General features: G+C 75.2%; 59 protein-coding genes and 7 pseudogenes. 30 read left to right on the forward strand and 36 right to left on the reverse strand.

All coding sequences use genetic code 11. The features are described 5' to 3' along the window. Positions 1 to 11: 11 nt before the first annotated feature. From ACIRD3_RS10990 to ACIRD3_RS11000, 3 genes and pseudogenes are all read right to left on the reverse strand, one after another. The gene (locus ACIRD3_RS10990; protein ID WP_402214151.1) at positions 12 to 695 is read right to left on the reverse strand and encodes a DUF6875 domain-containing protein; all 684 of its coding nucleotides are present in this window, start codon (positions 693 to 695) and stop codon (positions 12 to 14) included. Next, positions 692 to 1,366 (reverse strand): hypothetical protein, encoded by a 675-nt coding sequence (locus ACIRD3_RS10995; RefSeq protein WP_402214152.1) that lies wholly within the window; start codon positions 1,364 to 1,366, stop codon positions 692 to 694. Before ACIRD3_RS10995 ends, ACIRD3_RS10990 begins: the two co-directional genes overlap by 4 nt. A gap of 335 nt (positions 1,367 to 1,701) precedes the next feature. Further along, a pseudogene (locus ACIRD3_RS11000) lies at positions 1,702 to 3,072 on the reverse strand (pyridoxal phosphate-dependent decarboxylase family protein); the annotation flags it as partial. Positions 3,073 to 3,402: 330 nt separating this feature from the next. Here ACIRD3_RS11000 and ACIRD3_RS11005 point away from each other — a divergent pair. Continuing rightward, complete coding sequence (locus tag ACIRD3_RS11005) at positions 3,403 to 4,929, forward strand: multicopper oxidase family protein (RefSeq protein WP_402214153.1); 1,527 nt, start codon at positions 3,403 to 3,405, stop codon at positions 4,927 to 4,929. Between the two features lie 158 nt (positions 4,930 to 5,087). Here ACIRD3_RS11005 and ACIRD3_RS11010 read toward each other — a convergent pair whose 3' ends face one another. Further along, a complete protein-coding gene (locus ACIRD3_RS11010) occupies positions 5,088 to 6,590 on the reverse strand; it encodes an FAD-binding protein (protein WP_402214155.1) in 1,503 nt (500 codons plus the stop codon). Positions 6,591 to 6,677: 87 nt separating this feature from the next. Beyond that, positions 6,678 to 7,034 carry a hypothetical protein gene (locus ACIRD3_RS11015; protein ID WP_402214156.1) on the reverse strand — a complete coding sequence of 119 codons (357 nt, stop codon included), beginning with the start codon at positions 7,032 to 7,034 and terminating at the stop codon, positions 6,678 to 6,680. A gap of 316 nt (positions 7,035 to 7,350) precedes the next feature. Between ACIRD3_RS11015 and ACIRD3_RS11020 the strand changes: the two genes are divergently transcribed. Continuing rightward, positions 7,351 to 7,650 carry a YciI family protein gene (locus ACIRD3_RS11020; RefSeq protein WP_402214158.1) on the forward strand — a complete coding sequence of 100 codons (300 nt, stop codon included), beginning with the start codon at positions 7,351 to 7,353 and terminating at the stop codon, positions 7,648 to 7,650. 141 nt (positions 7,651 to 7,791) lie between these two features. Next, positions 7,792 to 9,432 (forward strand): phosphoglucomutase (alpha-D-glucose-1,6-bisphosphate-dependent), encoded by a 1,641-nt coding sequence (gene pgm, locus ACIRD3_RS11025; protein ID WP_402214160.1) that lies wholly within the window; start codon positions 7,792 to 7,794, stop codon positions 9,430 to 9,432. Positions 9,433 to 9,520: 88 nt separating this feature from the next. Here the strand turns inward: pgm and ACIRD3_RS11030 are convergent, their stop codons facing one another. Continuing rightward, entirely contained in the window at positions 9,521 to 10,720 is a 1,200-nt protein-coding gene (locus ACIRD3_RS11030; protein WP_402214161.1) for an MFS transporter, read from the reverse strand. 125 nt (positions 10,721 to 10,845) lie between these two features. On the opposite strand from ACIRD3_RS11030, the gene ACIRD3_RS11035 reads away from it, so the two are divergent. Together ACIRD3_RS11035 and ACIRD3_RS11040 are read left to right on the forward strand one after the other, a co-directional pair. Beyond that, entirely contained in the window at positions 10,846 to 11,205 is a 360-nt protein-coding gene (locus tag ACIRD3_RS11035) for an ArsR/SmtB family transcription factor (RefSeq protein ID WP_402214163.1), read from the forward strand. 38 nt (positions 11,206 to 11,243) lie between these two features. Then, the gene (locus tag ACIRD3_RS11040) at positions 11,244 to 11,966 is read left to right on the forward strand and encodes an HAD family hydrolase (RefSeq protein WP_402214165.1); all 723 of its coding nucleotides are present in this window, start codon (positions 11,244 to 11,246) and stop codon (positions 11,964 to 11,966) included. Between the two features lie 12 nt (positions 11,967 to 11,978). On the opposite strand, the gene ACIRD3_RS11045 is transcribed toward ACIRD3_RS11040, so the two are convergent. After that, entirely contained in the window at positions 11,979 to 12,629 is a 651-nt protein-coding gene (locus ACIRD3_RS11045; RefSeq protein WP_402214166.1) for a GNAT family N-acetyltransferase, read from the reverse strand. A 229-nt stretch (positions 12,630 to 12,858) separates the two neighbouring features. Then, positions 12,859 to 13,662, reverse strand: coding sequence for an alpha/beta fold hydrolase (locus tag ACIRD3_RS11050; protein WP_402214168.1), 804 nt, complete (start codon positions 13,660 to 13,662; stop codon positions 12,859 to 12,861). A gap of 273 nt (positions 13,663 to 13,935) precedes the next feature. Between ACIRD3_RS11050 and ACIRD3_RS11055 the strand changes: the two are divergent. From ACIRD3_RS11055 to ACIRD3_RS11065, 3 pseudogenes are all read left to right on the forward strand, one after another. Then, positions 13,936 to 14,013: pseudogene (locus ACIRD3_RS11055) on the forward strand (MarR family transcriptional regulator); the annotation flags it as partial. Then, a pseudogene (locus ACIRD3_RS11060) lies at positions 14,014 to 14,145 on the forward strand (MarR family transcriptional regulator); the annotation flags it as partial. It abuts the pseudogene before it with no gap. A 159-nt stretch (positions 14,146 to 14,304) separates the two neighbouring features. Next, a pseudogene (locus ACIRD3_RS11065) lies at positions 14,305 to 14,703 on the forward strand (MarR family transcriptional regulator); the annotation flags it as partial. On the opposite strand, the gene ACIRD3_RS11070 reads toward ACIRD3_RS11065, so the two are convergent. Both ACIRD3_RS11070 and ACIRD3_RS11075 read right to left on the reverse strand, forming a co-directional pair. Beyond that, positions 14,700 to 15,206, reverse strand: coding sequence for a GNAT family N-acetyltransferase (locus tag ACIRD3_RS11070; protein WP_402214739.1), 507 nt, complete (start codon positions 15,204 to 15,206; stop codon positions 14,700 to 14,702). The pseudogene ACIRD3_RS11065 and the gene ACIRD3_RS11070 sit on opposite strands and share 4 nt — an antisense overlap. Positions 15,207 to 15,375: 169 nt before the next feature. Beyond that, positions 15,376 to 16,170 carry a hypothetical protein gene (locus tag ACIRD3_RS11075; RefSeq protein ID WP_402214170.1) on the reverse strand — a complete coding sequence of 265 codons (795 nt, stop codon included), beginning with the start codon at positions 16,168 to 16,170 and terminating at the stop codon, positions 15,376 to 15,378. 130 nt (positions 16,171 to 16,300) lie between these two features. Between ACIRD3_RS11075 and ACIRD3_RS11080 the strand changes: the two genes are divergently transcribed. Beyond that, a complete protein-coding gene (locus ACIRD3_RS11080; RefSeq protein WP_402214172.1) occupies positions 16,301 to 16,579 on the forward strand; it encodes a hypothetical protein in 279 nt (92 codons plus the stop codon). A gap of 49 nt (positions 16,580 to 16,628) precedes the next feature. On the opposite strand, the gene ACIRD3_RS11085 is transcribed toward ACIRD3_RS11080, so the two are convergent. Together ACIRD3_RS11085 and ACIRD3_RS11090 are read right to left on the reverse strand one after the other, a co-directional pair. Next, complete coding sequence (locus ACIRD3_RS11085; RefSeq protein WP_402214174.1) at positions 16,629 to 17,735, reverse strand: aminoglycoside phosphotransferase family protein; 1,107 nt, start codon at positions 17,733 to 17,735, stop codon at positions 16,629 to 16,631. 109 nt (positions 17,736 to 17,844) lie between these two features. Then, on the reverse strand, positions 17,845 to 18,198 hold the full coding sequence (locus ACIRD3_RS11090) for a VOC family protein (protein ID WP_402214176.1): 354 nt from the start codon (positions 18,196 to 18,198) through the stop codon (positions 17,845 to 17,847). A gap of 69 nt (positions 18,199 to 18,267) precedes the next feature. Between ACIRD3_RS11090 and ACIRD3_RS11095 the strand changes: the two genes are divergently transcribed. From ACIRD3_RS11095 to ACIRD3_RS11105, 3 genes are all read left to right on the forward strand, one after another. Beyond that, the gene (locus ACIRD3_RS11095) at positions 18,268 to 18,699 is read left to right on the forward strand and encodes a cysteine hydrolase family protein (RefSeq protein WP_402214177.1); all 432 of its coding nucleotides are present in this window, start codon (positions 18,268 to 18,270) and stop codon (positions 18,697 to 18,699) included. An 85-nt stretch (positions 18,700 to 18,784) separates the two neighbouring features. Then, positions 18,785 to 20,215 (forward strand): cellulase family glycosylhydrolase, encoded by a 1,431-nt coding sequence (locus ACIRD3_RS11100; RefSeq protein WP_402214179.1) that lies wholly within the window; start codon positions 18,785 to 18,787, stop codon positions 20,213 to 20,215. A 92-nt stretch (positions 20,216 to 20,307) separates the two neighbouring features. Further along, positions 20,308 to 20,742, forward strand: a complete 435-nt coding sequence (locus ACIRD3_RS11105; protein ID WP_402214181.1) for a VOC family protein — start codon at positions 20,308 to 20,310, stop codon at positions 20,740 to 20,742. A gap of 143 nt (positions 20,743 to 20,885) precedes the next feature. Here ACIRD3_RS11105 and ACIRD3_RS11110 read toward each other — a convergent pair whose 3' ends face one another. After that, entirely contained in the window at positions 20,886 to 21,668 is a 783-nt protein-coding gene (locus ACIRD3_RS11110; RefSeq protein ID WP_402214183.1) for an SDR family NAD(P)-dependent oxidoreductase, read from the reverse strand. Between the two features lie 53 nt (positions 21,669 to 21,721). Between ACIRD3_RS11110 and ACIRD3_RS11115 the strand changes: the two genes are divergently transcribed. After that, a complete protein-coding gene (locus ACIRD3_RS11115; RefSeq protein ID WP_402214184.1) occupies positions 21,722 to 22,156 on the forward strand; it encodes a MarR family winged helix-turn-helix transcriptional regulator in 435 nt (144 codons plus the stop codon). A 309-nt stretch (positions 22,157 to 22,465) separates the two neighbouring features. Here the strand turns inward: ACIRD3_RS11115 and ACIRD3_RS11120 are convergent, their stop codons facing one another. Beyond that, positions 22,466 to 22,909, reverse strand: a complete 444-nt coding sequence (locus ACIRD3_RS11120; protein WP_402214186.1) for a DUF3592 domain-containing protein — start codon at positions 22,907 to 22,909, stop codon at positions 22,466 to 22,468. Positions 22,910 to 23,024: 115 nt separating this feature from the next. Beyond that, entirely contained in the window at positions 23,025 to 24,239 is a 1,215-nt protein-coding gene (locus tag ACIRD3_RS11125) for an alpha/beta hydrolase (RefSeq protein ID WP_402214188.1), read from the reverse strand. Positions 24,240 to 24,539: 300 nt separating this feature from the next. Here ACIRD3_RS11125 and ACIRD3_RS11130 point away from each other — a divergent pair, with 300 nt between their 5' ends. Together ACIRD3_RS11130 and ACIRD3_RS11135 are read left to right on the forward strand one after the other, a co-directional pair. Further along, positions 24,540 to 25,763 (forward strand): sensor histidine kinase, encoded by a 1,224-nt coding sequence (locus ACIRD3_RS11130; protein ID WP_402214190.1) that lies wholly within the window; start codon positions 24,540 to 24,542, stop codon positions 25,761 to 25,763. Beyond that, positions 25,760 to 26,443, forward strand: coding sequence for a response regulator (locus tag ACIRD3_RS11135; RefSeq protein ID WP_402214192.1), 684 nt, complete (start codon positions 25,760 to 25,762; stop codon positions 26,441 to 26,443). Before ACIRD3_RS11130 ends, ACIRD3_RS11135 begins: the two co-directional genes overlap by 4 nt. A gap of 154 nt (positions 26,444 to 26,597) precedes the next feature. Here ACIRD3_RS11135 and ACIRD3_RS11140 read toward each other — a convergent pair whose 3' ends face one another. Beyond that, on the reverse strand, positions 26,598 to 26,897 hold the full coding sequence (locus tag ACIRD3_RS11140) for a DUF397 domain-containing protein (protein WP_402214740.1): 300 nt from the start codon (positions 26,895 to 26,897) through the stop codon (positions 26,598 to 26,600). A gap of 7 nt (positions 26,898 to 26,904) precedes the next feature. Then, positions 26,905 to 27,132, reverse strand: a pseudogene (locus tag ACIRD3_RS11145) (NUDIX hydrolase); the annotation flags it as partial. Between the two features lie 16 nt (positions 27,133 to 27,148). On the opposite strand from ACIRD3_RS11145, the gene ACIRD3_RS11150 reads away from it, so the two are divergent. Next, the gene (locus ACIRD3_RS11150; protein ID WP_402214194.1) at positions 27,149 to 27,289 is read left to right on the forward strand and encodes a hypothetical protein; all 141 of its coding nucleotides are present in this window, start codon (positions 27,149 to 27,151) and stop codon (positions 27,287 to 27,289) included. 3 nt (positions 27,290 to 27,292) lie between these two features. Here the strand turns inward: ACIRD3_RS11150 and ACIRD3_RS11155 are convergent, their stop codons facing one another. Beyond that, positions 27,293 to 27,625: a zinc-binding dehydrogenase gene (locus tag ACIRD3_RS11155; protein WP_402214196.1), complete on the reverse strand. Its 333-nt coding sequence runs from the start codon at positions 27,623 to 27,625 to the stop codon at positions 27,293 to 27,295. A 50-nt stretch (positions 27,626 to 27,675) separates the two neighbouring features. On the opposite strand from ACIRD3_RS11155, the pseudogene ACIRD3_RS11160 reads away from it, so the two are divergent. Both ACIRD3_RS11160 and ACIRD3_RS11165 read left to right on the forward strand, forming a co-directional pair. After that, a pseudogene (locus ACIRD3_RS11160) lies at positions 27,676 to 28,176 on the forward strand (RNA-guided endonuclease TnpB family protein); the annotation flags it as partial. A 263-nt stretch (positions 28,177 to 28,439) separates the two neighbouring features. Next, positions 28,440 to 28,829: a hypothetical protein gene (locus ACIRD3_RS11165; RefSeq protein ID WP_402214198.1), complete on the forward strand. Its 390-nt coding sequence runs from the start codon at positions 28,440 to 28,442 to the stop codon at positions 28,827 to 28,829. Between the two features lie 30 nt (positions 28,830 to 28,859). Here ACIRD3_RS11165 and ACIRD3_RS11170 read toward each other — a convergent pair whose 3' ends face one another. After that, a complete protein-coding gene (locus ACIRD3_RS11170) occupies positions 28,860 to 29,264 on the reverse strand; it encodes a cupin domain-containing protein (RefSeq protein WP_402214199.1) in 405 nt (134 codons plus the stop codon). Between the two features lie 52 nt (positions 29,265 to 29,316). Between ACIRD3_RS11170 and ACIRD3_RS11175 the strand changes: the two genes are divergently transcribed. Further along, the gene (locus ACIRD3_RS11175) at positions 29,317 to 30,363 is read left to right on the forward strand and encodes a GlxA family transcriptional regulator (RefSeq protein WP_402214201.1); all 1,047 of its coding nucleotides are present in this window, start codon (positions 29,317 to 29,319) and stop codon (positions 30,361 to 30,363) included. Between the two features lie 80 nt (positions 30,364 to 30,443). On the opposite strand, the gene ACIRD3_RS11180 is transcribed toward ACIRD3_RS11175, so the two are convergent. After that, positions 30,444 to 30,773 (reverse strand): hypothetical protein, encoded by a 330-nt coding sequence (locus ACIRD3_RS11180; protein WP_402214203.1) that lies wholly within the window; start codon positions 30,771 to 30,773, stop codon positions 30,444 to 30,446. 27 nt (positions 30,774 to 30,800) lie between these two features. Here ACIRD3_RS11180 and ACIRD3_RS11185 point away from each other — a divergent pair, with 27 nt between their 5' ends. Beyond that, positions 30,801 to 31,052, forward strand: a complete 252-nt coding sequence (locus tag ACIRD3_RS11185) for a hypothetical protein (RefSeq protein WP_402214204.1) — start codon at positions 30,801 to 30,803, stop codon at positions 31,050 to 31,052. A gap of 55 nt (positions 31,053 to 31,107) precedes the next feature. Here the strand turns inward: ACIRD3_RS11185 and ACIRD3_RS11190 are convergent, their stop codons facing one another. The 3 genes from ACIRD3_RS11190 to ACIRD3_RS11200 form a co-directional block, all read right to left on the reverse strand. Further along, entirely contained in the window at positions 31,108 to 31,635 is a 528-nt protein-coding gene (locus ACIRD3_RS11190; protein WP_402214205.1) for a DUF6328 family protein, read from the reverse strand. Between the two features lie 268 nt (positions 31,636 to 31,903). Further along, on the reverse strand, positions 31,904 to 32,749 hold the full coding sequence (locus tag ACIRD3_RS11195; protein WP_402214207.1) for a hypothetical protein: 846 nt from the start codon (positions 32,747 to 32,749) through the stop codon (positions 31,904 to 31,906). After that, on the reverse strand, positions 32,742 to 33,254 hold the full coding sequence (locus ACIRD3_RS11200) for a SigE family RNA polymerase sigma factor (RefSeq protein ID WP_402214209.1): 513 nt from the start codon (positions 33,252 to 33,254) through the stop codon (positions 32,742 to 32,744). The genes ACIRD3_RS11195 and ACIRD3_RS11200 overlap by 8 nt, the downstream gene beginning before the upstream one ends. 253 nt (positions 33,255 to 33,507) lie before the next feature. On the opposite strand from ACIRD3_RS11200, the gene ACIRD3_RS11205 reads away from it, so the two are divergent. From ACIRD3_RS11205 to fusA, 3 genes are all read left to right on the forward strand, one after another. Beyond that, the gene (locus ACIRD3_RS11205) at positions 33,508 to 34,287 is read left to right on the forward strand and encodes a hypothetical protein (protein ID WP_402214211.1); all 780 of its coding nucleotides are present in this window, start codon (positions 33,508 to 33,510) and stop codon (positions 34,285 to 34,287) included. 334 nt (positions 34,288 to 34,621) lie between these two features. Next, entirely contained in the window at positions 34,622 to 35,134 is a 513-nt protein-coding gene (locus ACIRD3_RS11210; RefSeq protein WP_402214213.1) for a hemerythrin domain-containing protein, read from the forward strand. Positions 35,135 to 35,542: 408 nt separating this feature from the next. After that, the gene (gene fusA / locus ACIRD3_RS11215; RefSeq protein ID WP_402214215.1) at positions 35,543 to 37,714 is read left to right on the forward strand and encodes an elongation factor G; all 2,172 of its coding nucleotides are present in this window, start codon (positions 35,543 to 35,545) and stop codon (positions 37,712 to 37,714) included. A 100-nt stretch (positions 37,715 to 37,814) separates the two neighbouring features. On the opposite strand, the gene ACIRD3_RS11220 is transcribed toward fusA, so the two are convergent. The 4 genes from ACIRD3_RS11220 to ACIRD3_RS11235 form a co-directional block, all read right to left on the reverse strand. Further along, positions 37,815 to 38,174, reverse strand: a complete 360-nt coding sequence (locus ACIRD3_RS11220) for an ArsR/SmtB family transcription factor (RefSeq protein WP_402214217.1) — start codon at positions 38,172 to 38,174, stop codon at positions 37,815 to 37,817. Then, positions 38,171 to 38,629, reverse strand: coding sequence for an SRPBCC domain-containing protein (locus tag ACIRD3_RS11225; RefSeq protein ID WP_402214218.1), 459 nt, complete (start codon positions 38,627 to 38,629; stop codon positions 38,171 to 38,173). The genes ACIRD3_RS11220 and ACIRD3_RS11225 overlap by 4 nt, the downstream gene beginning before the upstream one ends. Positions 38,630 to 38,728: 99 nt before the next feature. Continuing rightward, positions 38,729 to 39,058 (reverse strand): hypothetical protein, encoded by a 330-nt coding sequence (locus ACIRD3_RS11230; protein ID WP_402214220.1) that lies wholly within the window; start codon positions 39,056 to 39,058, stop codon positions 38,729 to 38,731. A 156-nt stretch (positions 39,059 to 39,214) separates the two neighbouring features. Continuing rightward, positions 39,215 to 39,727, reverse strand: a complete 513-nt coding sequence (locus ACIRD3_RS11235; protein ID WP_402214222.1) for a hypothetical protein — start codon at positions 39,725 to 39,727, stop codon at positions 39,215 to 39,217. 160 nt (positions 39,728 to 39,887) lie between these two features. Here ACIRD3_RS11235 and ACIRD3_RS11240 point away from each other — a divergent pair, with 160 nt between their 5' ends. After that, a complete protein-coding gene (locus tag ACIRD3_RS11240; RefSeq protein ID WP_402214224.1) occupies positions 39,888 to 40,790 on the forward strand; it encodes a neutral zinc metallopeptidase in 903 nt (300 codons plus the stop codon). A gap of 136 nt (positions 40,791 to 40,926) precedes the next feature. Here ACIRD3_RS11240 and ACIRD3_RS11245 read toward each other — a convergent pair whose 3' ends face one another. Continuing rightward, positions 40,927 to 41,760, reverse strand: coding sequence for a patatin-like phospholipase family protein (locus ACIRD3_RS11245; RefSeq protein ID WP_402214226.1), 834 nt, complete (start codon positions 41,758 to 41,760; stop codon positions 40,927 to 40,929). 113 nt (positions 41,761 to 41,873) lie between these two features. On the opposite strand from ACIRD3_RS11245, the gene ACIRD3_RS11250 reads away from it, so the two are divergent. Then, positions 41,874 to 42,434 carry a TetR/AcrR family transcriptional regulator gene (locus tag ACIRD3_RS11250; RefSeq protein WP_402214228.1) on the forward strand — a complete coding sequence of 187 codons (561 nt, stop codon included), beginning with the start codon at positions 41,874 to 41,876 and terminating at the stop codon, positions 42,432 to 42,434. Positions 42,435 to 42,533: 99 nt separating this feature from the next. Here ACIRD3_RS11250 and ACIRD3_RS11255 read toward each other — a convergent pair whose 3' ends face one another. Together ACIRD3_RS11255 and ACIRD3_RS11260 are read right to left on the reverse strand one after the other, a co-directional pair. Then, positions 42,534 to 42,899, reverse strand: a complete 366-nt coding sequence (locus ACIRD3_RS11255; protein ID WP_402214229.1) for a hypothetical protein — start codon at positions 42,897 to 42,899, stop codon at positions 42,534 to 42,536. A 145-nt stretch (positions 42,900 to 43,044) separates the two neighbouring features. After that, entirely contained in the window at positions 43,045 to 43,527 is a 483-nt protein-coding gene (locus ACIRD3_RS11260) for a MarR family winged helix-turn-helix transcriptional regulator (RefSeq protein WP_402214231.1), read from the reverse strand. Between the two features lie 54 nt (positions 43,528 to 43,581). On the opposite strand from ACIRD3_RS11260, the gene ACIRD3_RS11265 reads away from it, so the two are divergent. Beyond that, positions 43,582 to 44,148, forward strand: coding sequence for a MarR family winged helix-turn-helix transcriptional regulator (locus tag ACIRD3_RS11265; protein ID WP_402214233.1), 567 nt, complete (start codon positions 43,582 to 43,584; stop codon positions 44,146 to 44,148). A gap of 25 nt (positions 44,149 to 44,173) precedes the next feature. Here the strand turns inward: ACIRD3_RS11265 and ACIRD3_RS11270 are convergent. Further along, positions 44,174 to 44,424 (reverse strand): annotated as a pseudogene (locus ACIRD3_RS11270) (cytochrome P450); the annotation flags it as partial. Positions 44,425 to 44,611: 187 nt separating this feature from the next. Here ACIRD3_RS11270 and ACIRD3_RS11275 point away from each other — a divergent pair. Continuing rightward, entirely contained in the window at positions 44,612 to 45,112 is a 501-nt protein-coding gene (locus tag ACIRD3_RS11275; protein ID WP_402214235.1) for a hypothetical protein, read from the forward strand. Between the two features lie 6 nt (positions 45,113 to 45,118). Here ACIRD3_RS11275 and ACIRD3_RS11280 read toward each other — a convergent pair whose 3' ends face one another. From ACIRD3_RS11280 to ACIRD3_RS11290, 3 genes are all read right to left on the reverse strand, one after another. Next, positions 45,119 to 45,658 carry a YcxB family protein gene (locus tag ACIRD3_RS11280; protein ID WP_402214236.1) on the reverse strand — a complete coding sequence of 180 codons (540 nt, stop codon included), beginning with the start codon at positions 45,656 to 45,658 and terminating at the stop codon, positions 45,119 to 45,121. 99 nt (positions 45,659 to 45,757) lie between these two features. Next, on the reverse strand, positions 45,758 to 46,360 hold the full coding sequence (locus ACIRD3_RS11285; RefSeq protein WP_402214237.1) for a dihydrofolate reductase family protein: 603 nt from the start codon (positions 46,358 to 46,360) through the stop codon (positions 45,758 to 45,760). A 75-nt stretch (positions 46,361 to 46,435) separates the two neighbouring features. Further along, positions 46,436 to 46,930 carry a winged helix-turn-helix transcriptional regulator gene (locus tag ACIRD3_RS11290; RefSeq protein WP_402214238.1) on the reverse strand — a complete coding sequence of 165 codons (495 nt, stop codon included), beginning with the start codon at positions 46,928 to 46,930 and terminating at the stop codon, positions 46,436 to 46,438. A gap of 125 nt (positions 46,931 to 47,055) precedes the next feature. Here ACIRD3_RS11290 and ACIRD3_RS11295 point away from each other — a divergent pair, with 125 nt between their 5' ends. The 3 genes from ACIRD3_RS11295 to ACIRD3_RS11305 all read left to right on the forward strand — a co-directional run bounded on the left by ACIRD3_RS11295 (position 47,056) and on the right by ACIRD3_RS11305 (position 49,004). Continuing rightward, positions 47,056 to 47,553 (forward strand): hypothetical protein, encoded by a 498-nt coding sequence (locus tag ACIRD3_RS11295; protein ID WP_402214239.1) that lies wholly within the window; start codon positions 47,056 to 47,058, stop codon positions 47,551 to 47,553. A gap of 206 nt (positions 47,554 to 47,759) precedes the next feature. After that, complete coding sequence (locus ACIRD3_RS11300) at positions 47,760 to 48,302, forward strand: Imm63 family immunity protein (RefSeq protein ID WP_402214240.1); 543 nt, start codon at positions 47,760 to 47,762, stop codon at positions 48,300 to 48,302. 276 nt (positions 48,303 to 48,578) lie between these two features. Continuing rightward, positions 48,579 to 49,004 (forward strand): SMI1/KNR4 family protein, encoded by a 426-nt coding sequence (locus tag ACIRD3_RS11305; protein ID WP_402214241.1) that lies wholly within the window; start codon positions 48,579 to 48,581, stop codon positions 49,002 to 49,004. Between the two features lie 766 nt (positions 49,005 to 49,770). On the opposite strand, the gene ACIRD3_RS11310 is transcribed toward ACIRD3_RS11305, so the two are convergent. Both ACIRD3_RS11310 and ACIRD3_RS11315 read right to left on the reverse strand, forming a co-directional pair. Continuing rightward, positions 49,771 to 51,039 (reverse strand): ankyrin repeat domain-containing protein, encoded by a 1,269-nt coding sequence (locus ACIRD3_RS11310; RefSeq protein ID WP_402214242.1) that lies wholly within the window; start codon positions 51,037 to 51,039, stop codon positions 49,771 to 49,773. Positions 51,040 to 51,391: 352 nt separating this feature from the next. Beyond that, on the reverse strand, positions 51,392 to 51,979 hold the full coding sequence (locus ACIRD3_RS11315; protein WP_402214243.1) for an NADPH-dependent FMN reductase: 588 nt from the start codon (positions 51,977 to 51,979) through the stop codon (positions 51,392 to 51,394). Positions 51,980 to 51,997: the final 18 nt, after the last annotated feature.

The raw sequence follows: 51,997 nt of genomic DNA on the forward strand, positions 1-51,997 counted from the left end.
GGGGGAGGGGGTCAGGCGGCGGACCGCTGGTGCGCGCGCACGCTGGTGACCAGCTGGTCGCGGATGCGGGCCGGGACCTCGGGCGCGAAACGGGCCAGGTAGTGGTTCAGGTGGGTCTCGTCACCGGTGAGGAACGGCAGGTCGAACACCAGCAGCTTGCGCACCGCCAGCAGCGGCACCGGGGCGCGCAGCGGACGGAACGAGCGGTTCCACAGGCCCGGCTCCTCGCACACCGGGTGGAACTGGCCGATCATCAGGCCCTGTTCGACGAACTCGTCCTTGGCCTTGCGCTGCGCCTCGTCCAGGGCGGTGGAGTCGGCCGGGTCCAGGTCGGGCAGCACCAGCAGGACGGTGAGCAGCTCGCGGTCCGACTCCTCGGTCAGCTCGGCGAGCAGGGCGTCGTAGCGGGCGCGCAGTTCGACGACCAGGGCGGGCAGGTCGCCGCCGCCGTCGCCGTCGCCGGTGGCGACCGCGATGTGGAACAGGCCGCGGCGCAGCGAGGGCTGGGTGTAGGGGCAGACCGGGCCGCTGCGGCCGAGGTCGGGGTGGGCGGTGGTGAGGAAGCGGCGGGCCCAGGCGAGGATCTCCACGGCCTCGGGGTGGGCGGCGGCCTCACCGGCGTCGATGCGTTCGGCGCTGAACAGCCGCAGGGCGCCGGTGGCGGTGACGGGGGCGGGGGCGGTGGGGGCGGTCACCGGGGACCCCGCCACACCGGGGCCAGGCGGGGTCCGCCGCCGGGCAGCGCGATCGGGTCGCCGAAGCGGGTGAAGCCGTGGCCCGCGACGAGGCGGGCGCCGCCCGGGGAGCTGGTCTCGGCGTAGGCGGCCTGGCCGGCGGTGTCGACCTCGGCGAGGACGGCGCTGAACATGGCCTCGGCGACGCCGGCGGAGCGGGCGTCGGGGCGCACCCCGATGAACGCGAGGTAGAAGTGGGGGCGGTGGCGCGGGTGGCGGCGCTGCTGCAGGTGGGTGATGGCGGCCAGGCGGCGGGCGGACTCGCCGTGGCGCCCGGCGTCGATGGCCTCGGTCAGGGCGCGGGTGGCGGCGCCGTCGGCGTGGCCCGGGTCCTCCCACACGCCCGGCGGCAGGAACAGCATCGCGCCCAGCAGCCGCCCGTACGCGGTGTCCTCGTGGGCGACCATGACGCCCTGGTGGGCCAGGCACTGCTCCAGGTGGACGCGGAAGAAGGCGGGCAGCACCCGCGCGCGGTGGTCGGGGTCGGGGAAGGCCCACAGCATCAGCGCGTCGTCGGCGAAGGCGTCGGCGAGCAGCCGGGCCAGGGCCGGCGCCTCGTCGGGGCGGGCCCGGCGCACGGCGGTGCGCACGGCGCGGGGCGCGGCGGCTGGCAGGGCGGTGACGGTGGTCAACGGGCACTCTCCTCGGGCGAGGGGACGGACGAGGGGGCGGTTTCGGCGAACTGCGGTACGGGTGACAGCGGCGGTGCGGGCGGTGCGGTGAGCGAGGGTGCGGTGAGCGGTGCGGCCGGTGCGGGCGGCACGGTGAACGAAGGCGCGGTGAACGAAGGTGCGGTGAGCGGTGCGGGCGGCACGGTGAACGAAGGCGCGGTGGACGAAGGCGCGGTGAACGAAGGCGCGGTGGGCGAAAGCCCCGTGGACGAAGGCGCGGTGGACGAAGGCTCGGTGAACGGCACTGCCGCGAAAGCCGCTTCGGCCGCCGCCGCCGGCGGCGCGCTCGCCTCGGCCGCCAGCGCGGCGACGCGCGCGTGCAGACGCGGCAGCCACGCCTGCGCCTCCGGCTTGATCAGCACGCTGCGCAGCACCCGCGCCCCGTCGGCGTCCGCGGCCAGGTGCGGGTGGCGGCGGGTGAAGCCGGCGGCGTCCACCCGCAGCACGCTCAGGTACACCGGGTCCCGCTCGTCGGTCATGCCGCGGCGCAGCACGCGCTCGCTGGCGGCGTCGACGGCGGACAGCGTCCGCGCCCCGGCGCGCGGGGTCGGGAAGTAGGTGACGATGTCCAGCTGCGGGCGCTGGCTCAGCGTCAGTTCCTCGCTTTCGTCGATCATGTCGGCCCAGGCCAGGGCGGCGCGCCGGCTCGCGGCGAGACCCGCGCCCAGGCCCTCGGGGGTGAGCGGCAGCAGCTGCAGGGTCAGCCACAGGGCGGCGGCCGAGGCGCCGGCGCGCGAGCACTCCAGGCTGATCTCGCCCAGGTGCAGTTCGGCGTCGGTGAAGTAGGTGTACGGGGAGTCGTGGGCGAAGTGCCGGCCGATGTCGGGGTCGGCGAACAGCACCGCGCCGCAGCCGTAGGGCTGCAGGCCGTGCTTGTGCGGGTCGACGGTCACCGAGTCGCAGCCCGCCACCGCCCGCCACGGCCGTACGTCGATGCCCAGCTCGGCGGCCAGGGCGTCGTCGGCGGCCGGCAGCGCGAAGAACCCGCCGTAGGCGGCGTCCACGTGCACCCGCGCCCCGTAGCGGCGGGCCAGCGGCAGCACCTCGTGCACCGGGTCCACCGCGCCGGGCCCGGTGGTGCCGCAGGTGACGACGACGGTGCCGATGCGCCCGGTGCGCAGCAGCTCCTCCAGCGCCCCGCTGTCCATGCGGCCCTCGGCGTCGGCCGCCACCGCGTGGCCCTCGACGCCCAGCACGTGGCACATCCGGCTGTGGGTGTAGTGCGCCTGCGCGCTGTAGGCCACGCCCCGGCCCGGGTGGCTCTGGCGCGCCACGTACAGCGCCTCCAGGTTGGCGATGGTGCCGCTGCTGGTCAGGTGGCCCACGTGCGCGGGCAGGGCGAACATGGCGGCCAGCTGGGCCACGCACTCGCGTTCCATGTCGTTGGTGGCGGGCCCGCCCTCGTAGGCGTGGTTGTTGGGGTTGAACCGCATCGCCGTCAGGTACCCGACGATCGCCGCCGGGTGCGGGGGCTTGACCATCTGCCCGGCGTACCGCGGGTGGAAGAACGGGTAGTTGTGCTCCAGGCGCTTGGCGAAGCGCTCGAACGCGGCGGCGAAGTCCGCGTCGTCCACCAGGTGCGAGGGGTGCGCGGCGAAGGGCCCGAACCGCTCCCCCCACCGCTCGGCCACCTCGGCCGCCCTCGGCAGCCAGTACCCCAGGTCCACGCGCGGCCCTTCCCTTCGAGTCCTTCGAGTCCTCCGCGAGAGCGCCCCGTTCGGGGCTGCCTCGGGTCGTGAGCATCCTTCGAGTGCGTCCCGAGTCACCGTGAAGGCGCCGCGCAAGGCGTCCGCAACACCCGCAGCTCACGGCGCCCCGCGCCCGCACCGCCCCGGCACACCACCGCCCCCACCGCCCCGCGGACCCCCGCGCACCCCGCCGCCCGGCCCAAGCCGGACCCCAGCCGCGCCCAAGGCGGCGCTGCTGCAATCACCCCCGGAAACGGCCGCCCCGGCACCCGCTGGGCAGGCGGGAGAAGCATCCGGGAGGAACACGCGATGGTGACCAGACGCAGGATGATCGGCGCCGCCCTGGCGACCGGGGGAGGCGTCCTGCTCCTGCGCACCACGGTGCGCCCGGCCGCGTCCGCCGCCTCCGCCCAGGACACCGCCGACACCGCCGACGGCGCCGGCACCGGCGCCCGGCACACGCATCCGGCCGACACCCCCGACCCGGGCCCGGACGCCGGCCCCGGCCTGGTGGAGAAGTTCACCGCCACCCTGCCGGTGCCCCCGGTGCTCACCCCCACCTCCACCGAGGGCGGCGCCGACACCTACGCCGTCACCATGCTCCGCTCCTTCGCCCGGATCCTGCCCGGGCACCGCACCGAAGTCCTCACCTACAACGGCGCCTTCCCCGGCCCCGTCATCCGCGCCCGCTCCGGACGCCCGGTGATCGTGCGCCAGACCAACCTGCTGGAGGACGCCGTCTCCGTCCACCTGCACGGCTCCAGGGTCCCCGTCGCCAGCGACGGCGGCCCGATGAACCTGCTCAACCCCGGTGCCAGCCGCACCTACACCTACCCCAACGACCAGCCCCACGCGAGCCTGTGGTTCCACGACCACGCCCACCACATGGAATCCGAGCACGTCTACCGGGGCCTGGCCGGCACCTACCTGCTCACCGACGAGACCGAACGCGCCCTGCCCCTGCCCGCCGGCCGCTACGACCTGCCCATCGCCCTGCGCGACGCCCGCTTCGACGCCTCCGGCACCCTCGTCTACCGCATGGACGACCCGTTCAACCGCACCACCATCCTCGCCAACGGCCGCCCCTGGCCCAAGGTCGAGGTCGCCGCCCGCCGCTACCGGCTGCGCCTGCTCAACTCCTCCAACCTGCGCTTCTTCTCCCTGCGCCTGGCGGACGGCGGCCCGATCACCCAGATCGGCTCCGACGGCGGCCTGCTGGAACGCCCCCACACCACCGACAGCGTCGACCTGTCACCCGGCGAGCGCGCCGACGTCGTCATCGACTTCTCCCGCTACCCGGTCGGCTCCACCGTCGTCCTCACCAACGCCATGCCCCCCGGCCCCGCCGAACACGTCGGCCAGGTCCTGCGCTTCGACGTCGTCCGCTCCGCCGACGACCCCTCCAGCGTCCCCGACCGGCTGCGCACCCTGCCCGCGCTGCCCGCCCCGGTCCGCGAGCGCACCGTCGTGCTGAAGGTCGAGGAGGGCACCAACGGCGCCGCCCCGCGCGGCCTGATCGACGGCAAGGTGTACGACCCGGCGCGGGTGGACGCCGCCGTGGCCTTCGGCACCTCGGAGGTGTGGACGGTCGTCAACGCCAACACCGACGTCCCGCACAACTTCCACCTGCACCTGGTGCAGTTCCGCGTCCTTGAGCGCAACGGAAAGGCCCCCGGCCCCGAGGAGAGCGGCCTGAAGGACACCGTGCGCCTGCTGCCCGGCGAGAGCGTGCGCCTGCAGGCCGTATTCGACTCCTACCGCGGCCGCTACCCGTACCACTGCCACCTGCTGGACCACTCGGCGATGGGCATGATGGCGCAGATGGAGATCAGCTGACCCCGTCTGCCCGTCTGCCCGTCTGCCCGCCTGCCCGTCTGCCCTCTGGCCCTCCCGTCCGTCCTCGGGCCCGGCAGGCCGCCCGTGCGGGGCCGGCCGCGCCCCCGTGCGCGCGGCCGGCCCCGGGGAGGCCAGGACGCCTGGCCGGCCCCGGCGGGTCAGGACGCGTGGATGCCCTGCCCCGGGGTGAGGATCCCCGCCGGGTCGAAACGCCGCTTGGCCCGCACCGCCCGCTCCCACGCGTCCCCGTAGTGGCGCCGCCAGTCCGCGCCCGTCATCCCCGGCACCGCCCCGATCAGGTACCGCTTGCCGCCGAGCTCCACCGCCCGGTCGTACAGCCGCCGGTTGCGCGCCAGCATCGCCCCCGTGTCCGAGCCCGGCCCGGGGAACGCCAGCAGGTCGAAGTGCCAGCCCACCTCCTCGCCCGGCAGCACCGCCAGCGGCGCCCTCACCCGCGAGCGCAGGTACGGGTAGAACAGCAGCAGCCCCGCGCCCAGATCGGCCGGTGTCAGCACCTCGGCCGCCTCCGCCATGAACACCCGCGCCGTCGAGGCGGGCAGGAACACGCTCAGCCACGGCTTGGGCAGCCCCCACAGCCCCGCCGAGCGCAGGTAGCCCGCGAAGGCGTCCACCCGGAACGCGTACTGGCGCCAGCTCTGCTCCACCACCGACACCCCGTCCGCCGCCGGGCTCAGCCCCGCCAGCAGCCGCCCGCGGTCCACGCCCTGGCCGGCGTCCGCGAACGCCACCAGCTCCGCCCGGTAGCGCCACCGCGTCCCGTCCGCGCTGCGCTCCACGTCGCCGACCTGCAGGTCGAACCGGCCCTCGGCCATCACCTTCCGCTGGTCGGCGAGGTAGGCGTCCAGGTCGTCGTAGGACAGCGAGAACACGTGGGCGCGCTCGCGCACCGGCACCAGCGCCAGCGTCGCCCGCACGATGATCCCCGCCTGCCCGCCGCCGGCCAGCACCGCCTCGAACAGCTCCCGCTCGCGGGTGGGGGAGGCCGTCACCAGCTCCCCGGTGCCCGTCACCACCTGCAGCTCCAGCACCCGGTCCGCCTGCAGGCCGTGGCGCTGCACGGCGCCGCCGATCCCGCCGACGCTCAGCGTGCCGCCCACCGACAGGTGCAGGTAGTCCGTCAGGCACGGCGGCACCCAGCCCGCCGCCAGCCCCGCCTCCACCACCTGCGCCCAGGTCGCCCCCGCCTCCACCACCGCGCGCCCCGGCCGCACCGAGACCACCTTCGACAGGCCGCGCGCGTCGATCGCGATCCCGCCGCCCGCCCCGGCCTGCCCGTAGCTGGAGTGCGACTCCAGCCCCGCCGCGCCGACCTGTGCCGCGTCCCCGCTCTGCCCGTTGACCGCCACCGGGATGCGGTGGCGGGCGGCGAAGGCCACCACCCGCTGCACGTCGCGCACCGAGGCGGGCCGCAGCACCGCCCGCGGCCGCGCCGCCACCAGGTGCCCGAAATCGGAGGAGAACCGCTCCAGCTCAGGGCCCTGCAGCGTCACCGTCCCTTCCAGCAAGGGCAGTTGCGCCACCCGCGCGCCCGGCTCGGCGGCCCACGCCCGGGCGGAGGTGTCCCAGCCCACGACGACCGCCGCCCCGCCGGCCGCGGCGCCCGCCAACAGGGAGCGCCGCGACAGTTCCGACCTGCTCATATCCGCAATTTCTCCGATCAGCCGTCACAGAGGGACCGCCGTACCGTAACCGTCCCCCGGGTCGTCCCCCGACCACCCGGGATGCCCTTACCGATCCGTACGCCCCACCTGCTGCTCCGTCAGCCGAAGGTCCGTCACCGCGTACTCCCACATCTGCCGCTGGTAGGCCGGCGCGTGCGCCGGGATGTGCGCCGCCGCCGCCCTCGCCTCCGCCAGCAGCGCCTCCCGCACCGCGGGCAGCTGCACCGCCCGCGGGCCCTCGGCGGCCTCGCGCAGGACCAGCGCGAGCTTGTAGGCGTACACGTGCGGGGTGACGGCGAACAGCGTCCGGTACACCCACAGCCCCTCCTCGCCGTGCAGCACCCGATCGTTGTGGCTCAGCAGCCGAACCCGCGCCTTCAGCACCAGGTCCCCGTGCACGTTCGCCCCGCTCGTCCCGCTCATCTTCCGCGTCCCCCTTCGTCGTTGCCTCTCGCCTCCCCGCCCCCGGGCACGACGGCATCACGCGCCGGCCGCCCGCGACGCGGGAGCCGGCCCGTCAGGCCGTGGAAGGGGGAGGGGATGTCGCATGAGTCTGCGGGGCGCGACCACCGCGCGGCAAGCCGGAAGAAGGGTGTGCTGTGTCCTACCGAAACCTTGCCTGAGCTGGCAGGATGGGGGTCGACAACCTCCCGGCCCCCGGAAGACGGCTCCGGAAGCGGCCCCCGCAAACGGCCCACCGGCGCCAGGCCCCCGCGGCCGCACGGCTAGCCTGGGGCGCATGTTCGTACTGGAGTTGAGCTACACCGCCCCCCTGGAACGGATCGACGCCGCGCTGCCGCAGCACGTCGCGTGGCTGCAGGAGCACTACGCGGCGGGCACCTTCCTCGCCTCGGGGCGCAAGGTGCCGCGCGAGGGCGGGGTGATCATCGCGGCGGGGGAGGACCGGGCCGCGATCGAGGCGCTGGCGGCCACCGACCCGTTCGTGGTGGCCGGGCTGTGCGCGTACCGGGTCACCGAGTTCCTCGCCACCGTCACCGCGCCCGCCCTGGAGGGCTACCGCCAGCAGCCGCCCGGCTGAACCCCGGCCGCGGGAGTTGGTCCGCCGTGCCCCGAACCGCCCGCCGCGGTTCGGGGCACCGTCGCCTCCTGGCTACCATCAGTGAGCACGGGGCACATGGACGCGGAACACGAGTCAGTCGCAAGCGGCGGGAGAAGACGGATGGCACACGCACGGGCCGGGCAGCCGGCGCAGCCCGGTGACCTGGTGGACGTGGCGCGGCTGGTGACGGCGTACTACGCGCTGCACCCGGACCCGCAGGAGCCCGGACAGCGGGTGGCGTTCGGGACCTCGGGGCACCGGGGCTCGTCGCTGGACGCGGCGTTCAACGAGGACCACATCGCCGCGACCACGCAGGCGATCTGCGAGTACCGCGCCGGCCAGGGCGTGGCCGGGCCGCTGTTCCTGGGCGCCGACACCCACGCCCTGTCGGAGCCGGCCAAGGTGACGGCCCTGGAGGTGCTGGCCGCCAACGGCGTGCACGTGCTGATCGACGCCGCCGACGGCTACACCCCCACCCCGGCGGTCTCGCACGCCATCCTCGCCCACAACCGGCGCAGCCCCCGCGCGCTGGCCGACGGCATCGTCGTCACCCCCTCGCACAACCCGCCGCGCGACGGCGGCTTCAAGTACAACCCGCCCAGCGGCGGCCCGGCCGGCTCCGAGGCCACCGGCTGGATCCAGGACCGCGCCAACGAGCTGATCCGCGAGGGCCTGCGCGGGGTGAAGAAGGTCCCCTACGCCCGCGCCCTGACCGCGGCCACCACCGCCCGCCACGACTACCTCACCGCCTACGTCGAGGACCTGCCCTCCGTGCTGGACCTGGACGCGGTCCGCGCGGCGGGCCTGCGCATCGGCGCCGACCCCCTCGGCGGGGCGTCGGTGGACTACTGGGCGCGCATCGCCGACACCCACCGCCTGGACCTGACCGTCGTCAACCCGCTGACCGACCCGACCTGGCGGTTCATGACCCTGGACTGGGACGGCAAGATCCGCATGGACTGCTCCTCCCCGTCCGCGATGGCCTCCCTCATCACCCGCCGCGACGAGTACGCCATCGCCACCGGCAACGACGCCGACGCCGACCGGCACGGCATCGTCACCCCCGACGGCGGGCTGATGAACCCCAACCACTACCTGGCGGTGGCCGTCGACCACCTCTACCGCCACCGCGCCGAGTGGCCCGCCGACGCCGGCGTCGGCAAGACCCTGGTCTCCTCCTCGATGCTCGACCGCGTCGCCGCCGACCTCGGCCGGCGCCTGGTGGAAGTCCCCGTCGGCTTCAAGTGGTTCGTCGACGGCCTGCTGGAGGGCTCGATCGGCTTCGGCGGCGAGGAGAGCGCCGGCGCCTCCTTCCTACGCCGCGACGGCGGGGTGTGGACCACCGACAAGGACGGCATCCTGCTCGCCCTGCTCGCCTCCGAGATCACCGCCGTCACCGGCACCACCCCCAGCGCCCGCTACCGCGAACTGACCGCCCGCCACGGCGACCCCGCCTACGCCCGCGTCGACGCCCCCGCCGACCGCGAGCAGAAGGCCCGCCTGGCCCGCCTGGCCCCCGACCGCGTCCGCGCCGGCGAACTCGCCGGGGAGAAGATCACCGCCGTCCTCTCCCACGCCCCCGGCAACGGCGCCGCCATCGGCGGCATCAAGGTCTGCACCGACAACGCCTGGTTCGCCGCCCGCCCCTCCGGCACCGAGGACGTCTACAAGATCTACGCCGAGTCCTTCCACGGACCCGACCACCTCGCCCGCGTGCAGGACGAGGCCCGCGCCCTGGTCGGCGAGGTCCTCGGCGCCTGACCCCGCCACCCCGCCCCGGGCCTGACCCCGCCACCCCGCCCCGGGCCGGCCCGCCGCCGGCCCGGGACGGGCGTTCACGACCGTACGTTCAGGGCCGTACGGCGTGCGACCCCACGCCCGCCGGCGCGGGTGCGGGAGCGGCCGCCGGCGGCCGCTCCCCGCGCGTGGCCGCCGCCGCCACCGCGCCCGCCACCACCGCCAGCACCGCCGCCGCCAGCGGGAACCACCGCCCGCCCAGCACCCCGATCGCCGCCGACCCCGCCACACCCCCGGCCGCCGTCCCCAGGTACAGCGCACTGCTGTTCAGCGAGATCAGCAGCGGCGCGCTGCCCGGATCCAGCGACGCCAGCCGGTGCGGCAGCGCCACCGACACCGCCCACCCCGCCAGCGGCACCACCGCCGCGTACACCAGCGCCCCCGGCATGCTGCGCCCCAGCCACGGCAGCGCGGCGAAGGCGAGGGCGGCTGCGGCGGAGCCGGCCAGCAGCACCCGCCGCACCCCGGCCCGGTCCACCAGGCGCCCGCCCAGCCAGCTGCCGGCCACCGACATCACACCGGTCGTCAGCAGGACCAGGCTCAGCCGGGAGCCGTCGCCGCCGGTGGCCCCGCGCACGGCGGTGGCCAGGTAGATGTAGACGCTCTGGAAGGCGAGGAAGAACACCAGCGTGGTCGCGGCCGCGCCCAGCACCCGGGGCCGGCGCAGCGGCGCCAGGCGGGCCCGCAGGGTGGGGGCGGCGGCGGGGGCGGGCAGCTCGCGCAGCAGTGCGGCGAGGCCGGCGAGCGCGGCCAGGCCGAGCGCGGTCACCAGCCACATGGTCGCCCGCCAGTCGGCGCGCCCCACCCAGGTGCCCAGCGGCACCCCGAGGGCGGTGGCCACCGTCATCCCGCCGATCACCGTCGCCAGCGCCCGTCCGCGCCGCTCGGGGGCGACCAGGGTGGTGGCCACCGCGTTGGCGGTGGGCGTGTAGAGGGCGGCGCCGGCCGCGGCCAGGACGCGGGTGGCCAGCAGCAGGCCGTAGGTGGGGGCGAGGGCGCTGAGCGCGTTGGCGGCGCTGAACACCGCGAGCGCGGTCAGCAGCAGGCGCCGGCGCGGCCAGCGGGCGGTGAGGGCGGCCAGCACCGGGGCCAGCAGCGCGTAGCCGAGGGCGAAGACGGTGACCAGCTGGCCGGCGGCGGGCACCGACACCCCCAGGTCGGCGGAGACCGGGCCGAGGATGCCGGCGACGACCATCGCGTCGGTGCCCATGGCGAAGGTGCCGAGGGCGAGCAGGAGCAGACGTACGGGCACGGGCGGTCCCCCCGGGGACAGAGTTGTTTGATAGATGTGCAACAGTTTGAGGCTCGTCAAACACTCGGGGATGGGTGGATGATTGTCAAACCATTGCTTCCCAGCGGACCCGGAGACCGAGCGCGATGAGCGGCACCACCGGCACGAACACCGCCAGCCCGACCGGCGGCGGGGACGAACACCTGCCCCAGCCCGCCACCGCCGACATCGACCTCGTCACCGTCCTGCACGCCCTCGGCGACCCGGTACGCCTGACCCTGCTGCTCAGCTACGCCGACGACGCCGAACACTCCTGCGACCCCCGCGGCCTGGGCCTGGAGCACCTGCACAAGTCGACCGTCTCCCACCACATGCGGGTGCTGCGCGAAGCCGGCGTCACCACCACCCGCGTCGCCGGCCGCAACCGCTTCGTGCGCCTGCGCCGCGCCGACCTCGACGCCCGCTTCCCCGGCCTGCTCGACGCCCTCCTCGCCGCCGCCGGGTAGGGTCCGGACGGTCGGGTGAGGCGGGAAAGGGGCGGGACGTGCCGGTCAGGGGTGTGCTCTTCGACGTCGACGACACGCTGGTCGACTACACGGGGTCGGAGGAGGCGGGCATCCTCGCGTACCTGGGGGAGCTGGGTCTGCTGGGGCGCTTCGACGCGCCCGGCGCGGCGGTGGCGCTGTGGCGGGAGGTGATGGAGGAGAGCTACGCGCGCTTCCTCGCCGGGGAGTCGACCTTCGCCGGGCAGCGGTACGAGCGCGTGCGGCGGTTCCTGGGGACGCTGGGGGAGGACGGCGCCGGGCAGATGCCGGACGAGGAGGCGGGGCGGTGGTTCGCCGGGTACGGCGCGCACCGCGACCGGGCCCGGGCGGCGTTCGCGGACGCCGCGCCGGTGCTGGCCGCCCTCGCGCCCGCCCACCGGCTCGGGATCGTCTCCAACTCCTCGCTCGGCCACCAGCGCGCCAAGCTCGAAGCCGTCGGCCTGCTGGGGTACTTCGACGACACGGTGCTGGTCTGCTCCGACGAGCACGGCGAGGCCAAACCCGCCCCCGGCATCTTCCGGGCCGGCTGCGCGCGCCTGGGCCTGGCCCCGCACGAGGTCGCCTACGTCGGCGACAAGTACGACCTGGACGCGCTCGGCGCCCGCGACGCCGGCCTGCACGCCTTCTGGCTGGACCGCGCCGCCTCGCCCGCCCCGGCCGGGCACGGGGTGCGCGTCCTGCACACCCTGGCCGCCCTGCCCGCCGCGCTGGACGGGTGCTGAACACCCGTTTGCTCAGCCGGTGGCGCCGACCATCGCGCGGCAGGCGTCCGTCAGGCCGGTGACGTCCACCGGGACCCGCGCGTGCCGCGCCCAGTCCTCGCGCGACAGGCGCAGCCGCCGGGACTCCACCACCCGCCCGTCCAGCACGTCGCGCTCGATGCCGTCCTCGCGGTAGCCGAGCTTGCGGGAGACGGCGAGCGAGGCGTGGTTGTCGGTGAACGCCACCGAGGTCGCGAAGCGCGCGCCCAGGCCGTCGAAGAGCAGGTGGAGCACCGCGGCGCGCATCTCGGTGCCCAGGCCCCGGCCCTGGTGCTCCAGGCCGAGCCAGGAACCGGAGGAGAACTCGCGGCGGATCCCGAACTCCTCGGCCCGGACGACCTGGACGCCCACCGCACGCCCCTCGTGGAAGGCCGCCAGGCTCAGCGTCCAGTCCCGCGCCGTCCAGCGGCCCAGGCTCCGCCAGTGCATCTGCAGCACGTGCCGGGCGCGTTCGGCGGGCGGCAGTTCGCCCCAGGGGGTGAGGAAGGGCCGCTCCCGCGGCGGGTGGACGCCGCGCGCGGCGAGGCCGGCGACCTGGGCCAGTTCCCCCTCGGTGGGCAGCCGCAGTTCCAGGCGCGGCGAGGCCACGCGCAGCCCGGCCAGGGGCCAGTGGTCGATGAGCACCGGGTCAGTGTGCCGGGGCCGCACCCCGGCCCGCACCGGATTTCCCGCCGACGGGCAGGTCCCACGAGCAGACCGCGTTCACCGGCGGCCACGCCGAGTTCGCGCACCGCGTCCTCGTACGGGTCTCGGCGCAGCCGGCTGCACAGCGCACCCAGGCCGTAGCCGAGCACCCTCCCCGGGGGCGCGGGCCCGATCCGCCCACCGGACCGGCGTCGCCGCCGCCGGGCCGTCAGGGGGCGGTGGGCGCGGCCGGGGTGACCTCGCGGACGGCGGTGGCGACGGCGCGGAAGTCCTTGCGCAGGATCGCGCCGTGGTTGCTGGGGACCTTCGCGCTGATCACGACGTGCGGGTTGCGGGCGGTGACGCCGGTGAGGGCCGCGCGGATGCGCTCCTGCTCGTCGCCGCGGCTGCCGAGCGAGGTCCCGGAGGCGAGCACGTAGCGGGTGGGCACCGCCAGGGCGTCCAGGACGGGGGCCAGTTCGCGCTCCCGGCCGACCCTGCCGAGCTCGATGTTGCACGCGGCCAGCTCCTCGGCGTTCATCCGCGGGGTGATGCCGGTGGGGCGCAGCAGCGGCAGGAACCAGCTCCACTGGCGGAACTGCTTGCGGATGCGCTGCTCCATGGCCTCGTCCAGCCAGTCGTAGGGCATGGCGCCGTCGACCAGGACCGCGCCGAGGGCGCGCCCGGGGTTGCGGGAGGCCCAGTGCGCGGCGAGGTACGCGCCGTAGGACCAGCCGACGGCCAGGGCCCGCCGGACGCCCCGGGCGGCGAGGACGGCGTCGACGTCGCGCACACAGGCCTCGAAGGAGTAGTCGGCGGAGCGCCCGGACCTGCGGCCGCGGGCGCGTTCGTCGTAGGTGATGTGGCGGTAGCCGTCGCCGAGTTCGGCGATGACGCGCCGCCAGTAGCCCTGGGTGGCGAACTGGCCGTTGAGGTAGACCACGGGGATGCCGTCGCCGCCGGTGTCGGTGACGGCGAGGGCGGTGTCGTCGACGGGGAGCATGCCGGTCCAGGGGGCGGGTGCGGGGCTCATGGCGGGTGCCTTTCCGAGCGGGTGGAGGTGTCCGGTGCGGACTTTCTGACAACAGAAACGCTACGTTGCTTTCCTGAAACCGGCAACGCTTTCGTTGCGTCAGATATCCATCGCCGCAGGTGAAGTGCCGGAAAGTGTTGCAACGGCCCTGTCGGTAACGCAATGACATGAGACTCGTTCATTGCAATGGATGAGAGGTGAACGCTAGGGTGGGGATCACGGACCGCCGAGGACCACCACCCACCACCAGGCAGCAGCACCGAGGAGACCGCGATGCCGGGAGGCCGACTCACCCAGCAGGACCGCCAGCAGATCGCGCTGGGACTGGCCGACAGCCTCCCCTACGCCGAGATCGCCCGGCGCCTGGAGCGCCCGACCTCGACCGTCACCCGCGAGGTGATGCGCAACGGCGGCCCCACCGCCTACCGCGCCGACCTGGCCCACCGCGCCACCGAGCGCCGCGCCCACCGCCGCCCGCGCCCCGCCGCCCCCCGCGGCCCGCAGCCGGCCCCCCACGCGCACGGGCGCGACGACGCGGCCGTGGCCGACTACGAGGAGACGCTCACCACCGTGCTGATGGGCTCGGGCCTGTCCAGGATGACCGCCCGGGTGCTGACCTGCCTGTTCGTCACCGACGCGGGCAGCCTCACCGCCTCCGAACTCGCCCGGCGCCTGCAGGTCAGCCCGGCCTCCGTCTCCAAGGCGATCGCCTTCCTGGAGAGCCAGAGCCTGGTGCGCCGCGAACGCGACGAACGCCGCCGCGACCGCTACATCGTCGACGACGAGCTGTTCTACCAGGCCACCATCGCCAGCGCCCGCGCCAACGACCAGCTCGTCGCCACCGCCCGCCAGGGCGCCGCCGTCCTCGGCCCCGACACCCCCGCCGCCCACCGGCTGGAGAACGTCGCCCGCTTCCTCGACTTCATCAGCGAGAGCATCGTGCGCGCCGCCGAACAGGCCCGCGCAGTCCTGCACACCCGGCCCGCGACGGCGGTTGCCGGCACCGGAGCCGCCGACGCCCCCGGACCGGAGCGCGGCTAGCCTACGGCGGCGCCGCGGCGCAGGGTCAGCACGCGCGTGGTGCCGCCGTCGTCCTCGGTGAGGTCGCGCACGTGCGCGAAGCCGAGCCCGGCCAGCAGGGCCAGCGAGGCACCGTTGTCCGCGGCCACGGTGGCGTGCACCTCGGCCAGGCCGAGCGTCTCGAAGCCGTACGCCACCAGGGCCCGCGCCACCTCGGTGCCCAGGCCCGACCCCCACGCCGCCGGGGCCAGCGCGTAGACGATCTCGTGGCCCCGCACCGCGTCGGTCGGCTTGATCTCCGCGTGCCCGACCAGCCGGCCGTCCCGGCGCACCGCCCACACGTCGAACAGCCGCCCGGCGTAGACCTTCGTGAAGATCCGCCCGAACAGGGCCCGGTCCGACTCCTCGGACGCCGGGCCGTCCCCCATCCACCGGGACACCCGCACGTCCTGGAACAGCGCCACGAAGCCCTCCTCGTCCTCGGGGCGGTAGGCGTCCAGGACCAGGCGCCCGGTGCGCAGCACCGGGGTCGGCGGCGTGGTCGGGGTCGGGGGTGCGGTCAGGGGCGTCGGAACCGTCGGGTCTGTCGGGCCTGTCGGAGTCATGACCGGCGACGCTACCCACCCGCCACCGGGCCCGCCAACCGCTTTCCGCAGCCCCGCGGAACGGGGCGGCACACGGGGCCGTCCGGGCTCAGGGCGCCGGGGGCAGGTGGCGGGCCGCGGCGAGGGCGGCCACCGTGCGCAGCCGGGTGAAGTAGGCGGCGCAGTACTCCTCGTCCAGCAGCGGCACCACGGTGTCGAGGTCGGCGATGCACCGCCACAGCCCGGCGACGCCCTCCGCGTCCAGACCGCCCTCCAGCTCCCGTACGACCAGGGCGGCGACGTCGGCGTCCAGGCGCACCAGGTCCGCGCCGTCGACGTCCACCCCGCGGAAGCTCTCCGGGAACGGCGCGCCGCGCTGCTCCTCCCACAGCATGGCCAGCCCGTCCCGCGGCCCGCCCGCCGCCGCCCCCTCCTCCTCCGCTGCGCGCGGGGCGTCCGCGGCCGGGCGCAGCAGCACGGCGACGGTGTCGAAGACCGCGCGCACCAGGTCCACGGCCCGCAGCGGGTTGACCACCCCGCTGCTCGCCGCGCCGTGCGCGATCCGTTCGCGCAGCCGTACCGCGCGCTCCAACTCCCCGGCCAGGTAGGCCGAGACGAGCCCCGCGTCGGCGGCCCGCCGGATCAGCTCGGGCAGCGGCGCGTCCTCGTCGGCCAGCCGCCGCGCGAGGACCTGCTCCAGGGCCAGCAGGGCGTGGGTGACGGCGACGGTGGCGAACTCGTACCGGTAGTAGGAATGCCGGATCAGCTCGCGGGAGGTCTCCAGCGCACTCATGACCGACATCGACGCGCCCTCGGGCAGCACCAGCTCGGCGACCAGCGGGTCCATGCCCGCGTAGTCGGGGACGACGGTGCGCACGCGCAGATCCGGGACAGGGGTCTCCATCCGTGCAGTCTCGCCGCTCGCACGCCGCCGGTGCCACCGGATTCGCCCAAGACGGGACGCCCGCACCGCAGGCCACTGGGGCCGGGCGCCGGCGCCGGGGGCGGTGGGCGCAGGGGGTCGGGCGGGTGACGTGGCGCCACCGGCGGCCGGGAGCGGTCGCCGGCCGGGCACGGCCGTTTCCAGACGCCTGGCCGCCCTCCCCGTCCTCGCCGCGGCCGCCCTCCGCCTCGCGGCCGGACCCGCCCCCGCCACCGCTGCCGCCGCACCCGCGTCACCCCGCCGCCTCGAACCGTCCGTCACGGTCCTGCCGTGCGAGGAAGGCGGCGGCTTCGTCGCCACCAACGGCCGTGAGCGCCGCGAGTCCTGCACCGGTGGAGAGTTCGACGACCACGACGTCGACGGGGAGTAGCACCCGTCGGTGCGGTCCGCCGGCCGGCCGGCGGACGGGAGGGGGGACCCTACGTCCGGACCAGCGGCAGCGGCCGCAGCTGCGGCCAGCGGGAGCGCATGCGCCGGTGCAGGTCCGCCGCGAGCCGTCCCAGCCCGGCGAGTTCACCGCCGCCGCCACCGCCCCGGCCGTTGCCGCCGCCGCCGCCGCTGCCGCCGCTGCCGCCGGCGCCGTCCGCGCCGTCCGCGCCGTCCGCGGTCATCCGGGCGACGACGTCGAGGCGGTGGAGCAGGCGCTGGCGGGCGCTGGCGGTGCCCCACGTCCAGTCCTCGGCCACGGCCCGCGCCAGCTGGTCGAGGCGGCCGCGTTCGGCCCGCTGGACCAGCGCGTCGCCGCGCAGCAGCCAGGACGCGCACGCGTCGCCCAGGTCCCGCCCGGCCTCGGTGCCGGTCGCCCCGCGCCAGGCGGCCCGGTAGGCGTCCTCCGCCTCCTGGAGCAGCGGCGCGGGCGGGGCGGTGGAGGACCAGCAGGTCGGGAACCCGATGCGCAGGTAGGCGAGTTCGACCAGCCCGCTGCCCAGCGAGGCCTGCTCGAAGTCGATGAACCGCACGCCCGCGACGGTGTGCAGGTCGTTGCCCGGGCACGGGTCGCCGTGCAGCAGGGCGTGCCCGGACGCGGTGCGCAGCCGCTCCAGCAGGCCCGCCAGCTCGGCCCGCACACCGGGCGGTTCCGGGACGCCGAGGGCGGCGGCGAAGGCGAGGAAGGCCTCGGCGTCGCCCGCCGTCGGAGCGGACCAGGGGGGCAGCGCGCCGGCGTCCCCGGGCCCGGTGGCGGCGTGCAGGCGGGCCAGCGCCGCCGCGTACCCGACCACCCAGTCCGCGGCGGGCCGGCGGTGCGTCAGGTGCTCCAGGACCAGCACCCGCCGCGCCGCGTCCGTGCCCAGCAGCCGCGGCACCACGGGCGGCTCCACCCGCGAGGCGAGCCGCAGCCCGGCCACCTCGCGCGCGTAGTGCCCGTCCGCCTCCGGGCCGTCCACCAGCTGCTTGACCACCACCGGCGCCCCGGACAGCTCCGCCCGCCACACCCGCGAGCGCGGGCTGCTCTCCAGCACCACGGCCCGCGCCGGCGCGCCGAGTTCGGCCCGCAGCGCCTCTCCGAACGGCAGTGTCGATTCCACGGGGGCATCCTCACACGGGCGTGAACGCCCGTGCCCGCGAATTAGGTGGGGCCCGCGAACGACGCCGGGCCCCGTCCGGCCGGGCCCGGCCAGGCAGCGGGGGGCGCGCTCAGGCGGGCTGCCACAGCTCGATCCGGTTGCCCTCCGGATCGGTGACCCAGCCGAAGGACCCGACGCCCGCCATCTCCTGCGTCTGCTCGGCGACCCGCGCCCCCTTGGCGCGCAGCTGCGCGAGCATCGCCGCCAGGTCGCGGACCCGGAAGTTGAGCATCGTCTGCTGGGCGGGGGAGCCGAAGTAGTCCGTTCCGGCCTCGAAGGCCGCGAACACCGTCGGCCCGGCCTCCTGCCGCCACAGGCCGTGCTCGTCCATGTCCAGCCCCAGGCAGTCCCGGTACCACGCGCCCAGCGCCGCAGGGTCGTTCGCCCGCAGGAAGTACCCGCCGATCCCCAGCACACGTTCCATGCCGCCCATCCTGCCAGGCACCCCACCCACCGCCCCGGCGCCGCACCGGCGCGAACCGGGGCCCGGCGCGTGGTCCGCTACGCCCGGCTCGACGGCAGCGACGGCGGCCCCGACTCCGCGTTCAACCGCTTCGCCCCCGAGGTGGCCGCCCGGCCCGGCAACGAGGTGGTCACCAAGTACGGCATCGACGCCTTCGAGGGCACCGGCCTCGCCGAGCGCCTGCGCCGCCTGGGCGCCACCGCCCTCGTCCTCGCGGGCATCACCACCGAGTACGGCGTCGGCGAGACGGTGCACACCGCCGTCGCCCTCGGCCACCGCGTCACCGTCGCGGAGGACGCCGTCGCCCTGTCCGCCCCCGCCCACGACGCCGCCCTCCGGGCCTTCCGCGGCCTGGGCGTCACCGTCACCACCACCGACACCTCCTCGCCCTCCTCGCCGCCTTCGCGTGACACCGCGGCGCGCGGCGGGGTGTCGGCACGCGATCCGGCCGTCGCTGGATAGCATCCGCAGCAATGCCGCGACCCCTTCGACTGCGAACGGTCTCCGTCGCCGGTCGCTGGCGCCCCCGCGTCGAAAGGCTTCTGCGATGCCCCTGCTGTCCTCGGCCGCGCGATGCATCGGGTCGGCCGTCCTGCTCCTGGGACCGGCCACACCGGCCGCCGGCGCGCCCGCCGTACCCGCCGCGCCGGCGGCCGTGGCCGTTCCCGTCCTCGGGCACACGGGCCGCTGGCTCACCGACGACCAGGGCCGCGTCATCACCCTGCACGGCGTCAACCTCGTCTACAAGAAGCCGCCGTACTTCCCCGCGGCCGGCGGATTCGGCGCCCAGGACGCCCGGTTCCTCGCCGACAACGGGTTCAACGCCGTGCGCCTCGGCTTCGCCTGGAACGCCGTCGAGCCGCAGCCCGGAACCTACGACGACGCCTACATCGACCAGATCCTCCAGACCCAGCAGCTGCTGGCGCAGTACGGCATCCACAGCCTCGTCGACTCCCACCAGGACGCGTTCAACGAGTCGGTGGGCGCGAGCTGGAGCGGCTTCCCCGCCTGGGCGGTGTACCCCGACGGGCTCCCGGTCGAGCCCAACCCGGGCTTCCCGGAGGTGTACTTCACCAGCCCCGCGCAGAAACAGACCTGGACCAACTTCTGGCACGACCACCCGGCCCCCGACGGCGTCGGCCTGCAGGAGCACTACGCGGCGATGTGGGCGCACGTCGCGCAGCGCTTCGCCGACCAGCCGTACGTCCTGGGCTACGACCTGATCAACGAGCCGTGGCCGGGCTGGGACTGGCCGACCTGCTTCCCCGACGGCTGCCCCGCCTTCGAGGGCGAGGTGCTCGCGCCGTTCGAGGCCAAGGCCATGAACGCCATCCGCACGGTCGACCGCCGGCACCTGCTGTTCTACGAGCCGTCGCTGACCAACGACTTCGGCACGCCCGACTGGATGCCCAACCCGACCCGCGACCCGAACGCGGTCCTCGGCTTCCACGACTACTGCCTCGGCGAGACCGACACCTGTCTCACCAACGGCCTGGCCCGCGCCGGCGCGGACGGCACCGCCGGCGTGCTCACCGAATTCGGCGCGACCACCGACGCGACGCGGCTGACCCGCCTCACGGGCCGTTACGACGAGGCCATGGCGTCCTGGATGTTCTGGTCCTACGCGCAGAACCAGACCCCCGGCCACGTCCAGCAGCCGCCCACCGGCCCCAACCTGATGGACCCGGCGATCGTCCGCCCCTACCCGCGGGCCGTCGCGGGCACCCCGCGGCAGTGGGCCTACGACCCCGAGGCCGGGACGTTCACCCTGCGCTACAGCACCCGCAGTGCCGGCTCCGGCCGGCCGGTCGCCGCGGGCGCCCGCACCGAGGTGTACCTGCCGGCCGCCGCCTACCCCGGCGGCTACCGGGTCCAGGTGCAGGGCGCCCGGGTGGTCTCCGCGCCCGGCGCCCGGATCCTCGAACTCGTCGCCGCCCCGGGGCAGGCCGCCGTGCAGGTGAACGTCACCCGGCCGTGACGGGCGCCGGCCCCGCCGGACTGCTGCCAACACCGGTCCGGCCGACGGGAATTGGGTGCGGGGTCCCGGGGCCCCGCTGTTAGGGTGACCGGATGGCAACGATCAAGGAATTCCAGGTCACCTTCGACTGCGCGGAGCCCGAGCGCGTCGCCCGGTTCTGGTGCGAGGTGCTGGGCTACGTCCTGCCCGAGCCCCCGGCCGGCTTCGCCACCTGGGAGGACTACAACGCCACGCTGCCGCCCGAGGACCGGGGCGCGTGGGCCGCCGCCGAGGACCCCGCGGGCAAGGGCCCGCGCCTGTACTTCCAGCGCGTCCCCGAGGGCAAGGCCGTCAAGAACCGGGTGCACCTCGACGTCCGGGCCGGCACCGGCCTGGTGGGCGAGGAGCGCCTGGCCGTGCTGCAGGCCGAACGCGAGCGGCTGGAGGCCCTCGGCGCGGTCTGCGTCCAGGTGCTGGTCGCCGACGGGGTCAACGAGTCCTGCATCCCGATGCTGGACGTCGAGGGCAACGAGTTCTGCCTCGACTGAGCACCCCCGCCACGCGCGGGTGAGGCCGCCCGGGCGCGGGGGCACCGGAACGAGCCGTGGGACCGCCGGCGGAACGGCCCTGGGGCGGCGGGCGTCGCTCCGGGGTCGCCCGGGACCGGGCGGTCTGCGCCGGAGTGGCGCCCTCACGACGCCCGGTCCTCGATCCAGGCCAGGACGCGGGCCCGCGCATGGGTGTCGGCGGTCTGCTCGTGGGGCTCCGCGCGGTCGAACCGGTGGAAGTACGCGCCGCGCACGCCGGCCAGTTCGGAGTCGAGGGCGACCCGCAGGACCGCCAGCGTCCCGTCGTCGAGCGTGGAGGCGACGGGGAATCCTCCCTCGCTGACCATCCGGGTGGGCATCTCCCGGGCCGGATGGACGACGTTCACCGGAACGCCGTCGCGGGCCAGCTCGATCGCGGACATCACCAGGGCGACCTTGCTGCGGCAGTAGGCCCGGATCCCGTCGTAGTCGCGCTCGTGGTTCAGGTCGTCCAGGTCGAGCGGCAGCTGTCCCATGCTGCCCACCTGGACGATCCGCCCGGCGGGGGTCAGCGCACCGGACAGCTCCCGGGCGATCAGGTGCGGCGTGACCGCGTTCACCGCCATGCGCAGCTCGACCCCCGCGGTGTTGGTCTCTCGGGAGGTGGGATCGACTCCGCCGCCGACCGCGGCGTTGTTCACCACGAGGTCCAGCCGGCGCTCGCCGGCGACGGTCAGACACATCTGCCGCACCGCCGTGTGGTCGGACAGGTCGCACTCGACCACCAGCGGTGCGGGCGCCCCCAGTCTCCTTGCGGCCGCCACCACGTCCTGCGCCCGCTCCGCGGTGCGCACGGGCAGCACCAGACTCCAGCCGCGCCGTGCCAAGTCCAGGGCGATCTCGCGCCCGAGTCCGGAGGTGGCGCCTGTCACCACAGCAGTATTCATGCCTTGAAGACTATCAAGAGTTTGATGATGTTCAAGGGCTGTAAGGTGAAGGCATGGCACTGGCGGTGGACGAACGGCTCGGTTACGACATCAAGGCCACTGAGGTCGCGTTCATGACGGCGAAGGCCGAGGCGCTGCGGCCGATGGGCCTCACGGTGGCCCAGTACGCCGCCCTGCTCGCACTTCGTGACAACCCCGGGATCAGCGGCGCGGGGATCGCCAGGGCGTGCCTGGTCACGCCCCAGGCGTCAGCGGCCACCCTGAAGACCCTGGAGGCCAAGGGCCTCGTCGTACGCGAGCAGGACGACTGGAACCGCAACAGCCGGCCCAACCGCCTGTCCGAGGAGGGACGGCGCCTGACCGACCTCGCGGACTCCGCTGCCGGCGCAGTCGAGCAGCGGATGTACGACGCGCTCTCCCCGGCCGACCGCGACACCCTGCGACGCCTCCTCGGCCAGTGCCGCGCCGCGGTCGCGGCGACCCCCTGACCGGACGACTCTCCCGCCGCGGTGAACCCGCCGGTTGCGCACGGAAAGTCGGGCCCGCCGACTTCCCGTGGCGGCGGTCACGGGGCGAACCCCGCCACGGGGGCAGGCACATGAGGCCGGGTCAGTGGACGTCGCACCCGCCGGCTCGGGCGGGTGGAGTGGGAAGTCGGCAGGGCCGACTTCCTGCGCGCGGGCCGGGCCGGTGCTGCACCGTTCCGCTCTGGTGTTGGCCGTGATCGCCGTGCCCGCCCCGGACGCCCCGGACGCCCCGGACGCCCTCGGGCCCGCCCCGCCTGGCCCCGCGGCCTTTCAGCCGTTGTCCGGGCCCCGAATGGCGATCACGGCCAGCACGATCCACAGCCCGGTCATGGCGAGCCAGGCCAGGGCGTGCAGGCCCGTCCGCTCCGAGGCGAGGGTGGCCCGACCGGGGGCGCAGGGGTCGTACCGGACACGGCAGGTGTCGCCGAGCGTGATCTTCACCGAGGCGGCCGTGGTCGTCTCGGTGAAGCCGTACTCGCGGCCCTCGTGGGAGAAGGTGATGGTCGACGTGCTGATGCCGTCGTCCGTGACCTGATCGCTGCACACGCCGTCGGTGTGCGTCCCGCGCCGGGACAGGAACCAGAAGTCGCCGGCCTTCCAGACGAACCCCGCGAAGAACAGCAGGCCGAGACGACGGGAACCGCTTCCCCCATGATTGTCCCTGCTCCCTGACCGTGGACCGACGCTCGACTCCCGGGTGACCCGAGACGGCATGGTCTCCCCCCGTGGACAGGACGAACCTCCTGCCCCTCGGGCGGTTCGCGCAGGGCGCCAGCGGATCGGCCTATCCGGTCGACACCCCGCCACGAACGTCCGCGCAGCGGCACGACTAGGGCTGGAAGAGCACTTCCGGATTGTCCGGCGAGGGGCCGTCCAACAGCGGGCTGGGGATCCCCTTCAGCGTCCGGTCGAAGAACGCCGTCACGTACGCGCGGGTGATCGCCACCCCGCGTTCCGGGGAGAAGGGCGGCGTCGGGAACCCGGCCTGCTCGTGCAGCAGGTCCAGGTCGCTGAAGCTGAAGTGGTCGGCGCCGGTGACCGTCAGCCACTTCTTGTAGCCGCCGAGGGCGGCCCAGGCCTGCTCCCAGGTGGTGGCGGAGCCGCCGCCCGGCTGGTTGTCGGCCGTGCCCAGCATGAGGAACGGCCGGTCGATCTGGCCGGGCACCGGGGCCGGCTTGAAGGCGCCGTCCATGTTCACGCCGGCCCGTACGCGCGGGTCGGCGATCATCGTGGCGGCGGCCGACGCTCCGCCGATGGAGTGTCCGGCCATGCCGATCTCGTGCTTGTCGATGAGGTGGGCCAGGCGCCACGCGGTGTTGCCGTGCGTCAACCGGTCGATCAGGAAGGACACGTCCAGCGCGCGGCCGGCGGGGATGGAGTCGATCCGCGTCGGGTCACCGCAGATCGCGCACGGCGTCGTCCGGCCGTCCGCCAGCGTCTCGCCGCTGTCCTCGTAGGTGTCGCCGACGAGCGCGACGACGTAGCCGTGACTGGCCAGGTCGGTCGCGAGCGCGGTGAGCGTGATGCGCGGGTCCTCGTACGCGGGTGAGAGGACCACCAGCGGGTACCTGCCCCGCTGCGGCCGCGCGCCGTCGAAGGCGTGCGTGGTGACGCCGGCAAGGGTCTGCGCGGTGACGCCGGAGCTCGCCGGCAGATTCTGCCGCTGGACGATGCCGGCTGCCTCGCCGAGGGTCATGTACGGGGCCGGGGTCCCGGTCCCGGGGACGGCCGGGTAGAGCATCGTGACGGTCAGTTGGCGGGGGCCGGACGACGGCACCCACGGGTCGAGACGGCCCGCGTCGGTGAGGTGGATGACCTCCTCGCCGGCGGCGTAGGGGCCGCTCGGGGCGGGGAGCGCGCCGTGGAAGGACCGCGTGGGCGCGGTGGCGCTGGCCGTGGGCGTGGCCGGTGCGGTGGCGAACGCGTGCGTGGCCACCGGTGCGGCCACCGGCGTGGTCGTGGCGGCGAACCCGGCGCCGGTTCCGGTGACGAGGGCGGCGAGCGTCAGCGACGCGACAGCGCTGATACGGCGATTGCGTTTCATGGGCTCGACGCTAGGTTCCGCGGCTCCGTACCGAATCGCCCCACGGATGTCAGCACTCCGCGCCGTCCGTCGCCCCGGCGATGTACGGCCGTCACCCGCCGGGACCATGCCGGGCGGCACGGCGTCCCCTTCGCCGGCGTCGTCGAGCGCCACCGTCGTCCCGGCCTCCGACGAACACGACGCCAAGCCCCACCACCGCCCGGACCTGCGACGCGACGCAGCGGCCATCGGCCCGGGGGCGTACCGGCGTACATCCCCGGGGCGACGCGCAGGGCCGACGCCCCTGCATACGATCTCCGCATGGAACAGCTCCTCCAGCGTCTGTCGACGTCGAAGCGCGTGACCTGGCTGATGTCACAGGCCCTGGTGCTGGCCACCGCCTGCCTGTACGCGCTGGTCCTCGCCTTGACGATGCTGCCCAACTGGGCGCACTACGACGGGCTGTTCCAGGCCCCCGACCTCGGGGGCGTCCAGCTGCTCGCCCTGTGCGCCGTGCTCGCCCTGCCGGTCCTGCTGGTGCGCCGTCTGCCGGCGGCGGTCTTCGCGGCGGTCCTGGGCGAAGCCGTCCTCGGCGACGCCTTCGGCGCGCGGCCCCTGATCGTGTTCGTCCTGCTCGTCGGCCTGGGCGGGTACCTCGCCGTCCGGCGGCCGAAGGCCGCCGCCGCCGGCTCCGTCGCGGCCGTCGCGGCCGCGTTCGCCGGCGACCTCCACGACCGCCAGCAGAACGTCGGCGACGCGCTCCAGTGGGCCGGCCAGTTCGCGCTGTGGTTCACGGTCGCGTGGGTCTTCGGCGGGGTGTACCGCAAACGCCGCGAATACCTCGACGCCCTGCAGCGGCAGACCGCGGCCCGCGTCGTCATGGCCGAACGGCTGCGGATCGCCCGCGAGCTGCACGACAGCGTCGCCCACAGCATCGGGATCATCACGGTGCTGTCGGGAGCGGCGGCGCGCGTCGTCCACACCAAGCCCGAGCAGACGCGGCAGGCGCTGACCGGCATCGAGACCACCAGCCGGGAGACGCTCCTGGAGCTGCAGCGCATGCTCGGGGCGCTGCGCCGCGCCGAGCCGGACGACACCACGGCGCAGGCCGCTCCGCTGGCGCCGGCCGGCAGCCTGGCCGACGTCCCGCAGCTCGCCGAACGCACGGCCGGCGCCGGGGTACGGGTCCAGGTGACCTGGCGGGGCGAGCGGCGTCCACTGCCGCCGGAGATCGAACTGTCGGCGTTCCGGATCATCCAGGAGTCGGTGACGAACGTGGTGCGGCACTCCAGGGCGCGCACGTGCCGGGTCGCGGTCGGGTACGAGCCGCAAGGAGTGACGATCGAGGTGGTCGACGACGGGGACGGCGGGGACGGCGGGCCCGCCCGTCCGAAGCCCTCCACGGCCACCGCGGCCACTGCGGCCGGCGGGAGCGGCTTCGGCCTGCTCGGCATGCGCGAGCGGGTGACGCTGCTGTCCGGCCAGTTCAGCGCCGGCCGGCGTCCGGAGGGCGGGTTCCGGGTGACGGCGAGGCTGCCGGCATGAGCGTGCGGGTCCTGCTGGTCGACGACCAGCCGCTGATGCTCGTCGGGCTCGGGATCCTGATCGGCGACACCGACGACCTGGAGGTGGTCGGCGAGGCCGGCGACGGCCGCGAGGCGGTGCGCCTGGTGCGTGAACTGCGCCCGGACGTCGTGGTGATGGACATCCGGATGCCCGGCATGGACGGCATCGAGGCGACCCGGCAGGCGACCGCCGAACCGGACCCGCCCAAGGTCCTGGTGCTGACGACCTTCGACGACGACGAGTACGTCTACGGCGCACTGCGCGCCGGGGCCAGCGGATTCCTGCTCAAGAGCATGGCCCTGGACGCGATCCTGGAGGCGATCCGCGTGGTGGCCGCGGGCGACGCGCTGATCGCCCCGAGCGTGACCCGACGGCTGATCGCGGACTTCGCCGCGACGTCCGGCCCCGCGGCCCCCGAACCGGACGCCGGGCCCGCAGCGGACCCGAGTCCCATCGCGGGGATCACCGGCCGCGAACGCGAAGTACTGGCACTGGTCGGACAGGGACTGTCCAACACCGAGATCGCCGAGCGGCTGGTGATCAGCGCGGCGACCGCGAAGACCCACGTCGCCCGCCTGTTCGCCAAGCTCCAGGCCCGGGACCGCGTCCACCTGGCGATCGTCGCCTTCGAAACCGGACTCGTGCCACGCAGACGGTAGGAGCAGACGGCAGGGGCAGCGACATCCCTCCGCACAGGAAGTCGGCCCCGCCGACTTCCCACTCCACCCACCCGGATGGTGACGCGACGGCCGTCACGGGAGAGGTCTTGGCGCCGTCGCCCCGGGCCGGGGCGACGGCGTTGGCGGAGCGGGGTCAGCAGGCGTCGAACTCGCCGGTGCTGAGGGCGGTGATGAAGGACTTCCCGGCGGGGGAGGGGAAGTGGAGGGCGGGGCCGGAGGGGTCTGTGGAGTCGCGGACGGGGACGAGGTCGGGGATGCCGTCGGCGACTTCGACGCACTGACCGCCGTCGGTGCTGTGGGTGCTCTTGCGCCAGGTCGTGGGGGAGTTGTCCCTGCTGATCGAGCGGGTGGAGAGGAAGTCGGCGGGGCCGACCTCCTGTGCGCGGGCCGGGCTGGTGCGGATGTCGCCTGTCGGGGAGCAGGGGCCCGTCAGGGTGGATCTAGATGGGGGTGGTGAGGTTGCGGCCGTCGTGGGAGCGGATGTGGGGAGGGCCGGGGCGCAGGGTGTCGAGGATACGGACGGCGTAGACCTCGCTCATGCGGTCGGTGACCTCCTCGGGGGTCAGCCAGGCGACGGCGGTGGACTCCGACGAGAGCTGCTCGATACCGCTCTCGGGGCGGCAGCGGAAGACGAGGGCGACGATGCCGCGGGTCGAGACCCGCCTCACGGTCCCGCCGCAGAAGGTGAGCGGCCTGCTCGGCGCCCGTTTCGTGCCCGAGCGCGAGATCCCGAACGTGATGTCCCCCGCTCAGGCCGCTCGTGTCCTGGAAGCTCTGGCCGGCCGCACCCTGCCGATCCTCCTGTACGGCCGGCGCCCCGACTGAGCGTCAGGGCGTCAGCACCAGGCGGCCCCGCAGGCCGCCCGCCGCCAGGCGCTGGTGCGCCTCGACCGCCTTCTCCAGCGGGAGGGTGTCGGCGACCCGCAGGGTGAGGCTCCCGTCGGCGGCGAGCGTGGCGAGGTGGGCCAGGGCGGGGCCGTCGGCGGTGATCCACACGTTGGCGACCCGGATCCCGCGCAGGCCCACCGGTTCGCTGCCGCCCGCGACCGCCACGAACGCCCCGCGGCCGCGGACCGCGCCCAGCGCCCGGACCCCGAGCAGCGCCGCGTCCACGGCTCCGTCGACCCCGCCGGGCACCGACTCCCGTACGGCCGCCGCCACATCGCCCGCCGTGCGCGGGACGAACCACTCGGCGCCCAGCGCGCGGACCAGTCAAGGTCGCCCGCGCCCACGGCCGGGTGGCCGACGCGCGGCGCGAGTTCCACCACCGGATCTCAACCAGGATCATCCGCGAGAACCAAGCGGTCGCCGTGGAGGGCTTGGCAGTCAAGGGGCTCGCCCGCACGAGGATGGCCAAGTCCGTGCACGACGCCGGATGGTCGCAGTTCGTGGCCATGCTGGAGTACAAGGCCTCCCGGTACGGGCGCGCCTTCCACCGCGTCGGCCGCTTCGAGCCGACCTCCCAGGTCTGCTCGACCTGTGGTGTCAAGGACGGCCCCAAGCCCCTCAACGTCCGCGAGTGGACATGCGCGGCGTGCGGGATCGTCCTTGACCGGGACGTCAACGCGGCGGTCAACGTCGCCAAGGCCGCCGGACTGGCGGTATCAGCCTGTCGAGCGCAGGTAAGACCGGTACCCGTACCGGCTCAGCGCGAAGAAGCAGGAACCCACCGAGACGGTCAGACGACCGTGGCAGGAATCCCCGCGCTGTAGCGCAGGGAGGAAGTCAAGAACTCACCGCGCTCGGCCGCGACCTGCTGCCGCTGATGCGGGCGATCAAGACCTGGGCGGAGTCCCACATGCCGCAGGTCCTGCGGGCCCGCGCCGCGTACGACGACGGGCTCGGCGGCCGGGACTGAGCGCCAAGTCGGCGGCGGCAGCGGCGGATCCGGTTCCTTCGTACCCGAAACCCGCCGGGCCCGGGCTCGTTGAGCCCTGAGGGCCGAACGGCCCCGACGGCAACGAGAGGGAGACCCATGACCGACACCGACACCGCCGCGGGCTCAGCCGTCCGGGGCGGCAGCCCGGACTCCGCCGTGGACCGGGTCGCCGACTTCTACGGTGCCTACATCGACGCCGTCGACGACGGCACCGACGACCTGGGGGGCGAACTGCGCGCCCACTACCTCACCGAGGACCTGCGGCAGCGGCTGGCGGCCTGGGAGGAGGCCAACCACGCCGACGGCGTGCTGCGCGCCCAGGACGTGCCGACCCGCTGGGAGGTGCGCTACCACGACTCCGGCGCCGGGCACCTGTTCACCACCGTCACGCTGACCTGGGGCACCGGCCCGGACGCCGGGCACACCCGGCTGGCGGTGCAGAGCGACCTGAGCACCAAGCTGATCTCGGACATCGAGGAGGGCTGACCCCGCCGGGCTCCCGGGGCCGCTGCGGGCTCAGGTGCCGAGGGCGTGTCCGGTGGTCGCGTCCACGTGGGCGGGGACCGCGTCGTGGCGGTCGCCCACGGTCGGGGTGCCGGTGGGCTCGAACATGAGGATCGAGGCGCCGCCCGGGGAGGACGGCTTGTGCTCGGTGCCGCGCGGGACGGTGAACACCGCCCCGCGCGGCAGTACGACGGTGCGTTCGCCGCCGGGCTCGCGCAGGGCGATGCGCAGTTCGCCGTCGAGGACGAGGAAGAACTCGTCGGTGTCGTCGTGGGCGTGCCAGAGGTGCTCGCCGGCGACCTTGGCGATGCGCACGTCGTAGTCGTTGACGCGGGTGACGATGCGCGGGCTCCACAGGGCGTCGAAGGAGGCCAGGGCCTCGGGCAGGGGGACGGGCCGGGAGGGCTGGTTGCTCATGGAGCCATCCTGGGCCGTTCCGGCCGGGCGGCGGGAGTGCTAGGAATCGCACATGGCGAAAGAATCCTCGCACCGGGCCGGCGCGGCCGGCCTGCACCGGGTGGTCGTGATCGTGGACGAGAACTCCAACCCCTTCGAGCTGGGCTGCGCGACCGAGGTGTTCGGTCTGCGCAGGCCGGAGATCGGCCGCGAGCTGTACGACTTCCGGCTGTGCTCGCCCGGGCCGCGCACCCTGATGCGGGACGGGTTCTTCACGCTGACGGGGGTCGCGGGGCTTGAGGCGGCCGAGGACGCGGACACCCTGATCGTGCCCAACCGGCCCGACCCCGAGGTGCCCCGGCGCCGTGAGGTGCTGGACGCGGTGCGGCGGGCGCACGCGCGCGGCGCGCGGCTGATGGGCTTGTGCAGCGGTGCCTTCACGCTGGCCGAGGCCGGGGTGCTGGACGGGCGCCGGGCCACGGCGCACTGGCAGTGGGCGGACGCCTTCCGGGCCCGCTTCCCGTCCGTCCGCCTCGAGACGGACGTGCTGTTCGTGGACGACGGCGACATCCTCACCGCCGCGGGCAGCGCGGCCGCGCTCGACCTCGGCCTGCACGTGGTGCGCCGCGACCACGGCGCGGAGATCGCCAACGCGGTGAGCCGGCGGCTGGTCTTCGCGGCGCACCGCGACGGCGGGCAGCGGCAGTTCGTGGAGCGGCCCATGCCCGACCTGCCGGACGAGTCCCTGGCGCCGGTGCTGGCCTGGGCGCAGGAGCGGCTGGACACGCCGCTGACGGTGGCGGACCTCGCGGGGCGCGCGGCGGTCAGCCCGGCCACGCTGCACCGCCGCTTCCGGGCGCAGCTGGGCACGACGCCGCTGGCGTGGCTCACGGGCGAGCGGCTGGCCCTGGCGTGCCGGCTGATCGAGCGGGGCGAGAGCCGCTTCGAGGTCGTCGCGCGGCGCAGCGGGCTGGGCACGGCGGCGAACCTGCGGGCGCTGATGCGCCGGGAGACGGGCATCACGCCCTCGGCGTACCGGCGCCGCTTCGGGGCGGAGACCGGGGCCGGGGCTGGGGCCCAGGCCGGGCCGGTTGATGGGGCGCGGGCCGTGGCCGGCTGACGGCCTGCGGACGTACGGGCGGCCCGCGGACGTACGGGCGGCCCGCGGACGTGCGGGCGGCCCGCGGGCGTACGGTCGGCTCAGGCCGGGCCGAGGGCGGCGGCCAGGCGCTCGGGCAGGGTGGCGTAGGGGCGGCAGTCGACCACGGGCAGGGCGTGGGCGGCGGCGCGGCCGGCGAGCCAGGAGGAGTAGCGGGCGCTGACGGCGGCGCGTTCGGGCTGGGGGCCGGGGCCGGGCTCGCGGTCGGCGTAGTTGGCCGCGATGCGGTGCGGGTCGTCCTCGTGGAGGAACACCGCCCGTACCCGCCGCCCCTGTTCGGCGGCCTCGGCGGCGGCGCGGGCGGCGGCCCCGGGGGTGAGGTAGTCGCCCTCGACGATGGCGGGCACGTCCACGGTGAGCCGGTTGCGCACGACACCCAGCAGCGCGTCGTCCAGGGCATGGGCGGTGGCGATCTGCAGCCGCAGGACGCGCTCGGCGCCCAGGACGCCCTGCGGGTCGGCGCCGGCGAAGTGGTGCAGCCCGGGGTGGTCGCGGCCTGCAGCGCGGCCACCACGTCGTCGAACTCCACCACGAACGCCCCGTACCGCGCGGCGAGTTCGGCGGCGGCGCGGCTCTTGCCGACCCCGGAGGCCCCGCCGATCAGCAGGACGTCCCACGGCCTGTCGTCGGTGTGCATACCGTCACCGTAGGCGGCCCGCCGGGCGGCCGGATCACCGGGGTCGGGGTGGCCCGGGCCCGGGGTCGTCAGGGGCGGTCGTCATGGGCGGTGGCACGGCGGACGGCCCAGGGGAGCACGAACCACAGGGTGGCGAAGACCAGGGCGACGAGGCCGGTGACGGGGACGGCCACCGCCGCGCCGAGGACGACGTCGAGGACGAGCAGGACGGCGCCGGTCAGGGCGCAGGCGAGCAGGAGCAGGCCGGCCTGGGCGATGCGGGCGGAGACGGTGACGATCCGTGACTTGCCGGGGTGGCGGTACAGGCCGCGGTGCAGGGCGACGGGGGTGGCGAGGACGGCCGAGGCGAGGACGGTCAGCAGCAGGGTGGCGACGTAGACGTTCTGCTGGGCGTCGCTGAGTTCGGTGAAGCGCGGGGTGAAGGCGACGCCGAGGAGGAAGGCGAAGACGATCTGCACCCCGGTCTGCAGCACCCGCAGCTCCTGCAGCAGCTCCACCAGGCGCCGGTCGGCCCGTACGGCGGGGTTCTCCCAGCCGGGCGGGGGCGGTGCGGGGGAGGGCTGCGGGGCGTGCGGGGGAGGCGGGGTGCTGTCCATGGGTCACATTGTGGTCGTGGCCCGGTGGTCGGGGGCGGAGGCGTTCGGGCGGACGTCGACGTCGATGCCGCTCGACCGGGGGCACCGCGGTGCGCGCGCGGGCAGGTCAGGGGGACGGGTGACCCGGGGTCGGGGGTGGCGGGGGGCGAGGGCGCTCCTCGCGGGCCGCCCTCGCCGTCGTGCTCGTGGCCGGTGGCCGGTGGCCCCGCGCCCGCGGCGGGAAGCGGCGCCGGGAGGGGCACAGGCGCATCCCGGTGCCGGTGGACCCCTACCGGCGGGTGTTCTTGCCGTTGGGCTGCGTCTTCTGGTTGTAGATCTCCTTGCCGTCCGCGTCGTAGGCGTGGACGTAGGAGGAGACGTAGTTCCCGAGGCCGGGGGAGACGGCCGCGGCGTGGACGAACGCGCCGCCCGCCATGACGGCCGGGTACTGCGTCGGGTCGTCGCCGTAGCTGATGGTGATCTTCGCGACGTCGGGCGTGTAGTGCCCGGCGTCCAGCGAGAGGAACTTCCCGGCGCCGGCCTGCTCGCTGAAGCCGTCGAAGAACTCGACGAGGTGGCCCACGCCCCACAGGCGGTCGTTGATGAACGTGGGGGGGACGGACGAGCTGGTGCCCTTGCTGCCCTTCGACTGGCACTGCACGTACTGGCCGGCGGAGTCGACGGCGACGACCACGCCGTCGGTGCGCGGCGAGGCGACCGGCGTGCGCAGGGCGATCACCGCGTGGTACTGCGACGCCTCGGAGCCCAGGCAGGAGCCGAGGATCTCGGCGGTGGTCCCGGCGTCGATCGGGGCAGTGGCCGTGCTGGTGACGGTGAAAACGGTCGGGAAGGGGGAGGGCGCGGAGGAGGCGGCCGTGGGGTGGGGGGAGGCCGGCGCGGAGGAGGAGTCGGCGCCGGCTGCCCGTTGTTGTGGTCCCGGTGAGCGCAGCACGGACGGCAGAGCCAGGCCCAGGACCACCGAAGTGCAGGCCGCGGTCACGGCGAGGGCCCGTCGGCGGTGGCGGCGCCGGTCGGCGCGCCGGCGGATCTCCGCAGCGGGCAGGGCCGGTGCGGACATCTGCGTGCCGAGCGACCGCAGCCGGTCGCCGAGGGTGTCGTGGTCGCGGTCAGACACGGAGCTTTCCTTCCTCGCCGGTCGGGGTCTGGTCAGCGAGTCTGGCCGCGAGCGCGGTCCGGCCGCGGGAGAGGCGGCTCTTGACGGCACTGACGCTGGCGCCGGTCTCGGCCGCGACCTGCTCGACGGACAGGTCGCACATGTGGTGCAGGACCAGGGCGCCTCGCTGTGCCTCGGGCAGGTCGCGGAGCGCGGTGACCAGCATCAGGTGCTCCTCGGTGGGCGGCTCGACGGTGGGGGGTTCTGGGCGGTGGTGGCGGCCGGCCAGGTGCAGGCCCCGGGCCAGACGCCGCCAACGGGAGAGGGCCAGCCTCCGGGCGGTGGTCCGGATCCATGCCTCCGGGGCGCTGTTCGGGTCGAAGGTGCGCCTTCGGTCCCACGCCCGGATGAAGGCCTCCTGGACCACGTCCTGCGCTTCGGACCAGTTGCCGGTGAGCGCGTAGAGCTGCCCGGTCAGGCGGGAGAAGGACGCCGCGTAGAACGCGTCGAACTCCTGTGGCGTCATCAAAAGCCTCTCCTCAGGGGCCGTCCGTCAGCTCGCGGCACAGGCGGCCCACGAGGAGACGCTCCTCGGCCGCGGCGGTGGAACCGGTGCGTCCCGGGCGGAGCCTCCCGCCCTGTACGCGCGAGCATGGCCCCGGAGTCGCACGCGCGGCCTATGATCTGGATCACGTGCGCGGGGTGCGGCCTTCGGGGCGGCAGGAGGCGTTCAGGGGCGCGGGCATCACCCGGAAGCCCGCAGGAAAGGACCCGGATTCATGCGCATCCGCCCGATCATGCTCGTTGCTGCCACCGTCACCGCAGCGGCCATCGCGACCGCGGGGGGAATGGCCACCGCCGCGACCGGCACCGCCGCCCCCGCCGCCCCCGCCGCTCCCACCACCGCCACGGCCACGGTCCCCACCGCTGCGCCCACCGCCACGGCCTCCGGCAAGCCCACCACCGCGCCCACCACCGCGGTCCCCCTCCCGAAGGCCGCTTTCACCGTCACCAGCACGGCCACTGCCCCGATCGACGCCGGGACCACCGCCGAGATCCTCGGCTCCTGCCTGGGCTCCGAGGCGTCGCAGTACCACGCGGTGATCGCCCTGCGCACGCCGGTCGCCTCGCCGCGCACCGACGGCGTGGTCGTCGCCGTCGACTCCGCCGGCCAGTACGTGCAGTGCCAGTCGAAGGGCAGCAAGGGCACCAGCTCGTCCGTCCCCCCCACGTTCATCAACGACCGCCTGTGGGGCGTGGGCCACCTCGTCGAGTTCTTCGACGGCTTCAGCGAGCAGGCCGGCGCCGGGAAGTTCCTCTCGCTGGACGCCGGGCACTACACGCCCGACGTCGCGAAGATCACCATCAGCTACGGCGACGACCCGACGCAGTACCCGGCCGTCATGGCGGGCGGCGCGTTCGTCCACGCCGCGGCCGTCTCCGCCGGCCCCCAGGGGGACTCCCTCCTCCCGAGCTCCTACGTCCACGCCTACAACGCGGACGGCAAGGAGATCTACAACCAGAAGACGCAGCCCAACGTCAAGAACACCCACCCGTAGGGCGCTGCTGTTCCGGGCACCCGGTGGTGGGGCGGCCGTCCCTGCGGCGGCGCAACCCGCCGAAGCCGTTCATCCACGAGCAGCTCCGCTCCACCACCCCCTCTCGTCGGCCCGGCCGGGGTTCTCGGCCCGGCCGGGGCGTCGGGCACCCCACTCAAGCGGTGACGAGGCCGCGCACGAGCGGCGTGGCGCGAGCGAGCGGCGACGCTCGCGCCCGTCGTGCGCTCGTGGGCTTGCCCGGTGATCGGGTCGCGTGATCTGCTGGGCGCAGCATCGCGTGCCGGTGACGGACCGCGTCAGGCATGGAGGTGCGGAACCGAAGGGACCGCCACCCGTGGCCTCCCGCGACACCGGCCGTACGGCCGCCCTCAGCCTTCAACTCTCCCGCGCGCACCAGGACTTGCGGCGCCGCCTCGCCGACCTGCGCGCGGGCCTCGGCCGGCCCCGCCCGGCCGCGGGCGACGACCCGCTGCTCACCCACTGCCTGGCGTTCTGCACCGCCCTGACCAACCACCACCAGGGCGAGGACGACGGCCTCTTCGCCCAACTCCTGCGCGAACGCCCCGACCTGGCGCCGACCGTCGCCAAACTCGTCGAGGACCACGGGTACATCGCCGCCATCCTCACCCGGGTACGCGACCTCGCCGACCAGGCCGCCGCCGCGCCACCGTCCGGCGCCGACCCGGACGCCATCGGACGCGAACTCGACGGACTGGCCGCCATCATGGACTCCCACTTCGGCTACGAGGAACGCGCCCTCGCCGCCGCCCTCGACGCGGGCGTCACCGACGACGGCTGGTCCCGGCCCGTGCTGCGCTTCACGGACCCGCGCGACCAGGCGCCGTAAAACCCGTCGCGCCGACCGATCCGCGCTCCCTACACTCGCCGAGCAGCCGCGCCGCACCCGCGCCGCGCGGCGAACCGTGCCGATGGACGAGACGAGAGAGGGGGCGAGCGGCCGTGCCGAAGCAGAGCGCCGCCGCCCCCTCTCCCGCGTCGCGGTACGAGGTGATCCTGGTGTCCCCGTCCTCCCGGTGCCCGCTGCGCGGCCGGCACCGGAGCCGTGCCGCCGCCGTCTGACCAGCGTCCGACCCGGCCGTCCGACCCGCCGACACCCGTCGACGCCCCGCCGACGCCTCGCCCGTCCACCGACGGGCCGTCCGCACCGCCGTGGCCGACGCTCCGTCAGAAGACCTCGGCACCGGCCCAATCGCGCGCCCACCCGTAGGACACCGCCTCGAAAGGCACCCGGGCCATGCGCACCGACACCACCACCGTCACCAGCACCACCGCCGCCGCGACCAGCACCACCCACGCCGCCATCGCCGCCGTCCGCAACCTCGGCATCCTCGCCCACGTCGACGCCGGCAAGACCACCGTCACCGAACGGATCCTCTACCTCACCGGCACCACCCACAAGCGCGGCGAAGTCCACGACGGCACCACCGTCACCGACTTCGACCCCCAGGAACGCGACCGCGGCATCACCATCTTCGCCGCCGCCGTCAGCTGCGCCTGGGCCGGGCACCGGATCAACCTCATCGACACCCCCGGCCACGTCGACTTCGCCGACGAGGTCGAACGCTCGCTGCGCGTCCTGGACGGCGCCGTGGCGGTGTTCGACGCGGTCGCCGGCGTCGAACCGCAGTCCGAGTCGGTGTGGCGCCAGGCCGAACGCCACGGCGTGCCGCGCATCGCCTTCGTCAACAAGCTCGACCGCGCCGGCGCCGACCTGGACACCGCCGTCGCCTCCATCCGCGAACGCCTGCACCCGCGCCCCCTGGCCGTCCAACTCCCCATCGGCACCGAGGAGTCGTTCACCGGCGTCGTCGACCTGCTGCGCCTGCGCGCCCTCACCTGGGACGGGGACGGCACCGCGGCCGCCGAGGGCCCGGTGCCCGCCCACCTCGCCGACGAGGCGGCCACGCGCCGCCGCGCCCTGGAGGAGGCCGTCGCCGAACTGAACCCCGAAGCCCTGGAGGAGTTCTGCACCCACGGCACCGTCACCGCCGCCACCCTCGCCACCGCCCTGCGCGAACTCACCCGCACCGGCGAAGCCGTGGTCGTGCTGTGCGGATCCGCCTACCGCAACCGCGGCATCGAACCCCTCCTGGACGCCGCCGTCGCCTACCTGCCCTCCCCGCTCGACGTCCCACCCGTACGGTCCGCCGACCCCGCCCCCAGCACGGGCGCCGGCGCCGATCCCGCAGCCGGCGGTACCGGACAGCTCCGCACCGCCGACCCCGAACAGCCCCTGACCGCCCTGGCGTTCAAGGTCGTCGCGGCCCCCACCGGCCGCCTCACCTACCTGCGCCTGTACGCCGGCACCCTGCACAAGGGAGCAACCGTGCTCGACACCACCACCGGCCGCACCGAACGCGTCGCCCGCATCCTGCGCGTGATGGCCGACCGCCACACCGAGACCGACCACGCCCGCGCCGGCGACATCGTCGCCGTCATCGGCCCCAAGACCGCCCGCGTCGGCACCACCCTGTGCGACCCCGACCACCCCATCCGCCTGGAGGCACCCGTGAGCGCCGAACCGGTCGTCACCGTCGCCGTCGAGGCCCGCCGCGCCGCCGACACCGACAAACTCGCCGCCGCCCTCGCCCGCCTGGCCGAGGAGGACCCCTCGCTGCGCCTGGCCACCGACCCGGAGACCGGGCAGCGCACCCTGTCCGGGCTGGGCGAGCTGCACCTGGAGGTCGCGGTGGAGAAGGTGCGCCGGGAAGCCGGCGTCGAGGCGGTCACCGGGGCGCCGACCGTCGCGCTGCGCGAGGCACTGGTCGAGGGCGTCACCGGCTTCGTGTACCGGCACGCCAAACAGGACGGCGGCGCGGGCCAGTTCGCCCACCTCGTCCTCGACGTCCGGCCGCTGCCGCAGGGCACGGGACGCGAGGGCGCGGAGCCGGACTTCGTGTTCGCCTCCACCGTCACCGGCGGCCGGGTGCCGCGCGAGTACGTGCAGGCCGTCGAGGCCGGCTGCCGCGAAGCCCTCGCCGAGGGCCCGCTCGGCGGCCACCCGGTCACCGGCGTCGCCGTCACCCTCACCGACGGGGCCACCCACCCCAAGGACTCCAGCGAACTCGCCTTCCGCACCGCCGCCCGCCTCGGGCTGCGCGAGGCACTGCGGGCCTCACGCCTGCGGCTGCTGGAACCGGTCGCGGAGGTGACCGTCACCGTGCCCGAGGACGCACTCGGCACCGTCCTCGGCGACCTCGCCGCCCGCCGCGGCCACATCCAGGCCACCACCCCCGCACGCGCCACCGCCCCGGCGGGCGCCCCGGCGAGCGCCCAGGTGAACGCCCTGGTCCCGCTGGCCGAACTGTTCGGCTACGCCACCCGCCTGCGCGGCCGCACCCAGGGCCGCGGCACCTTCACCACCCGCCCCGCCGGCTACGCCCCCGCCCCGGCGGCCGCCGCCTGACCCCGGCCGCCCGGCCCTCCTCGCAGAAGGGAGGGCCGGGCGGCGGGGGTGAACTGCCTCGGTGTGCAGGGCCGTCGAGGGCCTTGTGGGGCCTGTCGTGTCAGGGGCCGGTCTCTTCGGGGGAGTCGGCGTCCTCGGCCAGGTCCTTGATCGCGTCGAGGCGGTGTTCCCAGCGGGTGGCGAGGGCGTCCAGCCAGCGGGTCGTCCGCTGCAGTGGTCGCAGGTCGGCCTCGTAGCGGACCTCGCGTCCGGCCCGGTGGGCGCGGACCAGGCCGGCGCGGTCGAGGACGGCCAGGTGCTTGGCCACCGCCTGGCGGGTGACGGGAAGCCGGGCCGCCAGGGAGGTCGAGGTCGCGCCGCCTTCGCGGGTGAGGATGGCCAGGACGTCCCGGCGGATCGGGTCGGCCAGGGCCACCAGGACGTCCTCGGGGGCCGGTTCGTCCCCGGTGGTGCCGGTCATGCCGGGATCTGTTCGCAGTCCGCGCACAGCCGGTCGAGCTTGCCGGGCCAGTTCCGGGTGTTGGCGCGGTGCCGGTCGGCGGCCTCGTCGGCGGGCAGCCCGAGGCGGGCGAAGCCGCTCTCGACCAGGGTGAGCAGGGTGGCGCCGGTGGAGCCGTCGGCGGTCAGGGTGAACTCGACCAGGGTGGCGTTGGCGTCGTCCGGTTCCTGGCCGGCCGCGCCCTGGGACCACCGCCAGGACAGGACTTGCGGCGGCTCGACGGTCTGGAGGCGGGCGGGGATGGTGCCGTGGACGCCGTGGTCGAAGACCACGAGGCCGCCGGGGCGCAGGTCGATCTCGACCGGCTGGCCGCTGCCGAACCAGCGGCCGAGGAAGGCGGGTTCCGTCAGGACGGACCAGACCCGTTCCCTCGGGGCGTTGATCAGGACGGTGCGTTCGATCGTGTCGGGGATCATGGGCCACCTCACCTCGCCGGAATGTGCAACCCCAAGGTTGCACATCCGGCGGGCGAAGCGCAACCGGTCGGTTGCGCCTGAGGTGGCCGAGCGCGGCTGTCAGCCGGCGGCGGCCTCCTCGGCGATCCGCAGCGCCCGCCCGCCGTCGAGTCCGGCGCCGTCGTGGCCCCGCCCGAAGGCGGCGGCCAGGACGACGGGCAGGTCCGCCGCGGCGACGGTTTCGCGCAGCCGTGCCAGGACGTCGGCGTCGCCGACGGCGCCGACGGCGCCGGGGTGGTCCCGGCGCAGGCGGTGGACCGCCTCCACCGGGTCCGGGCGCAGCCGCATCCAGGCGCGGGAGGCGCGGATCTCGGACCCGACCCGCTCCACGAACCGGCGCAGCACCTCGAAGGGGACGTCCAGCCCGTGCCCCTGGGGGTCGAGGCGCACGGGCCGGCTCGCGGGCCGGGTCCTCGTCGGGGACGACCGCGACCGCCGCGGTGCGCTGTCCGCGGACGTGTTCCGGCTCCAGGTGCCAGGCGTCGTCGGGCAGCGAGTACGGCGCGATGACCGCGTAGTCGCGCTCCGGGTGGGTGGCCACCGGCCTCAGTCCCCCCGGCCGGCCGGCGCGAGGCCGGGGCCCTCGCGCAGGTGGGCCTCGACCGGGCCGAGACCGCCCTCGGCCGGGCCCGGGTGCCGCCGGTCGGCGGTGATGAGCAGCTCGTCGACGAGGGCGAGCAGGCGTACGCCCCCGCCGGGGAATCGCAGCGCGAGACCGGCCGGGAAGGCGACCCGGCCGTCGTCGTACCCGATCCCCCGCACCGAGCGCACCGGCTGGCCGACGAACCCGCTCACCGGCAGCTCGGGCGGATCCCCGGTGACACGGACGCTGCCGTGCCGCCCCATGTCGTACGGTCCGTGCGGCCGCTCGGCCCGCAGGGACAGGCCGGTCGAGGGGGTGTGGACCAGCACCGGGCCCAGCCCCTCCAGGTGGAGCCACAGGTGCAGCAGCGACGGCGGCCCGTCGTCGGCGCCCGCGCCGTGGTGCCAGGCCGCGCTCACCCGCAGCAGGCGCCGGCCCGCCAGGTCGGCCCCGGACAGCTCCTCGTCGCCGGTCATCCGCCGATGCTCGCACGGCCCCACCGGCGGGACACCCGAATAATCGACGGCCGCCCCCCGCCCCCGCGCCGGGCCCGGCTGGCCGTAGGCTGGGCGGGGCCGTCGACGGTACAGACCGTCACCAGTGGGGCGGAACGCGACAGAAGGGGGCAGGCAGGGCATGCAGTTCGACGACCAGGGCGACCTCGACACCTCGCAGGTGGACGACCGGCGCGGCATCCCGGGCGGGAAGGTCGCCATCGGCGGCGGGGCCGTGGGCCTGATCGCGGTGCTGTTCGCGATCGTCCTCGGTGTCGACCCGCAGATGCTGGGCCTGTCCTCCGGCTCCGGCTCCGGCTCCTCCTCGGGGGTGCGCACCGCCGGCGAAACGCAGCAGGCCTGCAAGACCGGCGCGGACGCCAACAAGCGCCAGGACTGCCGGATCGTGGCGGTCACCAACAGCCTGCAGGAGTTCTGGCGCACCGAGCTGCCGCGCCGCACCAACGTCCCGTACCGGAACGCCGAGACGGTGCTGTTCACCAGCCAGGTCTCCACCGCCTGCGGGTCGGCGACCTCGGCGGTCGGCCCGTTCTACTGCCCCGGCGACAAGAAGGCCTACGTCGACCTCGGCTTCTTCGACGAGCTCTCCGCGCGCTTCGGCGCCAAGGGCGGACCGTTCGCCGAGTCCTACGTCGTCGCCCACGAGTACGGCCACCACATCCAGAACCTCACCGGCACCATGCAGAAGGTCGGCGCCGACCGCCAGGGCGCGAACAGCGCCTCGGTGCGCCTGGAACTGCAGGCCGACTGCTACGCCGGGGTGTGGGCGCACCACGCCACCACCACCCCGCAGCCCTCCACCGGCCGTCCGCTGATCGCCTCGCTCACCGACCAGGACATCGCCCAGGGCCTGGACGCGGCCGCGGCCGTCGGCGACGACCGCATCCAGCAGCAGGCCACCGGGCGGATCAACCCGGAGGCGTGGACGCACGGCTCCTCCGCGCAGCGCAAGGCCTGGTTCACCACCGGCTACCGCAGCGGCGACCTCGCCCAGTGCGACACCTTCTCGGCGGCGAAGCTGTAGCGGACCGGGCCTTTCGGCCAAGACCTTTCCCGCGGGACCCCTCGGCGCCGGGGCGCGTTCGGCAAGGGGCGCGTTCGTGGCTGTGCGGGGGGCCGGGTGCCGGCCGCCGGTCGTGGGGGGCCGGGTGCGGTGGCGGTCAGGGGGCCGTCCAGAGGGTGTGTGCCTCGGTGGCGGCGGTGGCCGCCTGGCGCAGGCCGTGGTGCCAGGCGGCGAGCCAGGTGTCCCAGTCGGTGCGTTCGGTGTCGAGGACGGCGCGGGCCGCGGTGTCGGGGGTGAGGGACAGGGCGGCGGGCCAGGGGGTGAGGTCGGTGGGCGGGTGGCGGTGGGCGAGGGGCTCGACGGCGAGCAGGGTGCGGGCTCCGGTGGCGAGGTCGGCGTTGGTGCCGGCGCGCAGCGCGCCGTCGACGGCGTGGCGTCCGCCGGGCAGGGTGACGGGCGCCTCGACGCCCGGGAAGGCGCTGGAGGCGGCCACCGCGCGCAGCAGCGGCACGCCGTCGCCGGCGGCGAGCACCAGGGCCTCGCCGCTCGCCGCGTCGACGGCGGTGAGCAGCAGGCGCCGGGCGGGCCAGGCGGGATCGCCGAGGTGGGCCTCGCGGCGGGCCAGCAGGTCGCGTTCGGCGCCGTCGTCGGCGGTCGCCAGCGCGATGCGCCCGACCAGGCGGCGGGCCTCGGCCGGGTCCAGGCCGCGGCCGAGCACGGCGAACACCTCGCCCTGGACGGCCGGGTCGGGCCTGCGGGCGGGGGCCGGGGGGCGCCGCGCGGGGTCCACGAGCCGGCCGAGGTCCTGTCCGGTGGTCAGCAGGGCGGCCACGATCGCGCCGGCCGAGGTGCCGACGGTCAGGTCCGCGGCCCCCAGGTCCACCCCGGCCTCGCGCAGCCCGTGCACCAGCCCTGCCGTCCAGGCGGTGCCCAGCCGGCCCCCGGGCCCGAGCACGAGCGCACGGCCGTACGACGTGTCCTTCACGGTCATCCCCCTCCGAGTTCCTGAAACAGTCGTACCATAAACCGTCCGCAGGACCTGACAGGGGGCCGGCGGCACCTGACAGGGCCTCATCGGCCCCCGGGAGGAGGGAGGAACCCGCCGTGGGACGACCCGCCGACCCCGCCCGGCGCGAGCGCACCCTGGCCCGGGCGACCGACCACGTGCTGGCACACGGGCTGGCCGCGCTGAACCTGCGCCCGCTGGCCGCCGCCCTGGGCACCAGCCCGCGCATGCTGCTCTACGACTTCGGCAGCAAGCAGGAGCTGGTGGCCGCGGTCCTCGCCGAGGCCCGGCGCCGCGGCGCCGCCCGTCTGGCCGGCTGCCCGCCGCGGGCGACGGGCACCCCCGCGCAGCGGCTGCGCGGCATCTGGGCGTGGCTGAGCGCGCCCGAACGCGCCCCGTTCGTGCGGCTGTTCTTCGAGGTCCACGCCGACCTGCTGGCCCACCCCGAGCACGACCCGGACCGCGCCCGGGCGGTCACCGACTGGTTCGACACCCTGGGCGCGGTCTTCCGCGACGTCACCGAGGGGCAGGACGACACCGCCACCCCCACCCTGCTGATGGCCGTCCTGCGGGGCCTGCTGCTCGACCTCACCCTCACCGGCGACCGCGAACGCGCCGACCGGGCCCTGGAACGCTTCGCCGCCCTGCTGGGGGCCTGACCCGGCCCCCCGGCCCGCCACGCGCGCGGGCCGGGGCCGACAGGGAGGTGCCCGCCGCCCCCCGCGCGGCGGGCACCTCCGGCATGTCCCGACGGAGCGTCAGGGGCGGTCCAGGGTGATCGAGTTGATCGGGCCGAGGTCGTAGTAGACGCCGTTCTGCGCCGGGATGTCGTAGACGCAGTTCCCGCCGCCCGAGCTGCGGCACAGGTGGGCGTGCGCGCCGCCGGTCTGGTTGTTCAGCACCCAGTGGTTGCCGTACTGGTTGTGCAGGTTGTGCGCGCCGTAGCTGTAGTAGACGTCGGTGGGGGAGACGGCCGGGTTCTGGTTCTGCGGGTAGATGCAGACCGCGCCCGACGGGCAGTTCGCCCAGGAGCCGTCCGCGGCGCCGGCGCTGCCGGTGCCCATCGCGGTCAGGGCGGCGGTGGCGAGGCCGAGGGCGGCCAGGGCGTGGGTGATCCTGCGCATGGGTGGTGCTCCCTTGGCTGGTACGGGGCCCGGCGATCGGCCGGACCGGTGCCCGTCAGCCTAGGAACGCCCGCCCCGCGGCGGTCCCTGACATCCGACAGGGGCGCGTCGCCTTGCCCCGCACGCCCGGGCGCCGTACGGGCGCCTACGCGGCCGCGGTGTCGGGGGTGTCGAGGGTGTCGAGGTGGGCGGCCGTGCGCTGGAGCAGGGAGGTCAGCGTGCGGAACTCCTCGGGGGTGAGTCCGGCCGTGATCCGGGTGCGCAGCTCGGCGACCCGGCCGCTGATGCGCCGGTGCGCGGCGAGCCCGTCCTCGGTCAGGGCCACCTCGCCGTCCTCGCCGGTGCGCGCCCAGCCGCGGGCGGCCAGGGCGTCCAGGCGCGGGCGCATGGTCGGCTCCTCGGGGCCGAGGAAGGCGGCCATGGTCGCGTCGACCTCGGCGGCGCTCAGCGGGCCGCAGGCCACGGTGTTGAGGACCTGCCAGTCGCGCCGGCTCAGCGCGTCGGCGGCGAAGAGGCGGGCCATGCGCTGCTCGATGGCGCGGTCGATGTGCCGCAGCCAGTAGCCGAACGGGCGCTGTTCGCGGACGTTCGGCAGGCCGGCGGCGGTGGCGGGTGCGGTGGTGGTCATGGTGAAGGGCCCCCTTGATGCATGTCTTTTTACAATGGTTGTAACCTAGCATGCATGTCGCAACAGGAGCAGCGCAAGCAGCAGGGGCAGCGCGAGCAGCAGGGGCAGCGCGAGCAGGAGGGGCAGCGCGAGCAGGAGGAGGCGCTGGCCGCCGTCGAACGCGCGATGGTCGCCATCCGCCGCAGCCAGACCCGCCGTTCACTGGGCCGCATCGCCCCGGCCGACGGCGCCCCCGCCGTCGACCCCACGCTGTTCTCCGTACTCGACGCCGTCGAGGCCCACGACGGCCCGTGCGCCGTCACCGACGTCGCCGCCGCCCTCGGCGTCGACCAGCCCCGGGCCAGCCGCCTGGTGCTGCGCACGGTGGAGGAGGGCTGGCTGGAGCGCGGCAGCGACCCGCGCGACGCCCGCCGCACGCTGCTCGCCCTCACCGCGGCCGGGCGCGGCCAGCTGGAGCGCACCCACCGCTTCCGCCGCGCGGTGTTCGCCCGCGCGATGACCGACTGGCCGGACGCCGACCGCACCGAGTTCGCCCGCCTGCTCACCGCCTTCGTCGCCGGCTTCGGCCGGGCGGTGGCGGGCGGCGAGCGGACGGGCGGCGAGCGGGCGGGCGGCGAGTGACCGGCGGCGGGGTGGGGCCGCGCGGTCAGGCCTGCGGCGCCCCGTCGCCGAGCAGGACCGGCAGGGCGTGGTGCCCGTTGGAGACCATCGACTCGACCGGCCGCAGCCGCGTGCCCGGGGCGAGGGCGAGGTCGGGGAAGCGCTCGAAGAGCCTGCGCAGCGTGGTCCGCCCCTCCAGGCGCCCAGCGGGGCGCCGATGCAGAAGTGCGGGCCGTGGCCGAAGGCCAGGTGGTCCTCGGCCGGGCGGGTGACGTCGAAGTCCGCGCCGCTGTCACCGGCCGCCCCTAGGCCCTCTCTTTCGGATCTTGCCGGGCGCACGACGCCGGGCATCCCGCCTGGACGCACCGGCGAATCGTCCAAGTACGGCCCAGTACGAGGACGATCCGCCGGCACGCCCAGCCGGGCGCCCACCGCCGCGCGCTGATCCGACAAGATCCGAAAGAGAGGGCCTAGCCTGGCGCCCATGACCACCACCCCGCCGGCCACCAGTGCGGCCGACGTCCTCCCGGCGATCGACGAGCTGCTCGCCCGCCCCTACCCGCCGGCGCCCACCGCCTCCGGCGAGGGCGGCCCTACCTGGTGGGTCGACAGCCGCTTCCTCAGCGGCGACTTCTGGGACGACGAGGACAACAACGCCCTGCACGAGGCCGACGCCCGCGCCCAGGAACTCCTGGACGCCCTGACCGAGGCGCTCACGGCCCGCTGGGGCAGCCCGGCCACCGTCGACCTGTGGTCCTACCTGACGGCCGACTACGAGAACCCGCGGTCCGAGCCGTACGAGCCGTACGAACCGATCGACCGGCTCAGCCAGCTCGCCACCGAGCTGCTGGTGTGGCCACTGGACGGCGGCACACGCTGGCTGGGGCTGACGGTCGGCCAGGGTGACCGGGAACTGCCGCTCGAACTGCTCACCGCCGTCGCGGAGGGGCCGCCGCCCGCACCGACCGCCCCCGCGCACCACTGACGAGCCCTATCCCGAGTGCACCGCCGAGCCCGCCGAGCCCGCCGCCCGGCCCGCGGGGGTGGTGTGCCGGGCGAGCAGCGCCCGCAGCGCGTCGGGGGAGGAGGCGGCACGCTTGGGCAGCACCACCAGGCCGTTGCCGCTGCGGTTGACCACCACGAACAGGTGCTCCGTCTCCAGCGAGCGCGGCACCCGCGCCCAGGGCATCACCCGGGTGCCGCGCGCGTCGGTGACGCTCACCCCGGAACCGTCCACCACCGCGCGGTAGCGCCCTCCGCGCCGCTGCGCCCGCCGCTGCGCCGACAGCACCTGGGCGCGCGGCGCGAACAGGGCCGTCGCCGTCAGCAGGGCCACCAGCGGCACGTCCGACAGCTGCGCCGTGCCGGTCGCGGCCTTGGCCGCGCAGCCGAGCGCGGCGAAGGCGGCCGGCAGCCACACGACCACCCGCACGACCCGGCCCAGGGCGGTGTGCCGGGCGTGGGCGGCCATCGCCTCACGGAAGTCCTCGCCCGTCGGCGCGTACGCCAGCTCCATCCGCTCCTGCTGCACCGTGCGCCTCTGCCTCTCCTCGGTCCACTGCCCGCAGCGTTGATCCACTGCCGGGAGCGGCGGAGCCTAGCAAACGGCGGCCCGGTGGGAACTCGCCGGTCACCCCCGTGACCAGCGGCTCTCCACGATCCCGCACCCGTACGCCGCCACCGCGCCCGCCCGGTGGCCGTGCTCCACGAGCCACGGCCCGAACACCCGGGGGCCCGCCCCCGCGAAGCCGGGGTTGACGAACAGCCGCAGGTCCTCGGCCAGCCCCTCGCGCAGCAGCGAGCCCACCAGCCCCGCTCCGCCGAAGCACACCAGCGCCCCGCCGGCCCGTTCCTTGGCCCGTGCCACCGTCTCGGCCAGGCCACCGCCGAGCACCTCGGTGCGCGGCCACCGCTGCCGCGGGTGCCCCGAGCGGGAGACCACGAACTTCGGCAGCGCCCCGATGGCCCGGCTGAACTCCCAGTCCGCGTCCCCGGGGTGGAGATCGGCCATCCGCTCCCAGTGCCCGAGGAACCCCTCGTCGGCCATCGGCCGGCTCAGCAGGATCCCCGAGGCGCCCGCCAGCAGGGCGTTGAACGAGGCCCGCAGGTCGGCGCTCCACGGCCAGTCGGGCCCCCAGTTCCACAACTGCCAGTCCGCGCCCGGAACTTCACTGTCGACGAAGCCGTCCGCCGACACCTGCATCGCCACCACCAGTCGCCCCGCGCCGCCCATGCCGCACCACCTCCACCGCCACGGTAGAGCCCGGGTCCGACAATCCCGCCTCCCCACACCGGTTCTGACGCCGGGTCAGGCGGGCAGGTGGCGGGCGCCCGGGCCGGGGGAGCGGTAGACGGCGCCGGGCGGCAGGTGGGTGTGGCCGGCGGCGCACTCCAGGACGAGGGTGACCGGTTCGTCGCAGTCGTGGTCCCCGGTGCCGCGGTGGCGGACGACGACCGAGGGGCCCTGCTCGTCGGCGAGGTACTTGTCGCCCCATTCCAGCAGGGCGATCACGGTGGGCCGCAGGTCCGCGCCCTTCTCGGTGAGGCGGTACTCGAAGCGCTGCCGGTCGCCGGGCTCCTGGTACGGCACGCGCTGCAGCACGCCCGCGGCGACGAGGCCGTCGAGCCGGGTGGAGAGCAGGTTGCTGGCGATGCCGAGGCGGGTGCGGAACTCCCCGAAGCGGCTCACGCCGTCGAGGGCCTCGCGCACGATCAGCAGCGACCAGCGTTCGCCGACCACCGACAGGGCGCGCCCCACCGAACAGTTCGCCGAGTCGATCCGTCGCTTCCGCTGCTCCGTCATGGCCCGATCCTAACCCTCCCGGCCCCCCTGGGTTGACAATCCGAACCCAGCTGCGGCTAGGCTCCCGCCATCTGAGTTGAGAAAGTAAATCCAGCAAGGTGAAGCGAGTCCAGGAGGACACGGCCATGCCCATGCTCGACGTCCACATCCCCGAAGGCGCCCTGCGGCCGGAAGCGGAGGCGGCGCTGCTCGACCGGATCACCGGGATCCTGATCCGCCACGAGGGCTTCGACCCCGCCGACCCGGTCGCCCGCTCCGTGTCCTGGGTGTTCCTGCACCGCCCCGCCGCCGTCTACGTCGGGGGCGAGCGCGCGGACGTGCCGCGCTACAGGGTCGTCCCGTCCGTCCCCGAGGGCCAGTTCGACGCGCGCAAGCGCGCCGGCGTCATCGCCGACGTCACCGAGGCGATCCTCGACGCCGAGGAGGGCGCCTGGCCGCGCGACCCCGGCCGGGTGTGGGTGTTCCCCACCGAGATCCCCGAGGGCCACTGGGGCAGCTCCGGGAAGGTCAGGCCGCTGGCGGCGATCCTCGCCCGCCTCACCGGAGGCGACCGCGACCGGGCCCGCGCCCTGGCCGCCGAACGCCTCGCCGCCAGCCGCGCCGAACGGTCCGCCACCCCCTGACCCGGCGTCCGGCCCCCGGCGCGGCCGGCGTCCGGCCGTCACCGGCGCCGCACGGGAAGTCGGCCCGGCCGACTTCCCGTGCGGGGCGCGGCCCTGGGGCCGGCGGCCCGTGCGGCCCCGCCTCGGCTGCTTATCGTCATGCTGACGATATTGGGCTATGCTGGCCCCGCCCCAGCGAGACCGCCCCCCGCGACACGGTGAGGACCATGCCCACGACCGAGGCCGCCCGCATGCGGCAGCACCTGGAGACCGAGATCGCCCGGCTCGGCGCCGCCATCGGGCTGAAGGGCCGGGACGTGCCCACCTTCGTCAACCACGACGGCGCCCACCCGTTCATCTCCGTCGGGAACGGCGTGCTGGCCTACCTCGCCCTCGAACGGGGAGCGCTCTGCTTCGAGCACACCACCCGCGACCCCGACGAACTGCTCTTCTGGGCGTTCCGCGACGCCACCGCACTGCCCGCCCTCGCCTGGGCGAACGAGCGGCAGTACACCGGGGACGGACACCTGGCCGCCCGGTGGCAGCGCCGGGCCGTCCTGCTGCACACCCTGGACCCCGCATGGGCGCGGCGGTGGCGGGACGAGCTGGCCGAGACGCTCGGGCCCGAGCACGAGCACCGCCACCTCCTCCCCGCCCTGCCCCCGCCGCCACTGGTCCCCGACCCCGCGCCCCCCGGGCCGCCCGCCGGGCCCGGCTCCCGACCCGCGCACCGCCGCCGCTGGTGGCACCGGCCCGACGCCTCACCCTGACCGGGGCCCAGCCTGCCACGCCCCCGGCCCCGCGCAGCGCCGCACCGGCCGGACGGGTGATCGCGCGACCTCGGCCACCCGCGCGACTGCGTTCCCGTCGACCGGGGCATGCCGCTCTGCCTGTGAGGCCGCAGGCCGGTGACGCCCCGTGATCGATACCGCTCTATGCTCACGGCCGGACAGACGGAGAGTGAGGGTGAGCAGGTGGGAAAGTGGGCCGCTCGATGTGCAGCGTTGATGGGCGCCGGACCCTGGCCGCCGCGGACCAGGCCGGGAATGAATCCGGTCCTGTCCAGCAAGGAGGTGCGCCTGTTCGAGGAACGCTACGGGGTGAAGCTCCCGCCGTCCTACCGAACGTTCATCATGGCGGTCGGCGACGGGTGGTGGGGCGGGATCCCGCCGCTCAACTCCTGCTACGGCCCGAGCGAGGAGAGCGCCTGGCCGGGCTACCTCGCGACGCCGTTCCCGCACACGAGCGAGGTGCACGCCGGCGACCTCGACGACGACGAGTGGGACGCGTTGACCACGGGCTCGATGATCATCGGTGATCACAGCGGATGCGGATCGTCGGCGCGTCTGATCATCACCGGTCCAGCCGCCGGCCAGGTCTGGGAGGACTGTTTGGGCGTGGACGACACGCTCAGACCGGGCCCGGACTTCGGCGTCTGGTACCCGGCAAGGCTTCCCCGGAAGCCCGGATGAACTCCTTGCCGGGCGTCCTGTCACAGAAACCGGCCGCCTGCGACGACTGAGCGGGACGGCCCGGGCGCCGGCCCGTTCCGTCAGCAGGTGGGGCAGCCAGGAACAGGGGGGAATCGTCGGAACGGTGTGATCGCCGCGGAGCCAGTCGGTGAGCCACTGCGCCAGGGTGAGGTTCTGCGGTGCCAGCCAGTGTCGGTCGCAGGCGTTCTCGTCCCCGCCCCACATGCGGCCGTCCGGGCTGCTGAGGTCGATGCACCACCAGATCACGCCGGCGAGGGTCGCCGGCGGCAGCACGTGGCGCGGGTAGTACTCCTGCTCCCCGGACGGCTGGGAAGCCCATTCGCGGTAGAGGCTCATCAGGGAGGCCTCGTTGCTGAACCGCCGCTTGGTGTCGGTGAGTGACACGACGCCGCACGGGACGCTGCGGCGATCGGTGCGGCCGCCGCCGTACGGGCCGAAGCCGCCGTCGGCCGCCTCGCAGTAGATCCTCCGGAGCAGCGGGTGCACCGGGTACCCGGTGAGGGCCTCGAACTCGTCCGCGGCCTGCGCCGGGGCAGGACGGGGGAGGCCGTTGGCCTCGGCGAAGACGCGGATCTTCGCCAGGATTTCGTCATCGGTCCAGGCAGGTGCAGGTCACGAAGGAACCGTAGCGGCAGCCGTCGCCATGCGGTCTCCCTCTTCCCGGGTGCGGGCCCGGGCACCGCCGCCGGCCCCAGGCCGCCGACTCCGCGAGAGCGCTGCTGCCGGACGAACCGCAGTCGGCCCGTCAGCCCGCGGCGGTGCGCCGCCGGTAGCGGTCGGGTGCGTCGAGGATCCAGGACCACGCGGCCCGGTCCGCCACCGGTCCCACCCGGCCGGCGGCCGCCACACAGCGCGGGTCGTCACGCTCGGCCAGCCCGAAGACCGCGTAGATGCGGGTGGTCTGCTCCTCGTCGTCGACGAGTTCGGCCAGCGCGTCCCCGATGCCGGGCGCCGGGTCACGGCTCTCGGCGAGCCGGCACGCGACGCTCCGGCGCACGGAGGCGTCCGGGTCACGGGCCAGGCGCAGCATCGCCGCCAGCCCCGCCGGGGTGTACGTCCAGTGCCCGGGCCGCTGCGGGGCGATGCGCTCCAGCAGCCCGGACGCCGCCCTGCGCACCTGCGGGGCCCGGTGCGCGGTGTGGGCGAGGGCCAGCGGCTCGATCCTCGGGTCCTCGTGGTGGCCCAGGCCCGCCAGCACGGCGGCCAGCACCTGCGGGTGCCGCTCCTCGCCCGCCCAGTCCAGGAAGAGGGCGAGCGAGCGCGCGGCGAAGGGGCTGCGGGCGCCGTGCCGGTAGCCCCCGAGGTGCAGGGCGGCCAGCACCTCCGCGCCGAAGCGGCGGTGCACCGGACCGGGGTGGGCGCGCAGGGCGGCCGCGTCCTGCCACGTCGGGTCGTCCTGCCGGGCGGCGAGGGTGCGGACGAGCTCCGACCAGGAGGCGTGCTCCGCGTCGGTGACCTCCAGCGCGCCCGCCCGCCCGGCCAACTCACCGACACCCGGGCACAGTCCGAAGCGGGTCTCCAGGAGGGTGAGGACCCCGGTGTGGCCGTCGCGGACGGTCAGGCCGCCGAGCCGCAGCTCGTGGTACCAGGTGGTCCACTCCCGGTCCCGCACCGTCGTCCGCTCGACCGGGCCCGCGCAGCCGCTGCGCTCCCGCAGCACGGCGACCGGCCCGCGCTCGTGCCACCGCCGGGCGCGCGCCAGGAGTTCGGCGCGGGCGGGCCCGTCGGGCGGGGACTCGTCGTCGCCGCCGAGGACTTCGAGGACGAGGCCGACCGAGCCGCTGTCGACGGCCCGCAGCAACGGCGTGCTCCCGTCCGGCAGCCGTCGCAGCGCGTCGGCGCCGGCCTCGACGAGGTAGCCGGCGGCGTTGGAGTCGAACGCCGCGACGGCCAGGCAGAGCGCGGACGTGCCGTGCGCGTCGACGGCTTCGGGGTCGGCGCCGTCCTCCAGCAGGAGCCGGACGGCGTCGTCGTCGCCGGCGCGGACGGCCGTGATGAGCGGATCCTCGGTCATGCCGTACTGCCCCCCGGTTGACGCGGCCTTGGCGGTGCGGCCGGTCAGTGTACGGCCCGGACGCGGGGGAGCAGGACGTCGGCGGGGCCGACTTTCCGCTCCCGGGCGCGCGCCGTCGTGTCAGCGGATGACCTCCGACGGGCTCAGCCGCTCCCTGCGGTCCAGGCAGGCGACGGTCTCCGCGACCGGGGCTTCCGTGAGCCTTTTCAGCGGTGCGGCTCCAGGGTGAGGACGGCCTCGGCCGCCGACGTCGGCCGGTTCGGGCCGCAACGGGCACGGCCGGCTCTGTCCGCTCTCGCGGACGGAGCCGCACGGCCACGTCCGCGCCCGTGACCGTTCCACGAACCGGGCCTCATGCAGCCGCGGCCGTCTGCGTCCTGGCCTCACGAACTCCGCGCAGGGCGCCGGACCAGGCGACCACCTGGTCGAGCATCTGGCCCACGGCGGTGTCCAGGCCCTCCTGGGGGATGAAGGCACCGGTGTGGAACGAGGCGTGCGTGGAGATGGTGGGCTGCGCCCGGACCGTGGCCACCTGGAGTTCGGCGAGGACGAGCCGCAGGGCCTCGGCGGCTCGGGCCCCGGCGACCCAGCCGCCGTAGCTGATGATCCCGGCGGCCTTGTCGTTCCACTCCCGGTAGACGTAGTCCAGGGCGTTCTTCAGGGCTCCCGGGTAGGAGTGGTTGTACTCGGGGACGAGGAACACGTAGCCGTCGAAGCCGGCGACGAGTGCGCTCCAGGCGCGGGTGTGGCCGTGCTGGTACTGCTGGAGGTTCGGGTTGCCGGGCTCGTCGAGGTTGCCGAGGTGGTGGTCGGCGAGGTCGATGAGTTCGTAGTCGGCGCCGCCGTGGGCACGGGCGGCCGCCAGAGCCCAGGCGGCGATCTGGTCGCCGCGGCGTCCGGGGCGGGTGCTTCCGAGGATGAGGGCGATGCGGAGCGTCATGCTCTTCCTTCCCGGGGA

This window comes from Kitasatospora sp. NPDC093550, assembly GCF_044764985.1.
Lineage (GTDB): Bacteria > Actinomycetota > Actinomycetes > Streptomycetales > Streptomycetaceae > Kitasatospora.

Bases quoted from the DNA above. Each gene is read 5' to 3' on its own strand.
- ACIRD3_RS11005 (WP_402214153.1), top strand. From the start codon at position 3,403: ATGGTGACCAGACGCAGGATGATCGGCGCCGCCCTGGCGACCGGGGGA.
- ACIRD3_RS11010 (WP_402214155.1), bottom strand. From the start codon at position 6,590: ATGAGCAGGTCGGAACTGTCGCGGCGCTCCCTGTTGGCGGGCGCCGCG.
- ACIRD3_RS11015 (WP_402214156.1), bottom strand. From the start codon at position 7,034: ATGAGCGGGACGAGCGGGGCGAACGTGCACGGGGACCTGGTGCTGAAG.
- ACIRD3_RS11020 (WP_402214158.1), top strand. From the start codon at position 7,351: ATGTTCGTACTGGAGTTGAGCTACACCGCCCCCCTGGAACGGATCGAC.
- pgm (WP_402214160.1), top strand. From the start codon at position 7,792: ATGGCACACGCACGGGCCGGGCAGCCGGCGCAGCCCGGTGACCTGGTG.
- ACIRD3_RS11035 (WP_402214163.1), top strand. From the start codon at position 10,846: ATGAGCGGCACCACCGGCACGAACACCGCCAGCCCGACCGGCGGCGGG.
- ACIRD3_RS11050 (WP_402214168.1), bottom strand. From the start codon at position 13,662: ATGAGCCCCGCACCCGCCCCCTGGACCGGCATGCTCCCCGTCGACGAC.
- ACIRD3_RS11075 (WP_402214170.1), bottom strand. From the start codon at position 16,170: ATGGAGACCCCTGTCCCGGATCTGCGCGTGCGCACCGTCGTCCCCGAC.
- ACIRD3_RS11090 (WP_402214176.1), bottom strand. From the start codon at position 18,198: ATGGAACGTGTGCTGGGGATCGGCGGGTACTTCCTGCGGGCGAACGAC.
- ACIRD3_RS11100 (WP_402214179.1), top strand. From the start codon at position 18,785: ATGCCCCTGCTGTCCTCGGCCGCGCGATGCATCGGGTCGGCCGTCCTG.
- ACIRD3_RS11105 (WP_402214181.1), top strand. From the start codon at position 20,308: ATGGCAACGATCAAGGAATTCCAGGTCACCTTCGACTGCGCGGAGCCC.
- ACIRD3_RS11110 (WP_402214183.1), bottom strand. From the start codon at position 21,668: ATGAATACTGCTGTGGTGACAGGCGCCACCTCCGGACTCGGGCGCGAG.
- ACIRD3_RS11115 (WP_402214184.1), top strand. From the start codon at position 21,722: ATGGCACTGGCGGTGGACGAACGGCTCGGTTACGACATCAAGGCCACT.
- ACIRD3_RS11120 (WP_402214186.1), bottom strand. From the start codon at position 22,909: ATGCCGTCTCGGGTCACCCGGGAGTCGAGCGTCGGTCCACGGTCAGGG.
- ACIRD3_RS11125 (WP_402214188.1), bottom strand. From the start codon at position 24,239: ATGAAACGCAATCGCCGTATCAGCGCTGTCGCGTCGCTGACGCTCGCC.
- ACIRD3_RS11130 (WP_402214190.1), top strand. From the start codon at position 24,540: ATGGAACAGCTCCTCCAGCGTCTGTCGACGTCGAAGCGCGTGACCTGG.
- ACIRD3_RS11135 (WP_402214192.1), top strand. From the start codon at position 25,760: ATGAGCGTGCGGGTCCTGCTGGTCGACGACCAGCCGCTGATGCTCGTC.
- ACIRD3_RS11165 (WP_402214198.1), top strand. From the start codon at position 28,440: ATGACCGACACCGACACCGCCGCGGGCTCAGCCGTCCGGGGCGGCAGC.
- ACIRD3_RS11170 (WP_402214199.1), bottom strand. From the start codon at position 29,264: ATGAGCAACCAGCCCTCCCGGCCCGTCCCCCTGCCCGAGGCCCTGGCC.
- ACIRD3_RS11175 (WP_402214201.1), top strand. From the start codon at position 29,317: ATGGCGAAAGAATCCTCGCACCGGGCCGGCGCGGCCGGCCTGCACCGG.
- ACIRD3_RS11185 (WP_402214204.1), top strand. From the start codon at position 30,801: ATGGGCGGTGGCGATCTGCAGCCGCAGGACGCGCTCGGCGCCCAGGAC.
- ACIRD3_RS11190 (WP_402214205.1), bottom strand. From the start codon at position 31,635: ATGGACAGCACCCCGCCTCCCCCGCACGCCCCGCAGCCCTCCCCCGCA.
- ACIRD3_RS11200 (WP_402214209.1), bottom strand. From the start codon at position 33,254: ATGACGCCACAGGAGTTCGACGCGTTCTACGCGGCGTCCTTCTCCCGC.
- ACIRD3_RS11205 (WP_402214211.1), top strand. From the start codon at position 33,508: ATGCGCATCCGCCCGATCATGCTCGTTGCTGCCACCGTCACCGCAGCG.
- fusA (WP_402214215.1), top strand. From the start codon at position 35,543: ATGCGCACCGACACCACCACCGTCACCAGCACCACCGCCGCCGCGACC.
- ACIRD3_RS11220 (WP_402214217.1), bottom strand. From the start codon at position 38,174: ATGACCGGCACCACCGGGGACGAACCGGCCCCCGAGGACGTCCTGGTG.
- ACIRD3_RS11225 (WP_402214218.1), bottom strand. From the start codon at position 38,629: ATGATCCCCGACACGATCGAACGCACCGTCCTGATCAACGCCCCGAGG.
- ACIRD3_RS11235 (WP_402214222.1), bottom strand. From the start codon at position 39,727: ATGACCGGCGACGAGGAGCTGTCCGGGGCCGACCTGGCGGGCCGGCGC.
- ACIRD3_RS11240 (WP_402214224.1), top strand. From the start codon at position 39,888: ATGCAGTTCGACGACCAGGGCGACCTCGACACCTCGCAGGTGGACGAC.
- ACIRD3_RS11245 (WP_402214226.1), bottom strand. From the start codon at position 41,760: ATGACCGTGAAGGACACGTCGTACGGCCGTGCGCTCGTGCTCGGGCCC.
- ACIRD3_RS11255 (WP_402214229.1), bottom strand. From the start codon at position 42,899: ATGCGCAGGATCACCCACGCCCTGGCCGCCCTCGGCCTCGCCACCGCC.
- ACIRD3_RS11260 (WP_402214231.1), bottom strand. From the start codon at position 43,527: ATGACCACCACCGCACCCGCCACCGCCGCCGGCCTGCCGAACGTCCGC.
- ACIRD3_RS11265 (WP_402214233.1), top strand. From the start codon at position 43,582: ATGTCGCAACAGGAGCAGCGCAAGCAGCAGGGGCAGCGCGAGCAGCAG.
- ACIRD3_RS11275 (WP_402214235.1), top strand. From the start codon at position 44,612: ATGACCACCACCCCGCCGGCCACCAGTGCGGCCGACGTCCTCCCGGCG.
- ACIRD3_RS11285 (WP_402214237.1), bottom strand. From the start codon at position 46,360: ATGGGCGGCGCGGGGCGACTGGTGGTGGCGATGCAGGTGTCGGCGGAC.
- ACIRD3_RS11290 (WP_402214238.1), bottom strand. From the start codon at position 46,930: ATGACGGAGCAGCGGAAGCGACGGATCGACTCGGCGAACTGTTCGGTG.
- ACIRD3_RS11295 (WP_402214239.1), top strand. From the start codon at position 47,056: ATGCCCATGCTCGACGTCCACATCCCCGAAGGCGCCCTGCGGCCGGAA.
- ACIRD3_RS11300 (WP_402214240.1), top strand. From the start codon at position 47,760: ATGCCCACGACCGAGGCCGCCCGCATGCGGCAGCACCTGGAGACCGAG.
- ACIRD3_RS11305 (WP_402214241.1), top strand. From the start codon at position 48,579: ATGAATCCGGTCCTGTCCAGCAAGGAGGTGCGCCTGTTCGAGGAACGC.
- ACIRD3_RS11310 (WP_402214242.1), bottom strand. From the start codon at position 51,039: ATGACCGAGGATCCGCTCATCACGGCCGTCCGCGCCGGCGACGACGAC.
- ACIRD3_RS11315 (WP_402214243.1), bottom strand. From the start codon at position 51,979: ATGACGCTCCGCATCGCCCTCATCCTCGGAAGCACCCGCCCCGGACGC.